General features: G+C 71.7%; 57 protein-coding genes and 1 riboswitch (2 of these 58 running past the window's edge). Of the genes, 41 read left to right on the forward strand and 16 right to left on the reverse strand.

The window, feature by feature from the left end:
• From infA to truA, 8 genes are all read left to right on the forward strand, one after another.
• Positions 1–44, forward strand: the 3' end of a protein-coding gene (infA, locus tag ACFHW1_RS01085) for a translation initiation factor IF-1 (RefSeq protein WP_007073013.1). It extends 178 nt beyond the left edge of the window; 44 of the gene's 222 nt are visible here — the last part of the coding sequence; the start codon falls outside the window, past its left edge; the stop codon is at positions 42–44.
• An 88-nt stretch (positions 45–132) separates the two neighbouring features.
• Complete coding sequence (rpmJ, locus tag ACFHW1_RS01090) at positions 133–246, forward strand: 50S ribosomal protein L36 (RefSeq protein WP_012184307.1); 114 nt, start codon at positions 133–135, stop codon at positions 244–246.
• 242 nt (positions 247–488) lie between these two features.
• Complete coding sequence (rpsM, locus tag ACFHW1_RS01095) at positions 489–869, forward strand: 30S ribosomal protein S13 (protein ID WP_123606127.1); 381 nt, start codon at positions 489–491, stop codon at positions 867–869.
• A gap of 61 nt (positions 870–930) precedes the next feature.
• Positions 931–1,338: a 30S ribosomal protein S11 gene (gene rpsK, locus ACFHW1_RS01100; RefSeq protein ID WP_007073011.1), complete on the forward strand. Its 408-nt coding sequence runs from the start codon at positions 931–933 to the stop codon at positions 1,336–1,338.
• Between the two features lie 14 nt (positions 1,339–1,352).
• On the forward strand, positions 1,353–1,979 hold the full coding sequence (gene rpsD / locus ACFHW1_RS01105) for a 30S ribosomal protein S4 (RefSeq protein ID WP_416551286.1): 627 nt from the start codon (positions 1,353–1,355) through the stop codon (positions 1,977–1,979).
• Between the two features lie 128 nt (positions 1,980–2,107).
• On the forward strand, positions 2,108–3,130 hold the full coding sequence (locus ACFHW1_RS01110; protein ID WP_278173705.1) for a DNA-directed RNA polymerase subunit alpha: 1,023 nt from the start codon (positions 2,108–2,110) through the stop codon (positions 3,128–3,130).
• A gap of 34 nt (positions 3,131–3,164) precedes the next feature.
• Positions 3,165–3,740, forward strand: coding sequence for a 50S ribosomal protein L17 (rplQ, locus tag ACFHW1_RS01115; RefSeq protein WP_416589852.1), 576 nt, complete (start codon positions 3,165–3,167; stop codon positions 3,738–3,740).
• 143 nt (positions 3,741–3,883) lie between these two features.
• Positions 3,884–4,717, forward strand: a complete 834-nt coding sequence (gene truA / locus ACFHW1_RS01120; RefSeq protein WP_416551288.1) for a tRNA pseudouridine(38-40) synthase TruA — start codon at positions 3,884–3,886, stop codon at positions 4,715–4,717.
• Positions 4,718–4,724: 7 nt separating this feature from the next.
• Here truA and ACFHW1_RS01125 read toward each other — a convergent pair whose 3' ends face one another.
• Positions 4,725–5,531: a hypothetical protein gene (locus ACFHW1_RS01125; RefSeq protein WP_416614652.1), complete on the reverse strand. Its 807-nt coding sequence runs from the start codon at positions 5,529–5,531 to the stop codon at positions 4,725–4,727.
• A 651-nt stretch (positions 5,532–6,182) separates the two neighbouring features.
• Here ACFHW1_RS01125 and ACFHW1_RS01130 point away from each other — a divergent pair.
• The 6 genes from ACFHW1_RS01130 (at position 6,183) to ACFHW1_RS01155 (ending at position 11,897) form a co-directional block, all read left to right on the forward strand.
• Positions 6,183–6,797 carry a class I SAM-dependent methyltransferase gene (locus ACFHW1_RS01130; RefSeq protein WP_416551408.1) on the forward strand — a complete coding sequence of 205 codons (615 nt, stop codon included), beginning with the start codon at positions 6,183–6,185 and terminating at the stop codon, positions 6,795–6,797.
• 89 nt (positions 6,798–6,886) lie between these two features.
• A complete protein-coding gene (locus ACFHW1_RS01135; protein ID WP_416551290.1) occupies positions 6,887–8,563 on the forward strand; it encodes an ABC-F family ATP-binding cassette domain-containing protein in 1,677 nt (558 codons plus the stop codon).
• A 28-nt stretch (positions 8,564–8,591) separates the two neighbouring features.
• Complete coding sequence (locus tag ACFHW1_RS01140; protein ID WP_416551409.1) at positions 8,592–9,572, forward strand: aldo/keto reductase; 981 nt, start codon at positions 8,592–8,594, stop codon at positions 9,570–9,572.
• A 381-nt stretch (positions 9,573–9,953) separates the two neighbouring features.
• Complete coding sequence (locus ACFHW1_RS01145; protein WP_416567413.1) at positions 9,954–10,829, forward strand: helix-turn-helix domain-containing protein; 876 nt, start codon at positions 9,954–9,956, stop codon at positions 10,827–10,829.
• Positions 10,826–11,026, forward strand: a complete 201-nt coding sequence (locus tag ACFHW1_RS01150) for a DUF397 domain-containing protein (RefSeq protein ID WP_416551292.1) — start codon at positions 10,826–10,828, stop codon at positions 11,024–11,026. Before ACFHW1_RS01145 ends, ACFHW1_RS01150 begins: the two co-directional genes overlap by 4 nt.
• Positions 11,027–11,048: 22 nt before the next feature.
• Entirely contained in the window at positions 11,049–11,897 is an 849-nt protein-coding gene (locus ACFHW1_RS01155) for a GNAT family N-acetyltransferase (protein ID WP_416551293.1), read from the forward strand.
• On the opposite strand, the gene ACFHW1_RS01160 is transcribed toward ACFHW1_RS01155, so the two are convergent.
• Both ACFHW1_RS01160 and ACFHW1_RS01165 read right to left on the reverse strand, forming a co-directional pair.
• Positions 11,887–12,126, reverse strand: a complete 240-nt coding sequence (locus ACFHW1_RS01160; protein ID WP_416551294.1) for a hypothetical protein — start codon at positions 12,124–12,126, stop codon at positions 11,887–11,889. The genes ACFHW1_RS01155 and ACFHW1_RS01160 overlap by 11 nt on opposite strands.
• Before the next feature lie 196 nt (positions 12,127–12,322).
• Positions 12,323–13,021, reverse strand: a complete 699-nt coding sequence (locus ACFHW1_RS01165) for an asparagine synthase-related protein (protein ID WP_416589849.1) — start codon at positions 13,019–13,021, stop codon at positions 12,323–12,325.
• Between the two features lie 575 nt (positions 13,022–13,596).
• A riboswitch (TPP riboswitch) is annotated at positions 13,597–13,708 on the forward strand.
• On the opposite strand from ACFHW1_RS01165, the gene ACFHW1_RS01170 reads away from it, so the two are divergent.
• The 7 genes from ACFHW1_RS01170 to thiC all read left to right on the forward strand — a co-directional run bounded on the left by ACFHW1_RS01170 (position 13,703) and on the right by thiC (position 19,552).
• Positions 13,703–14,374: a thiamine phosphate synthase gene (locus ACFHW1_RS01170; RefSeq protein WP_416551296.1), complete on the forward strand. Its 672-nt coding sequence runs from the start codon at positions 13,703–13,705 to the stop codon at positions 14,372–14,374. It overlaps the preceding riboswitch by 6 nt.
• Complete coding sequence (gene thiO, locus ACFHW1_RS01175) at positions 14,371–15,519, forward strand: glycine oxidase ThiO (protein WP_416589848.1); 1,149 nt, start codon at positions 14,371–14,373, stop codon at positions 15,517–15,519. The genes ACFHW1_RS01170 and thiO overlap by 4 nt, the downstream gene beginning before the upstream one ends.
• Positions 15,510–15,710 (forward strand): sulfur carrier protein ThiS, encoded by a 201-nt coding sequence (gene thiS / locus ACFHW1_RS01180; protein WP_416551298.1) that lies wholly within the window; start codon positions 15,510–15,512, stop codon positions 15,708–15,710. The genes thiO and thiS overlap by 10 nt, the downstream gene beginning before the upstream one ends.
• A gap of 5 nt (positions 15,711–15,715) precedes the next feature.
• Positions 15,716–16,486: a thiazole synthase gene (locus ACFHW1_RS01185; RefSeq protein WP_416551299.1), complete on the forward strand. Its 771-nt coding sequence runs from the start codon at positions 15,716–15,718 to the stop codon at positions 16,484–16,486.
• On the forward strand, positions 16,483–17,079 hold the full coding sequence (locus ACFHW1_RS01190; RefSeq protein ID WP_416614653.1) for a thiamine phosphate synthase: 597 nt from the start codon (positions 16,483–16,485) through the stop codon (positions 17,077–17,079). Before ACFHW1_RS01185 ends, ACFHW1_RS01190 begins: the two co-directional genes overlap by 4 nt.
• Positions 17,080–17,120: 41 nt before the next feature.
• Positions 17,121–17,960 carry a bifunctional hydroxymethylpyrimidine kinase/phosphomethylpyrimidine kinase gene (gene thiD, locus ACFHW1_RS01195; protein WP_416614676.1) on the forward strand — a complete coding sequence of 280 codons (840 nt, stop codon included), beginning with the start codon at positions 17,121–17,123 and terminating at the stop codon, positions 17,958–17,960.
• Complete coding sequence (thiC, locus tag ACFHW1_RS01200; protein WP_416589847.1) at positions 17,960–19,552, forward strand: phosphomethylpyrimidine synthase ThiC; 1,593 nt, start codon at positions 17,960–17,962, stop codon at positions 19,550–19,552. The genes thiD and thiC overlap by 1 nt, the downstream gene beginning before the upstream one ends.
• 12 nt (positions 19,553–19,564) lie before the next feature.
• Here thiC and ACFHW1_RS01205 read toward each other — a convergent pair whose 3' ends face one another.
• The 3 genes from ACFHW1_RS01205 to ACFHW1_RS01215 form a co-directional block, all read right to left on the reverse strand.
• Positions 19,565–21,058 carry a hypothetical protein gene (locus tag ACFHW1_RS01205; RefSeq protein WP_416567418.1) on the reverse strand — a complete coding sequence of 498 codons (1,494 nt, stop codon included), beginning with the start codon at positions 21,056–21,058 and terminating at the stop codon, positions 19,565–19,567.
• Positions 21,059–21,127: 69 nt separating this feature from the next.
• Positions 21,128–22,069: an LLM class F420-dependent oxidoreductase gene (locus ACFHW1_RS01210; protein ID WP_416551303.1), complete on the reverse strand. Its 942-nt coding sequence runs from the start codon at positions 22,067–22,069 to the stop codon at positions 21,128–21,130.
• Positions 22,070–22,071: 2 nt separating this feature from the next.
• Positions 22,072–22,857, reverse strand: a complete 786-nt coding sequence (locus ACFHW1_RS01215) for an ABC transporter ATP-binding protein (protein ID WP_416551304.1) — start codon at positions 22,855–22,857, stop codon at positions 22,072–22,074.
• 304 nt (positions 22,858–23,161) lie between these two features.
• Here ACFHW1_RS01215 and ACFHW1_RS01220 point away from each other — a divergent pair, with 304 nt between their 5' ends.
• Both ACFHW1_RS01220 and ACFHW1_RS01225 read left to right on the forward strand, forming a co-directional pair.
• Positions 23,162–24,196: an ABC transporter substrate-binding protein gene (locus ACFHW1_RS01220; RefSeq protein ID WP_416551305.1), complete on the forward strand. Its 1,035-nt coding sequence runs from the start codon at positions 23,162–23,164 to the stop codon at positions 24,194–24,196.
• 82 nt (positions 24,197–24,278) lie between these two features.
• On the forward strand, positions 24,279–25,118 hold the full coding sequence (locus tag ACFHW1_RS01225; RefSeq protein ID WP_416551306.1) for an ABC transporter permease: 840 nt from the start codon (positions 24,279–24,281) through the stop codon (positions 25,116–25,118).
• A gap of 89 nt (positions 25,119–25,207) precedes the next feature.
• On the opposite strand, the gene ACFHW1_RS01230 is transcribed toward ACFHW1_RS01225, so the two are convergent.
• Complete coding sequence (locus tag ACFHW1_RS01230; RefSeq protein ID WP_416614655.1) at positions 25,208–26,407, reverse strand: ABC transporter substrate-binding protein; 1,200 nt, start codon at positions 26,405–26,407, stop codon at positions 25,208–25,210.
• Positions 26,408–26,872: 465 nt separating this feature from the next.
• On the opposite strand from ACFHW1_RS01230, the gene ACFHW1_RS01235 reads away from it, so the two are divergent.
• The 4 genes from ACFHW1_RS01235 to ACFHW1_RS01250 all read left to right on the forward strand — a co-directional run bounded on the left by ACFHW1_RS01235 (position 26,873) and on the right by ACFHW1_RS01250 (position 31,611).
• Complete coding sequence (locus ACFHW1_RS01235) at positions 26,873–30,145, forward strand: nitrate- and nitrite sensing domain-containing protein (protein ID WP_416614656.1); 3,273 nt, start codon at positions 26,873–26,875, stop codon at positions 30,143–30,145.
• A complete protein-coding gene (locus tag ACFHW1_RS01240; RefSeq protein ID WP_123606103.1) occupies positions 30,142–30,555 on the forward strand; it encodes a roadblock/LC7 domain-containing protein in 414 nt (137 codons plus the stop codon). The genes ACFHW1_RS01235 and ACFHW1_RS01240 overlap by 4 nt, the downstream gene beginning before the upstream one ends.
• 80 nt (positions 30,556–30,635) lie before the next feature.
• Positions 30,636–31,007 (forward strand): DUF742 domain-containing protein, encoded by a 372-nt coding sequence (locus tag ACFHW1_RS01245; RefSeq protein WP_416551309.1) that lies wholly within the window; start codon positions 30,636–30,638, stop codon positions 31,005–31,007.
• Positions 30,988–31,611 (forward strand): GTP-binding protein, encoded by a 624-nt coding sequence (locus tag ACFHW1_RS01250; protein ID WP_416551310.1) that lies wholly within the window; start codon positions 30,988–30,990, stop codon positions 31,609–31,611. Before ACFHW1_RS01245 ends, ACFHW1_RS01250 begins: the two co-directional genes overlap by 20 nt.
• Before the next feature lie 92 nt (positions 31,612–31,703).
• On the opposite strand, the gene ACFHW1_RS01255 is transcribed toward ACFHW1_RS01250, so the two are convergent.
• The 5 genes from ACFHW1_RS01255 to ACFHW1_RS01275 are packed head-to-tail and all read right to left on the reverse strand — an operon-like array spanning position 31,704 to position 39,328.
• Complete coding sequence (locus ACFHW1_RS01255; protein ID WP_416551311.1) at positions 31,704–32,792, reverse strand: uroporphyrinogen-III synthase; 1,089 nt, start codon at positions 32,790–32,792, stop codon at positions 31,704–31,706.
• Complete coding sequence (gene nirD / locus ACFHW1_RS01260) at positions 32,792–33,154, reverse strand: nitrite reductase small subunit NirD (protein WP_416551312.1); 363 nt, start codon at positions 33,152–33,154, stop codon at positions 32,792–32,794. Before nirD ends, ACFHW1_RS01255 begins: the two co-directional genes overlap by 1 nt.
• A complete protein-coding gene (gene nirB / locus ACFHW1_RS01265) occupies positions 33,151–35,730 on the reverse strand; it encodes a nitrite reductase large subunit NirB (protein ID WP_416551313.1) in 2,580 nt (859 codons plus the stop codon). Before nirB ends, nirD begins: the two co-directional genes overlap by 4 nt.
• A complete protein-coding gene (locus ACFHW1_RS01270; protein WP_416551314.1) occupies positions 35,727–37,184 on the reverse strand; it encodes an FAD-dependent oxidoreductase in 1,458 nt (485 codons plus the stop codon). Before ACFHW1_RS01270 ends, nirB begins: the two co-directional genes overlap by 4 nt.
• Positions 37,181–39,328, reverse strand: a complete 2,148-nt coding sequence (locus ACFHW1_RS01275; RefSeq protein WP_416567421.1) for a molybdopterin oxidoreductase family protein — start codon at positions 39,326–39,328, stop codon at positions 37,181–37,183. The genes ACFHW1_RS01270 and ACFHW1_RS01275 overlap by 4 nt, the downstream gene beginning before the upstream one ends.
• Before the next feature lie 421 nt (positions 39,329–39,749).
• Between ACFHW1_RS01275 and rplM the strand changes: the two genes are divergently transcribed.
• From rplM to glmM, 3 genes are all read left to right on the forward strand, one after another.
• Positions 39,750–40,193 (forward strand): 50S ribosomal protein L13, encoded by a 444-nt coding sequence (gene rplM / locus ACFHW1_RS01280; RefSeq protein WP_416551316.1) that lies wholly within the window; start codon positions 39,750–39,752, stop codon positions 40,191–40,193.
• 20 nt (positions 40,194–40,213) lie between these two features.
• A complete protein-coding gene (gene rpsI, locus ACFHW1_RS01285; protein WP_416551317.1) occupies positions 40,214–40,696 on the forward strand; it encodes a 30S ribosomal protein S9 in 483 nt (160 codons plus the stop codon).
• Positions 40,697–40,904: 208 nt separating this feature from the next.
• Positions 40,905–42,269 carry a phosphoglucosamine mutase gene (gene glmM / locus ACFHW1_RS01290; RefSeq protein WP_416551411.1) on the forward strand — a complete coding sequence of 455 codons (1,365 nt, stop codon included), beginning with the start codon at positions 40,905–40,907 and terminating at the stop codon, positions 42,267–42,269.
• Positions 42,270–42,326: 57 nt separating this feature from the next.
• Here glmM and ACFHW1_RS01295 read toward each other — a convergent pair whose 3' ends face one another.
• On the reverse strand, positions 42,327–43,535 hold the full coding sequence (locus tag ACFHW1_RS01295; RefSeq protein WP_416551318.1) for a pyridoxal phosphate-dependent aminotransferase: 1,209 nt from the start codon (positions 43,533–43,535) through the stop codon (positions 42,327–42,329).
• A 150-nt stretch (positions 43,536–43,685) separates the two neighbouring features.
• On the opposite strand from ACFHW1_RS01295, the gene glmS reads away from it, so the two are divergent.
• Positions 43,686–45,626: a glutamine--fructose-6-phosphate transaminase (isomerizing) gene (gene glmS / locus ACFHW1_RS01300; RefSeq protein ID WP_416551319.1), complete on the forward strand. Its 1,941-nt coding sequence runs from the start codon at positions 43,686–43,688 to the stop codon at positions 45,624–45,626.
• 130 nt (positions 45,627–45,756) lie between these two features.
• Here the strand turns inward: glmS and ACFHW1_RS01305 are convergent, their stop codons facing one another.
• A complete protein-coding gene (locus ACFHW1_RS01305) occupies positions 45,757–46,011 on the reverse strand; it encodes a zinc ribbon domain-containing protein (protein ID WP_416614658.1) in 255 nt (84 codons plus the stop codon).
• Between the two features lie 354 nt (positions 46,012–46,365).
• A complete protein-coding gene (locus tag ACFHW1_RS01310) occupies positions 46,366–46,497 on the reverse strand; it encodes a hypothetical protein (RefSeq protein ID WP_416589839.1) in 132 nt (43 codons plus the stop codon).
• A gap of 172 nt (positions 46,498–46,669) precedes the next feature.
• Between ACFHW1_RS01310 and ACFHW1_RS01315 the strand changes: the two genes are divergently transcribed.
• The 5 genes from ACFHW1_RS01315 (at position 46,670) to ung (ending at position 51,811) form a co-directional block, all read left to right on the forward strand.
• Entirely contained in the window at positions 46,670–48,205 is a 1,536-nt protein-coding gene (locus tag ACFHW1_RS01315; RefSeq protein ID WP_416551412.1) for an NAD(P)H-hydrate dehydratase, read from the forward strand.
• A 101-nt stretch (positions 48,206–48,306) separates the two neighbouring features.
• Positions 48,307–49,425, forward strand: coding sequence for an alanine racemase (gene alr / locus ACFHW1_RS01320; RefSeq protein WP_416551321.1), 1,119 nt, complete (start codon positions 48,307–48,309; stop codon positions 49,423–49,425).
• Positions 49,422–50,510, forward strand: a complete 1,089-nt coding sequence (locus ACFHW1_RS01325) for an alpha/beta fold hydrolase (RefSeq protein ID WP_416551322.1) — start codon at positions 49,422–49,424, stop codon at positions 50,508–50,510. The genes alr and ACFHW1_RS01325 overlap by 4 nt, the downstream gene beginning before the upstream one ends.
• On the forward strand, positions 50,507–51,013 hold the full coding sequence (gene tsaE, locus ACFHW1_RS01330; protein WP_416551323.1) for a tRNA (adenosine(37)-N6)-threonylcarbamoyltransferase complex ATPase subunit type 1 TsaE: 507 nt from the start codon (positions 50,507–50,509) through the stop codon (positions 51,011–51,013). Before ACFHW1_RS01325 ends, tsaE begins: the two co-directional genes overlap by 4 nt.
• 93 nt (positions 51,014–51,106) lie before the next feature.
• Positions 51,107–51,811: a uracil-DNA glycosylase gene (gene ung, locus ACFHW1_RS01335; protein ID WP_416551324.1), complete on the forward strand. Its 705-nt coding sequence runs from the start codon at positions 51,107–51,109 to the stop codon at positions 51,809–51,811.
• A 4-nt stretch (positions 51,812–51,815) separates the two neighbouring features.
• On the opposite strand, the gene ACFHW1_RS01340 is transcribed toward ung, so the two are convergent.
• Complete coding sequence (locus ACFHW1_RS01340) at positions 51,816–51,980, reverse strand: hypothetical protein (protein WP_416551325.1); 165 nt, start codon at positions 51,978–51,980, stop codon at positions 51,816–51,818.
• Positions 51,981–52,069: 89 nt separating this feature from the next.
• Between ACFHW1_RS01340 and tsaB the strand changes: the two genes are divergently transcribed.
• The 5 genes from tsaB to ACFHW1_RS01365 all read left to right on the forward strand — a co-directional run.
• Positions 52,070–52,768: a tRNA (adenosine(37)-N6)-threonylcarbamoyltransferase complex dimerization subunit type 1 TsaB gene (gene tsaB / locus ACFHW1_RS01345; protein WP_416551326.1), complete on the forward strand. Its 699-nt coding sequence runs from the start codon at positions 52,070–52,072 to the stop codon at positions 52,766–52,768.
• A gap of 17 nt (positions 52,769–52,785) precedes the next feature.
• Positions 52,786–53,238, forward strand: coding sequence for a ribosomal protein S18-alanine N-acetyltransferase (rimI, locus tag ACFHW1_RS01350; RefSeq protein WP_416551413.1), 453 nt, complete (start codon positions 52,786–52,788; stop codon positions 53,236–53,238).
• Positions 53,231–54,277, forward strand: a complete 1,047-nt coding sequence (tsaD, locus tag ACFHW1_RS01355; RefSeq protein ID WP_416551327.1) for a tRNA (adenosine(37)-N6)-threonylcarbamoyltransferase complex transferase subunit TsaD — start codon at positions 53,231–53,233, stop codon at positions 54,275–54,277. The genes rimI and tsaD overlap by 8 nt, the downstream gene beginning before the upstream one ends.
• Before the next feature lie 11 nt (positions 54,278–54,288).
• Complete coding sequence (locus tag ACFHW1_RS01360; RefSeq protein ID WP_281555725.1) at positions 54,289–54,543, forward strand: hypothetical protein; 255 nt, start codon at positions 54,289–54,291, stop codon at positions 54,541–54,543.
• 76 nt (positions 54,544–54,619) lie between these two features.
• Positions 54,620–56,044 carry the 5' portion of an ABC transporter transmembrane domain-containing protein gene (locus tag ACFHW1_RS01365; protein WP_416614660.1) on the forward strand. Its footprint extends 321 nt past the window's final position, so only the first 1,425 of its 1,746 coding nucleotides appear in the window; it begins with the start codon at positions 54,620–54,622; its stop codon lies beyond the right edge, outside the window.

A 56,044-nucleotide genomic window follows, 5' to 3' on the forward strand; every position in this document is an offset into this window, starting at 1 on the left:
CGTACGACCTCACCCGAGGGCGCATCGTCTATCGCTACAAGTAACCGCCTGACGGCCGGCCGGGGCGTCCCGTGTCCGTCCTCAAGCCCGCACCGCATACGCGGCCGGGCGTCAACGGAAGTAAGGCACACCGTGAAGGTCAAGCCGAGCGTCAAGAGGATCTGCAACAAGTGCCGGGTGATCCGCCGGCACGGCCGGGTGATGGTCATCTGCACCGACCCCCGGCACAAGCAGCGCCAGGGCTGACCCCGAGCCGACCGGCAGGAGCCGGGCCGGCGACGGGGCGGTTCAGGCGGCCGATCGCACAACAGCACATGCTCGTTCCAGCCGCGAGCACCCGGTGACCATGTCGCCGTGTCCGTGGCGCAACCCCCGGTCGGAGGCCGGGGCCCGGCATGCCGGCCCACTCAGCTGAGTGGTCGGCGAGGGCAGCCGGGGTGGAGCGGGCTCAGACCTCCGTGCACACCACTTGAGGAGTACGCCCGCACATGGCACGTCTAGTCGGCGTGGATCTGCCCCGCGAGAAGCGGATGGAGATCGCGCTCACCTACATCTTCGGGATCGGCCGGACCCGTTCGATCGCCACGCTTGCCGCGACTGGCATCGACCCGAACAAGCGGGTCCGGGACCTCACCGACGAGGAGCTGGTCCAGCTCCGGGATCACATCGAGGCCAGCTTCAAGGTCGAGGGTGATCTGCGTCGGGAGGTTGCCGCAGACATCCGCCGCAAGGTGGAGATCGGCTGCTACGAGGGCATCCGGCACCGCCGCGGGTTGCCCGTGCATGGCCAGCGCACCCGGACCAACGCCCGGACCCGCAAGGGCCCGAAGCGGACCGTCGCCGGCAAGAAGAAGCCGGGCAAGAAGTAGTCCTGGCCGACGCCGGGCCCGCCCGGATACCTCGATCGTTCAATAGGAGCGCAGAAAACTCATGCCACCGAAGGCTCGCGCTGGAGCCGCTGTCAAGAAGGTCCGGCGCAAGGAACGCAAGAACGTCGCCCACGGGCAGGCGCACATCAAGAGCACCTTCAACAACACCATCGTCTCGATTACCGACCCGACCGGTGCGGTGATCTCCTGGGCCTCCGCCGGCCAGGTCGGTTTCAAGGGCTCCCGCAAGTCGACGCCGTTCGCCGCGCAGCTGGCCGCCGAGGCTGCCGCCCGGCGGGCGATGGAGCACGGCATGCGCAAGGTCGACGTCTTCGTCAAGGGCCCCGGCTCTGGCCGGGAGACCGCCATCCGTTCGTTGCAGGCCGTCGGCCTGGAGGTCGGGCAGATCTCCGATGTCACGCCGCAGCCGCACAACGGGTGCCGTCCGCCGAAGCGTCGCCGGGTCTGAGAGGTTAGGAAGAGATGGCTCGTTACACGGGTGCTGACTGCCGCCGTTGCCGGCGGGAGAAGATGAAGCTGTTCCTCAAGGGCAGCAAGTGCGATGGGCCGAAGTGCCCGTTCGAATCCCGGCCCTTCCCGCCCGGCCAGCACGGCCGTGGTCGGACCAAGGAGACCGAGTACCTCCTCCAGCTGCGGGAGAAGCAGAAGGCCCGCCGGGTGTACGGCGTGCTGGAGAAGCAGTTCCGCGGCTACTACGAGGAAGCAGTGGCCAAGCAGGCGAAGACCGGTGAGGTGCTGCTGCAGATCCTGGAGTCCCGGATTGACAACGTCGTGTACCGGGCTGGCTACGCCAAGTCCCGGGACATGGCGCGCCAGCTGGTCAAGCACGGGCACTTCATGGTCAACGGCAATAAGGTCGACATCCCCTCGTTCCGCGTCAAGGAGCACGACATCGTCGAGGTGCGGACGAAGTCGAAGGAGCTCACCCCGTTCCTGGTCGCCCAGGGCGAGGCCGGTTCCAAGACCGTCCCGGCCTGGCTGGAGGCGATCCCCAGCCAGATGAAGATCCTCGTGCACTCCATGCCGGCGCGTCAGACAATCGACACGCAGGTTCAGGAGCAGCTGATCGTCGAGCTCTACTCGAAGTGAGCCACCCCCCGTCGACGGGGGTCGCGGTCGACCGGCGTCACCGACGTACGGCACCGGCCCGGCCCCCGTCGACGGGCGCACGACCGACGGGCGTCATATAGCGGTCGCCCCGACCCAAGGAGAAGTACGTGCTCATCAGCCAGCGGCCGACTCTGTCCGAGGAGTCGATCAGCGACACGAGGTCCCTGTTCACCATCGAGCCGTTGGAGCCGGGTTTCGGCTACACGCTCGGCAATTCGCTGCGGCGTACCCTGCTCAGCTCCATTCCGGGCGCGGCGGTCACCAGCATCAAGATCGACGGCGTGCTGCACGAGTTCACCACGATCCCCGGCGTCAAGGAGGATGTGGTCGAGCTGGTCATGAACGTCAAGGAGCTGTGCGTCAGTTCCGAGCACGACGAGCCGGTCAGCATGTACCTGCGCAAGCAGGGCCCCGGTGACGTGACCGCCGGTGACATCCAGCCGCCGGCCGGGGTCTCGGTGCACAACCCGGACCTCAAGCTGGCCACTCTCAACGGCAAGGGCCGCCTCGACATGGAGCTCACCGTCGAGCGGGGCCGCGGGTACGTCACCGCCGCGCAGAACAAGCAGGCCGGTGCCGAGATCGGCCGGATCCCGGTCGACTCGATCTACTCGCCGGTGCTCAAGGTCACCTACCGGGTGGAGGCGACCCGGGTCGAGCAGCGGACCGACTTCGACCGGCTGATCATCGACGTCGAGACCAAGGCGTCGATCGGACCGCGTACCGCGCTGGCCTCGGCCGGCTCCACCCTGGTCGAGCTGTTCGGTCTGGCTCGCGAGCTGGACGAGACCGCTGAGGGCATCGACATCGGGCCGTCGCCGCAGGACGCCCAGCTGGCCGCTGACCTGGCGCTGCCGATCGAGGAGCTGGACCTGACCGTACGGTCGTACAACTGCCTCAAGCGCGAGGGCATCAACAGCGTCGGCGAGCTGATCGGGCGGACCGAGGCGGACCTCCTCGATATAAGGAATTTCGGTCAGAAGTCGATCGACGAGGTCAAGATGAAGCTCGCCGGGATGGGGCTGGGCCTGAAGGATTCGGCGCCCAACTTCGACCCGGCACACGTCGTGGACTCCTTCAGCGAAGCCGACTACGACACCGACGACTACCGCGAGACCGAGCAGCTGTAACGCCGGCTGCCGCCACCACTGAGGAGCACCAACCATGCCCACGCCCACCAAGGGCCCCCGCCTCGGCGGCAGCCCCGCGCACGAGCGGATGATGCTGGCCAACCTGGCCACCTCGCTGTTCCGGTACGGCAAGATCAAGACCACCGAGACCAAGGCGAAGCGGCTGCGTCCCCTCGCGGAGCAGCTGATCACCAAGGCCAAGCGGGGCGACCTGCACTCGCGCCGTCGGGTGCTGACCGTCGTGCGGGACAAGGACGTGGTCTTCGAGCTGTTCGACCAGATCGCGCCCCGGTTCGCCAACCGTCCGGGTGGCTACACCCGGATCGTGAAGACCGGACCGCGCAAGGGCGACAACGCCCCGATGGCGATCATCGAGCTGGTCGAGGAGCTGGTGGTGACCACCCCGGCGCCGGCCAAGGCCGACCGTCGGGCGGCCGCCCAGCAGGACAAGGTCGAGGCGCTCGCCGGTGCCGACGAGGCACCGGCCGCGCGTACCGACGCGGACACCGCGGCCGACCAGGACGCCGAGCCGCCGGTGTCGGCCTCCGGTGACACCGACACGGGCGCGACCCAGGCAGCCCCGGCCGGCGAAGGCGACAACAAGGCCTGAGCCGCCGCCGAAGGCGACGACACGGCCTGAGTCGGCACGAGCACAACCGGTGGGACCCGGCGCTGCGACAGCAGCGTCGGGTCCCACCGTCTTTCCGGCAACCATGCGACCTTTCCGGCAACCATGCGACACAGGAGGATCAGGTGCGGCAGGGGTACGTCCGGCTGCGGCTCGATGTCGCGTACGACGGCACCGACTTCTCCGGCTGGGCGGTGCAGCCGCAGCGGCGGACCGTCGCCGGGGTGCTGACCGAGGCACTCGACCGGGCGTTCGGGCCAGGCGTCGCACTCGGGCTGACCGTGGCCGGGCGTACCGACGCGGGGGTGCACGCCACCGGCCAGGTGTGCCACCTCGACGTGCCGGCCGAGGTGTGGAGCGAACGGTCCGGGGCGCTGCTGCGCCGGTTCGCCGGTACGCTGCCCCGCGACGTCCGGGTGCGGGCGGTCACCGAGGTGCCGGCCGACTTCGAGGCCCGGTTCGCCGCCACCTACCGGCGGTACGCGTACCGGGTCACCGACGCCCCGTACGGTGCTGAGCCGCTGCGCCGGCACGACACGCTTGCCTGGCCCCGTCCGCTCGACCTGGCCGCGCTGAACGCCGCCGCCGCCCTGCTGGTCGGCGAGCATGATTTCGCCGCGTACTGCCGGCGTAAGGAGCATGCCACCACGATCCGGCAGATCACCCGGCTGGACTGGCGCCGGGACGCGGACGGGACACTGGTCGGCACCGTACAGGCGGACGCGTTCTGCCAGGCGATGGTGCGCAGCCTGGTCGGGGCGATGCTGTTCGTCGGCGACGGCCGCCGGCCGGTCGACTGGCCGGGCAGCCTGCTGACCCGGCGGGAACGGTCCAGTGAGGTCACCGTCGCCCCGCCGCACGGGCTCACCCTGGTCGAGGTCGGCTACCCCACCGACCCGGCCGGGTACGCGGCCCGCGCCAGCGTTACCCGCCGGCTGCGGCTACCGGCGGCCGGCTGACGGCCGGTCACCGAGCCGCTGCCGCGCCGGCTGCCGCGTCGGCCTCCGCGTCGGCTGCCGCGTCGGCCTCCGCGTCGGCTGCCGCGTCGGCCTCGTCCGGTGCCGCGTCGCCGTCGGACCCGGCCGGGTCGTCCGCTGCCGCCGGCTGCACCGCCCGCTTTTCCAGTACGTTCGTCTGCAGGTGCAGTTGCAGCATGTCGAAGAGGATCTGCCGGGCGTACGGGTCGTCGGCGGGCACCGGTTCGCTGTCGGCGCGAGCGATCACGCAGTACATCAGGAAGTGGCCGAGCGAGTGCCAGCCGACCTGGGCGGAGGAGAGCGCGATCGCCTCGGTCCCCTCGTCGGCGATCATGCCCTGAAAGCGGCCCTTCTCCTCGTCGACCATCGGTTTGATCCGGGTGTGTGCCCATTCCGCGCCGGAGGCGTCGGCCAGGTTGAACACCCCGGTGGTGATCAGGTACTCGCCGGTCGGTGACCGTAGCGTGCCGCGGACCACCTGGTTGCAGCCGAGCTCGTCGAGCAGGGTGCCGATGTCGCCGGCGACCGCCGCCCGGCAGCGCTCCTCGATCTGGGTCTTCAGCAGCCGGTACGGTGGCTCGGCCGGGTCGATCACGATGTCACCGGTCGGGAAGACCTCCTCAACGGTGAGCGGCTGCGGGTCGGCCTGCCGGGAGCTGATGTCCCGGGGGACCACGGCCGGTGCCGCCGCCGGGGCACCCGCCGCCGCCCGTCCGTTGCGTTCGTCGACGACGATGAAGTACGAGCTAAGCCCGCAGACGCCGAGCATCAGCAGGACGGCGACGCCGCTGATCACGACCTGCCACAGCTTCGTCGACGACCACCCTGCCGTGGCTGGCCCGGTCGGTCGCCGGCCGCGAGGTTCAGTGGGACCGTCGGTCGGGCGGCGACGCGGTCGGGGGGTCCTGCCCGGCGGCGGGGCGGTACCCGGCCGCCCGCGGCCGGTCTGACGACGCGCCCTGGCGGTACGGGACGACAATCCGGGCGCAGCAGGTTCGCCGTCCGCCGGTCTCGGTACGGCCTGCGGCGGCAAAGTCTGCGGTGGGCGGAATGCCTGCGGCGCAGGGAAGCCACGCGGCGGTGGCACAACGTAGTGTGCCGGCCCGGCACCGCGCTGCGGCGGTGCGGCAGGCGGTGGCCGACGTGGCGGTCCAGGATGCGGCTGAGGCTGAGCGCGGGGATGCGGTCGGGGCGGCGGCTGGGGCCGGGGGCGCGGTGGCCTCGGCGGTTCACCGGCGGACCCCGGCGGCCGAACCGATTGATCGGGTCGAATCGGCCGGCGGTCCGCGCCGGATTCGTACCCGTACGTCATGTCGCACAGAGTAACGGATGGATTGGGGGGAGAGCTGCCGGTCAAGACTTGCATCAATTGAAGATCGGGCATAAGCCTATTTCGATCGTGATGACCGCCGTCGACGCCGTACCCAGGTTGGGCGACAATGCCCCGGTGACCGGCGACCACTACTTCAGCCCGCAACCCGGCACCGCGGACGTACGGTCGGAGATCGACTTCACGGTCGCCGGCCGCGACTACACCCTGGCCGCAGCCGCCGGGGTGTTCTCCGCCGGCCGGCTCGACCCGGGCACCGCCGTACTGTTGCGCAAGGCCGACCTGCCCGCGCCGACCGACCCCGGCCCCTTCCTCGACCTCGGCTGCGGGTACGGCCCGATCACCTGCGTGCTGGCCGACCAGGCACCGGCCGCCACGGTCCACGCGGTGGACGTCAACGCCCGCGCCCGCGAACTCACCCTGCTCAACGCCGACCGGCTCGGCGTCGCCGACCGGGTCCGAGTGGCCGATCCGGACACCGTGCCGCCGGAGCTCACCTTCACCCAGCTGTGGTCCAATCCGCCGATCCGGGTCGGCAAGGCGGAGCTGCACGCCCTGCTCGCCCGCTGGCTGCCCCGCCTCGCCCCGGGCGGCGTCGGCTGGCTGGTCATCGCCCGCTACCTGGGCGGCGACTCGGTGCAGCAGTGGCTGCGGGAGCAGGGCTGGCAGGTGGACCGGCACGCCAGCCAGAAGGGCTACCGGGTGCTGCGGGTCACCAACCGCGCCGACTGACCGCCACTTCGGTTCGCCAGTGCCAGTCGCTCACCCGGTGGTGCGAATCTCAGCTGCCGACGACAGGCCCGATCAGGCACCATGCCGGGGTGGGATACGTGGACGTGGCCGCGGTGGGGCACACCCTGCCGGACGGTCGGGAGCTTTTTGCCGACGTGTCGTTCCGGGTCGGTGAGGGTGCCAAGGTGGCGCTGGTCGGCCCGAACGGGGCCGGCAAGACGACGCTGCTGCGGATGGTCGCCGGTGACCTGCCGGTGGCCACCGGAGCAGTCGCCCGCTCCGGCGGGCTCGGCGTGATGCGGCAGTTCATCGGCATGATCGGCGACGACCGTACCCTCGCCGACCTGGCGTTGTCGCTCGCCCCGCCGCCGCTGCGGGCCGCAGGAGAACGGCTTGCCGCCGCCGAACGGGCCGTGCATGCTGCGGAGGCTGCGGGCGCGACCCCGGCCGCCGCCGAGAAAACCCAGATCGGGTACGCCAACGCCCTCGCCGCCTGGGGCGAAGCCGGCGGTTATGAGGCCGAGGTCGTCTTCGACACGGTGGCCACCGCCGTGCTCGACCTGCCGTGGGACCGGGTCCATAGCCGTCCCGTCCGGACACTCTCCGGTGGACAGCAAAAACGGTTCGCGTTGGAGTTGCTGCTGCGTGGCACCGACGAGGTGCTGCTGCTCGACGAGCCGGACAACTTCCTCGACGTACCCGGGAAGCGGTGGCTGGAGCAGCGGCTGCGCGAGTCGACCAAGTCGGTGCTCTACGTCTCGCACGATCGGGAGTTGCTGGCCCAGACCGCCGATCGGGTGGTCGCCGTCGAAGGCGGCTCCGCATGGACCCACCCCGGCGGCTTCGCAAGCTGGCACGACGCGCGGGTCGCCCGGCACGCCCGGCTGGAGGAGCAGCGTCGCCGCTGGGACGAGGAGCACGAGAAGCTGCGCGAGCTGATGCTGATGTACAAGCAGAAGGCGGCGTACAACGACGGGTTGGCCTCGCGGTACCAGGCCGCGCAGACCCGGCTGCGCAAGTTCGAGGAGGCCGGGCCGCCGCCGCTGCCGCCGAAGGACCAGTCGCTGCGGATGCGGCTGTCCGGCGGCCGCACCGGCAAACGGGCGGTGATCTGCGAGCAGCTGGAGCTGGACGGGCTGACCTACCCGTTCGACCTGGAGATTTGGTACGGCGACCGGGTCGCGGTGCTCGGCGCCAACGGCACCGGCAAGTCGCACTTCCTGCGGTTGCTGGCCAGGGGCGGCACCGACCCGGACCCGGCGGCTGGCCCGATCGCTGGCACGACGCTCGCCCCGGTGGCCCACGACGGCAAGGTCCGGCTCGGCGCCCGGGTGCGTCCCGGCCACTTCTCGCAGACCCACGACCGGCCGGAACTGCTCGACCAGGCCCTCGCCGACGTACTGTGGCGCGGCGACGACCACCGCGACGGGATGGACCGGCACGCGGCGATGGCCGTGCTGAGCCGCTACGACCTGGCCGGCCAGGGCGACCAGCGGTTCGGCACCCTCTCCGGCGGCCAGCAGGCCCGGTTCCTGGTGCTGCTGCTGGAGTTGTCCGGCGCCACCCTGCTGCTGCTCGACGAGCCGACCGACAACCTGGACCTGGCGTCGGCAGAGGCGCTGGAGGAAGGGCTGAAGGCCTTCGAGGGTACGGTGATCGCGGTCACTCACGACCGTTGGTTCAGCCGGTCCTTCGACCGGTTCGTGCTGTTCCAGGGCGACGGCGAGGTGGTCGAGGTCCCCGAGCCGGTCTGGGACGTACGCTGACCGTCGTAGGCTGGCCGGTGTGACGGAGATGATCTACCGCCGGTTGGGCGACTCGGGGCTGATGGTGTCGGCGGTCGGGCTCGGCTGCAACAACTTCGGCCGCAAGCTCGACGCCGCCGGTACCCGGGCGGTGGTCGACGCGGCGATCGACGCCGGGATCACCCTGTTCGACACCGCCGACATCTACGGCACCCCGCACGGCGGTTCCGAGGAGCAGCTCGGGGCGGCGCTGCGCGGCCGCCGCGACGACGTGGTGCTGGCCACCAAGTTCGGCATGGACATGTCCGGCCGCAACGGCGTCGACCACGGGGTACGCGGCTCGCGGCGGTACATCATGCGGGCCGTCGAGGCGTCGCTGCGTCGACTCGGCACCGACCACATCGACCTGTACCAGTTCCATGCGCCGGACCCGGTCACCCCGGTCGAGGAAACCCTGCGGGCCCTGGACGACCTGGTCCGTGCCGGCAAGGTCCGCTATGTGGGTTGCTCGAACTTCGCTGGCTGGCAGCTCGCCGAGGCGGCGTGGGTCGCGCGTACCGCCGGGTTGTCACCGTTCATCAGTGCGCAGAACGAGTACAACCTGCTGGACCGGCGGGTGGAGCGGGAGGTGGTGCCGGCCTGCCGGCGCTTCGGCCTGGGGCTGCTGCCGTACTTCCCGCTCGCCGACGGGCTGCTGACCGGCAAGTACCGCCGGAGCGAGGCGCCGCCGCCGGGCAGCCGGCTGGCCGGCGAGAGCAGCCGGTACGCCGCCCGGCTCGGTGGAGCGCCGTGGGACGTCATCGAGGCCCTCGACGGGTACGCCGCGAAGCGGGATGTGCCGCTGCTCGCGGTCGCGATCGGCGGTCTGGCCGCGCAGCCGGCCGTGGCGTCGGTGATCGCCGGGGCGACCACCCCCGAGCAGGTACGGGCGAACGCCGTCGCCGGGTCGTGGCAGCCGGACGCCGCCGACCTCGCCGAACTGCGGTCGATCCTGCCGGAGCCCGCCGGCCCCGGCGGCTCGCTGAGCTGACCGGCGCTGGACCGGATCGCGCCACGGCGCCGAGGGAACCCACATTGTTGTCTCGGGGCCGTTTTGACGACAATGACGGTTCCCTCGAGCTGATTCGCGTCACCGGCCGCGCCGGGGGAGTGCCGGCACGGCTGAGCCTCCCATGATCCTGACTCCTCGGCTGGACTTCCGCCGATGATCGGGTACCTGCATTGCGTGGAGTGGAGGCCGGCTGCGGATCGCGGTGCTTCGTGCCGATTTTCAGGACAGCCGTCAGTCAATGATCAATTAGCGGTTCGGCAACGGTGTCGTGGCGTTGTGGTAGAGATATGTCCACTCGATAGTGACTGTCGTCTGTCGATCATTCAGCCGTCGGTGAGTGGCGTATCAGGAGGTGGCAACGTGCCCGCAGCATTGTTGAACTCGTCGGTGCCCCGCCGGCAGCTCGGTCGGGAGCTGCGTCGGCTGCGTGAGCGGTTGGCCGGGGTGCCGCAGACCACGGCGGCCCGGGAGTTGGAGTGGTCGGCGACCAAGCTGCTGCGGATGGAGCGCGGTGAGGTGCCGATCCGCGCCGAGGATGTGGTGCTGCTCTGCGAGCTGTACGGCGCGGACCTGAAGACCATCGAGGCGCTGGCCGCGCTGGCCCCGAAGACCAAGGAGAAGGGCTGGTGGCACGACTACGCCAGCATCCCGTCCTGGTTCGAGCTGTTCATCGGTCTGGAGGAGGCTGCCGCCCACCTCCGCGAATTCCATACGGAGCTCGTCTCCGGCGTGCTGCAGACCCGCGAGTACGCAACTGCCGTGTTCAGCGTGAACCAGTACGAAGTGCCGGCGGAGGAGATCGAGCGCAGGGTCGAGATGCGGATGCGTCGCGCGCGGTTGCTGACCCGGATGGAGCCCTACCTGCCCAGGTTCGACATCGTGCTCGACGAAGCGATCCTGCGTCGACCGATTGGCAGCGGGCAGATCATGGCCGGGCAGCTGCGTCGGCTGGCTCAGGCCGGGGAGCAGCCGAACATTTCGATCCGGGTGCTGCCGTTCAGCGCCGGGCTGCACGCCGGCCTGATGGCGCACGGTTCGTTCACTCTTCTTGATTTTCCAGAAGGGAACGAGCCGACGACTGTCTACGTGGAGGAGCTGACAGGAGCTCTGTTCCTCGATCGGCCGGATGAGGCTGAGCGGTACGCTTGGACCTTCACCGACATCGCTGGCCGGGCGCTGAGCGAGCAGGCCAGTCGTGACCTCTTCTGGCGGACCGCGAAGGAGTACGAGTCATGATCGATCTTTCCGGAGCTAGCTGGCGCAAGAGCAGCCGATCAAACAACCAGGGTCAGTGCGTCGAGGTGGCGGACGGACTGGGTGGGGTCGTCGGGGTGCGGGACTCGAAGGATCCGGCTGGTCCGGCGCTGGTGATCGCCCCGGCGAGCTGGTCGAGTTTCGTCGCCGCCGCGAGAGCTGGCACCTTCACCAGCTGACTTACTCGAGAGGAGGCTGAGGATGGCCACGTCACTGCTGACCCCGGTCACCACCGCCACCTCGGAGCTGGTCGCGTTGATCAACGGCGACCGGTTGCCCGGCCAGCCGGCCTGCACGCCGGCCATGCTGCAAGCCGCGATTGACGGAACCTCACCGGTGGACTCGGCGTGGTGGGCAGAGCTGTCCGACCTGCGTACCGAGGCGCTGGTTGACGGCACAGGCAAGCCGGTCGGCGTCATCGCCTTCGCCCGCCGTCCACGTGACCGTGCCGGGATGATCCTGTGGCTGCACGCCCGCGAGGTCCCCGCCGTCGTGCGACTGCTGCTCGATCACGCCCTGACCGAGTTGGCCGATTGCCCGACCGTGGAGGCGTTCGCCTTCGCCACCGCGCTGGGCCTCGGCCTGGAGGCGCTGCCGGTGCGGCACCGCCCGGCCACCCACACCGTCCTGACCGAATGCGGTTTCGTCGGCAGTGATCTTTGGCGGTACATGTGCCGCGACCTGCCCGCCACCGGCCTGCCGAGCTGCTCTTGCCGAGTCCGCCGGGAGGAGGACCGTCGTGTCCTGGAGGTCGAACGTGGCGGCCAGGTGGTCGCCGAGGCCACGATCGGTGACCCGGTCGACGGGGTCGGGGTGCTGTGGTGGATCGGTGTGGAACCGGCCGCCCGGGGCGAAGGGCTGGGGCCCCGCCTTCTCGGGTCCGCCCTGGACCTGCTGGCGGGACTCGGCGGACGGCAGGTGATTCTCTACGTCGACGACGATGCCCCCTCCGACGACCCGGAACGCTCGCGGGCCGCCGCCAACACGATGTATGAGCGGGCCGGCTTCACCGAGGTTGACCGGCTCTGGTCGTACCGGCTCACCCACTGAACGCGAACCCGCGCGTTGCCGCCCCGGCCAGCCACGACTCCACCGCCGTCACCATCATCCTGGTTGCCGGGTCTGTGTATGACGTGACTGCGGCGGCATCCAGCAGCCCGGCCCCGACGCACACCGGCGCGGCCAGCGGACCCATGACCGACCGGGTCAACGCAGTAGCGTAGTACCGCTTCCGGGTCGGCAGCCCAGCCCGCATGTTGTCCGGAAACAGCCCGGTCACCAAAGGCTTGATTCGATGGTAGGCGTGCCTGGGGCGCGGGTCGTAGCGTGATGCGATCGGTGCCGCCAAGCCGGCGGTGACCAGATCCGGATGCAGGAACGGCGAACCCTCCGGTACGGCGCCCGCCGCCGGTAGGAACCCGCGTGGCCAGAACGTGTCGACTCGGTCGGCCTCCGCCCACGACCGCCCCGCCTGCCTATGGCCAGCGACATGGTCGCGTACCCAACCCGCCGCCCACCTCAGTGCGTCCTGCCGGTGATGGGTCGCCAGTAACGGCGACACCGTCGGGCGACACAACCCGGGCCAGTTCGCCGCCCAGTACGCCTCGCGCCGACCAGTTGGCCGGCAGGACTCGGGCTACGACCGCCACCGCCTCCCCGAGCCGCCCGGCTGCAGTGCCGGCCATGTCCGCCAGATACCGGCGGACACCCCGCAGACCCCACCGGCCAGCGACCTGCGCTGTCGCGAACGACCCTGCCGCCAGCAACTCGTCCGCGCCGTTGCCGGAAAGTAGCACCCCACAACCGGCCGTTGCGGCGGCGGCGTTCACCCGGGCGTTGACGCGCGGCAACGCGTCGAACCTCGGCCCAAGCGGCGACCATGGAGGCACCGGTCCGGCCCCATCCGGCTCGACAACGACCAGGTCTGCCGGCAGTCCGAGATCGGCTACCAGATCCGCCGCCGCCACGGCGGTGCTGGCATCGTCGTCGTCGACCAGATCGACGGTGAACGCCACCACCCGTCGCACCTGGGCCAGTTGGCACACCGCCACCAGCACCGCCAAAGAGTCCAGCCCGCCGGAAAAGTTCACCCCGACAGCCTCAGTATCCCCGCACATCTCGGCGACGACTCGGTCAAATACCTCACCCAGGCAGTGGCCGGTAGCACGGGGCACCGGGGCAGGTCACACCAGGTCCACGCCCTTCCACCAGCCACCCGGCGGGAACTCACCCGCCAGCCCAACCCCGGTGAACAGCCGGGCCAGCTGCCCTAACTCCACGGAAGCACCAGGGCCCGGCACAGCCAATGGATCAGCTTCCACGCGACCGGACGGGCCCCGGTACTCGGGCCGGAGCTGCCTCACCCGCGCAGCAGGTCCCGTAGACCTCGGGCCAAGTCCACCATGAACCCCAGCGGACCACGAGAGCCCTCGCCAGCAGGAGCCTTGCTGCCCTTCGTGCCCTTACCGTGTGTGCCGTCACCCGGTTGCTCTTCGCCGACATTACTACCTTCCCCATCGAAGTCGATAAGTAAACAGAACGTAACTCCGCGACTGCAAGAGGTGGAAGGTCATATCCAGTACCAGCGAAAAATGTCAGGCCGAAACGGCACGCCGAAAGATCAGCCGCGTTGCTGGCGCCCAGCTGGCGGTGAGCCTGGTCACGGCGGACAGCGGCGGGGTGGGCAGCGACCGAAGGTTGCCTCGGATTGACCCTTGGCGGATCGACGAGACCGTCGTACGGTAACAGGCAAGTAACCCACGGGAGCCCGGTGCACCGGGCTGAGAGGGAGGCTGACGCGGCCTCCGACCGTAGAACCTGATCCGGGTAATGCCGGCGCAGGGAGGAGCGTTGCCGTGCCGTCCCTTGGGCGACTGCATCTGATCACCGACACCCGACCCGGGCGCGACCCGCTCGGCGTACTGCGGGTGGCGCTCGCCGCCGCCCGCGCCGCCGACGCCACCGCCGACCTGGTCGTGCAGGTCCGCGTCGAGGACGACATGTCCGACCGGGAGGCGTACGAGCTGACCGTCCGCGCGGTCGCCGAATGCGCCGCGTACCAGGTGACCTGCCTGGTCAACGACCGGCTGCACGTCGCGCTCGCCACCGGCGCGGCCGGTGCGCACGTCGGTGCGGCGGACCTGCCGGTCGACGCCGCCCGCCGGGTGCTCGGGCCGGCCGCGATCCTCGGCGCCACAGCCCGCGACCCGGCCACCGGGCGGGCGGCGGTCGCCGCCGGGGCGACGTACCTGGGGGTCGGGCCGTGCTACGCCACCGGCACCAAGTCCGGGCTGCCGGACCCGATCGGGCCGGCCGGGCTGGCCGCCGTCGCCGCTGCGGTCGACGTGCCGGTGGTGGCGATCGCCGGGATCACTGTGGACCGGGTGCCGGACCTGCTGGCCGCCGGGGCGCATGGAGTCGCGGTGGTCGGCGCGATCGCGGGTGCCGTCGACCCGGGGCAGGCCACCGCTGACCTGCTGACTGCGGTACGGCAGCGGCCGGCCGCCCAGACGGGCGCGACACGATGACCGGGTCGGCCGAGGGCGCGGACGTGGCGGTGGTCGGCGGCGGGCCGATCGGGATGAGCATCGCCTGGCGGTGCGCCCAGCGTCGGCTGCGTACCGTGCTCTACGACCCGGCACCCGGATCCGGGGCGTCCTCGGTGGCAGCCGGGATGCTCGCCCCGGTCGCCGAGTCGCACTTCGGCGAGGCTGAGCTGACCCGGCTGCTGGTCGAATCGGCGGCCCGCTGGCCGGCGTTCGCCGCCGAGCTGACCGCCGTCACCGGCCAGGATATCGGTTACCGCACCGCCGGCACACTGGTCGTCACGCTGACCGGCGACGACCGACGCGAGGCGGATCGCCTCTGGGCGTACCAGCAGAGTCTGGACCTGCCGATCACGCTGCTGCGCGCCACGGCGCTGCGCGAGCGCGAACCGGCGTTGGCGCCGAGGGTGCGCGGCGGCGCGCTGATGCCCGACGACCACCAGGTCGACCCGCGTCGGCTGGTCGCGGCGTTGGACACCGCGTTGGACCGGGCCGGGGTGACCGTCGTCCCGCAGCCGGTCACCGATCTTTCCGCACTGGACGCGCGGGTCGTCGTTGTCGCGGCCGGCTGTGGATCGGCGGCGCTGACCGGGCTGCCGGTCCGCCCGGTGAAAGGCCAGATTCTGCGGCTGCGGGCACCCGCCGGCGCCGTCGGGTTCCGGCATGTGATCCGGGGGTACGCCGACGGCCGGCACGTCTACCTGGTGCCCCGTGCCGACGGTGAGGTGGTCGTCGGCGCCACCGTCGAGGAGCGCGGCGACACCACCGTCACCGCCGGAGCGGTGCTGGAGTTGCTGCGCGCCGCCGCCGATCTGCTGCCGGAGATCGCCGAGTACGAGCTGCTCGAGGCGCAGGCGGCGGCCCGGCCCGGCACCCCGGACAACGCGCCGCTGCTCGGCTGGCACCAGCAGCCCGACGTCAACTCGGCCGGCGGCACCGCAGGCCGGGAAGCGCTGGTGGCGACCGGGCACCACCGGCACGGCATCGTGCTGACCCCGGTGACCGCCGACCTGATCGCCGATTTGGCGGCCGGGGGCGACCCGGATCCGGCGCTGGCGCCGTTCCAGCCGGCCCGGTTCACCGCCGCGACCAGCGAGATCGCGAGGGAGGAGCAGCCGTGGAGTTGATCGTCAACGGGGCACCGATGACCGCGCCGACCGGGACCGTGCTGGCCGACGTCGTCCGGGCGGTCACCGACCGGGCACGCGGCGTCGCCGTCGCCGTCAACGGTGAGGTGGTGCCGCGCAGCGGCTGGTCGGCCGAGCAGCTGTGCGACGGCGACCGGGTCGAGGTGCTGATCGCGGCGCAGGGCGGGTGAGCCGGATGCCGTTCAGCGTCGCCGGGCACAGTTTCGACTCCCGGCTGATCCTCGGCACCGGCGGTGCCGCCAACCTGCACATCCTCGAGCAGGCGATCGCGGCCAGCGGCACCGGCCTGGTCACGGTCGCGCTGCGCCGGGTGGACAGCGCCGCCACCATGCACGGCGGGCTGCTCGATCTGCTGGATCGCTGCGGCGTACGGCTGCTGCCGAACACCGCCGGCTGCTACACGGCCACCGAGGCGGTCAAGGTCGCCCACCTGGCCCGCGAGGCGTTCGACACCGACTGGGTGAAGCTGGAGGTCATCGGCGACGAACGGACCCTGCTGCCGGACGGCGCCGAGCTGCTGCGCGCCGCCGAGCAGCTGGTCGACGACGGGTTCACCGTGCTGCCGTACACCACCGACGATCCGGTGCTGGCCCGCCGGCTGGCCGACGCCGGCTGCGCGGCGGTGATGCCGGCCGGTGCGCCGATCGGCTCCGGGCTGGGCATCCTCAACCCGCACCACATTCGACTGATCCGTCAGTCAGTGGACATCCCGGTGGTGCTGGACGCGGGGGTCGGCACTGCCTCCGACGCCGCGCTCGCGATGGAACTCGGCTGCGACGCGGTGCTGCTGGCCAGCGCGGTCACCCGGGCCGCCGACCCGGTCGCGATGGCCACCGCCATGCGGTACGCCATCGACGCAGGCCGGCTGGCGGCGCGCGCCGGGCGGATCCCGAAGCGTTTCCACGCCCTGGCATCCACTTCGGACGAGGGGCGACCCGAACTGTGAACGGGATATTGTTGCTCACCGATCGCCGGCAGACTGCCCGGCCGCTGTCGGAGGTGGTCGCGGCGGCGGTTGCCGGCGGGCTCCGACAGGTGGTGCTGCGGGAACGCGACCTGCCCCGGGCCGAACGCGCCGCGTTGGCCGACCGGCTGCGCGGCATCCTCGCCCCGGTCGGCGGGACGTTGATCGTCGCCGGCCCCGACCCGTTGGATGGTGACGCGGTGCATCTGAGCGCCGCCGGACCGTACCCGCCACCGGCGTTCGGGCTGGTCGGCCGATCCTGCCACGACGAGGCTGAGCTCAGCCGACTGACCACGGAGGACTACCTGACGGTGTCGCCGGTCTTCGTGACCGCGTCCAAGCCCGGGTACGGACCGCCGCTGGGCCCGGCCGGGCTGGCCCGCCTGGTCCGAGTGGCCGCCGGCCGGCCGGTGATCGCCCTCGCCGGGGTGACTACGGCGGAGCAGGTTGCCACCTGTCGAGCGGCCGGAGCCGCCGGGGTGGCGGTGATGGGCGCGGTGATGCGCGCCGCCGACCCGGCGGCCGTCGTGGCGGAGTTGGTCGCGGCGGCCGCACCGGCCGAGGTGAGCTGCTGATGCCCGGCGGCCGAGGTGAGCAGCTGAGGCCCGTCGACCGGATCACCCCGGTGGTGGCGATGACGATCGCCGGCTCCGATTCCGGCGGCGGCGCCGGCATCCAGGCGGACCTGAAGGTCTTCGCCGCGCTCGGCGTCTACGGCACCAGCGCGATCACTGCGGTAACCGCGCAGAACACCACCGGCGTCACCAGCGTCCATCAATTGCCGGCAGCGCAGGTGCTCGCCCAGATCGAGGCGGTCCGCGCCGACCTGCCGGTGCGCGCGGTGAAGACCGGCATGCTCGGTACGGCCCGGATCGCCGGGGCGGTCGCCGCGCTGGCCCGAGCCGGGGAGCTGCCGAACCTGGTGGTCGATCCGGTGCTGGTCTCAACCAGCGGGCACCGGCTCGGTGTGGTCGGCGCGGTCGAGCGGCTGCTGCCGTACGCCCTGGTCGCGACACCGAACCGGGCGGAGGCCTCGGCGTTGGTCGGCTGGCCGGTGCGGACCGTCGACGAGATGGCCCGGGCGGCTGCGGAGCTGGCCGCCGGCGGACCGAGGTTCGTGGTGGTGACCGGTGGCGACCCGGACAGTACGTCGACCGCCCCGGCCTCGGCCGACGCGCTCGCGGCGGCGGACCCGGCGGTCGACGTCGTCGGCACCGCCGTCGACGGCTGGCGGCTGGCCGGCGAGCGGCACGAAACCGGCAACACGCACGGCACCGGGTGCAGTTTCGCGGCGGCGGTGGCTGCCCGGCTGGCGCTCGGCGACGACGTACCAGCTGCGTTGGTTTTCGCCAAGGAGTATGTCGCGCGGGCGCTCGACGGCGCCCGGCACTGGCGGTTGGGCTCCGGTCACGGACCGATAGACCATTTCGGCAACTACCTGAAGGAGGCCCGCTGATGCAGGCTCGGCGCAAGGTGTACGTGCAAGGAACGCGACCGGACATCCAGGTGCCGTTCGCGGAGGTGACCCTTACCGGCGACAACCCGCCGGTCCGGCTCTACGACACGTCGGGTCCGGGGTCGGACCCGCAGGTCGGGCTGGCCGCGCTGCGCGGGCGGTGGATCGCCGAGCGCGGCGACGTCGCCCCGGTACGCGGTGCCGGCACCCCGGTGGCCGGGGCCCACGGGCGTCGGCCCACTCAGTTGGCGTACGCCCGGGCCGGGACCGTCACCCCGGAGATGGAGTTCGTCGCGCTGCGGGAGAACCTTCCGGCCGAGGTGGTACGGGAGGAAATCGCCGCCGGACGCGCGGTGCTGCCGGCCAACGTCAACCACCCGGAGTCCGAGCCAATGATCATCGGTGGTCGGTTTCTGGTGAAGGTGAACGCCAACATCGGCACCTCGGCGGTCTCGTCGTCGGTGGCCGAGGAGGTGGAGAAGCTGACCTGGGCCACCCGGTGGGGCGCGGACACGGTGATGGACCTGTCCACCGGCAAGGGGATCCACGAGACCCGCGAGGCGATCGTGCGCAACTCGGCGGTGCCGATCGGCACGGTGCCGATCTACCAGGCGTTGGAGAAGGTCGGTGGGGATCCGGTCAAGCTGAGCTGGGACGTGTTCCAGGAAACCGTGATCGAGCAGGCTGAGCAGGGCGTCGACTACATGACGGTGCATGCCGGGGTGCTGCTGCCGTACGTGCCGTTGGCGGTCGACCGGGTCACCGGGATCGTCTCCCGGGGCGGGTCGATCATGGCCGCCTGGTGCCTGGCGCACCACGAGGAGAACTTCCTCTACACCAACTTCGCCGAACTGTGCGAGATCCTGGCCCGCTACGACGTGACCTTCTCGCTGGGTGACGGGCTGCGACCGGGGTCGATCGCCGACGCCAACGACGCCGCGCAGTTCGCCGAGCTGCGGACGTTGGGCGAGCTGACCTCCGTGGCGTGGGAGCACGACGTGCAGGTGATGATCGAAGGCCCCGGCCACGTGCCGATGCACAAGATCAAGGAGAACGTGGACCTGCAGCAGGAACTGTGCCACCAGGCGCCGTTCTACACGCTCGGCCCGCTGACCACCGACATCGCCCCAGCGTACGACCACATCACGTCGGCGATCGGGGCGGCGATGATCGGCATGTTCGGTACCGCGATGCTTTGCTACGTTACGCCGAAGGAGCACCTGGGGCTGCCGGATCGCGACGATGTCAAGGCCGGAGTGATCGCGTACAAGATCGCGGCGCACGCGGCCGACCTGGCCAAGGGACACCCGGGAGCGCAGGCCTGGGACGACGCGTTGTCCAAGGCGCGGTTCGAGTTCCGCTGGGAGGACCAGTTCAACCTGTCGCTGGACCCGGAGACCGCCCGGTCCTACCACGACGCGACGCTGCCGGCCGAGCCGGCGAAGTCGGCCCACTTCTGCTCGATGTGCGGCCCGAAGTTCTGCTCGATGAAAATCACGCAGGATCTGAAGGAGTACGCCCAGCAGGGCATGAAGGACAAGTCGGATGAATTCGTCGCATCCGGTGGCCGGGTCTACCTGCCGTTGGCCTGATCGTCGGCGCCGCTACGGCTCCGGCCGCCCGCGCCGGCGGGGCTGCCGGCCCAACTCGCTGACCCAGTCCACGTGTTCGGCGTCCTCGTCGGTCAACGTCGGTGGAGGTGCCGGCCGCCGCTGGCGCATGAACCGTGGCTGGGGAATCCGACCGGCCGCAGGTGCGGTGGGCGGTGCGGCGACCGGTTCCGGTGCGACCGGTGGTGGTGCGACCGGCTTTGGCGTCGGGCGGTCGGCGCCATCGGTCACCGGAGTCGGAGTCGGTGTCGGCGGCCCGCCCGGCGCGATCGGGGTCGGGTCGACACGGGGGGTGACCGCCGCAGGTACCGGCGGCGGACGGTCGCCCGGATGCGACTGCGCGGCGACCGGCACCGGTGACGCTGCGGTCGGGCCCGATCGGACCGAGCCTGATCGGACCGGTTCTGGTGAGGTCAGGCTCGGTGTGGGTGGGTCCGCTGCGGGCGGGTGTGACGCCCGCCCGACGGATGCCGAAGCGACGGGGATCTCTTCACATAGGGCAATTTCCACTACCGATTCTCGGCTCTCGGACGAGCTATCGGCGGGTCCGACGGTCACTCCGACGGCGGGCGCGGGCGTCCCACTCGCGGGCGCGGGCGTTCCGGTTGCGGTGCTGACCCGTCGGCCGGGCCGCCGCACGGCAGCCACGGTGATCGAACCGACGACCCCGGCGGCCACCGCCAGCAGCGCCGCCCAGTAGGGGGCGTCCTGGTATGGCCCGGCGCGGCCGGCCCCGGCGGCCAGGTACGCGGCGTCGAGGACCGCCGGTCCGGCCATCCCGGACACCGCCGTGGCCACCGTCGGCGCCGCCCGCCACCGGGCCAGCCCGCTCACCGCCGCACCGAGCACCAGCGCCAGCGCCGGCAGCAGCACGAACACCTGCCAACCGGAGTCACCCACGTCGAGCACGACCGGTTCGAGCACCCCGGGTCGGATCTCGGCGACGGGGTCACCCGCCCACAGATCCGGGGCAACTGACCCGACCGCCAGCAGCCAGAGCGCGCCGCTGAACACCAGCACGTTCCAGCGCATCGCCGGATGGGTCAACGCGGCCAGCGCCGCCGGCAGACCCACCACCGCCCCGATCCCGCCGATCAGGGCGGTAACCGTCACCGGATCGTCGACCCCGGTCGACGCCTGCGCCGGCAGCACCGACAACCCGACCACGGCGAGCGCCGCACCGATTGCGGCGACCAGCGCCAAGACGACCCGGCGGACCGCTGTCCGGACCGCCGACACCCGCCGGGGCCAGGCCGGACGCTGTTCGGCGACCCGTTGCGCCACGCCCGCGCCGACGACGGCAGCGACGATCGCGAACCAGGCGAGCCAGGACAGCTGGGTCGGCCAGAAGTCTGCGGTCGGCCCGACGAAGTCGCGACGCAGGCGTACCAGTTGGAAACCGTAAGCGGCACCGAGCTGGATGGCACCGGCGAACGCCGCCACACCAAACGCTGTGGTGATCGCTCTGAGCCAGGTCCGCAAGGCCATGCCGGGAGGTTACGGGCGGCTGCGCGCACTGTCGACCTGGACCGAGGCGACGGCCGCCGGCCCGGTGGGTCAGCCCAGCTGGGGCAGCACCTCGGCGGCGACCAGCTCCAGGTGGTCCAGGTCGGCGAGGTCGATGAACCGCAGGTGCACCCGGCTGGTACCGATCGCCGCAAACTCCCCGATCCGGTCCACCAGCTGGGCCGGCGAGCCGATCACCGGGTCCTCCGGCGGCAGGGCGCTCTTCTCGTGCAGCGGCGCCGCACGGCGCTGCGCCTCGGCGTCGGTCCGCCCGATCGCGATGACGATGCCGGCCGACATGGTCAGTGGCGGTCGGTCCTGCTCGGTGCGCCCGGTCCGGAGACAGGCCTCGGTCACTCGCTCGTAGGCCGCCGCAGTCTCGGCGACCGACTTGAACGGCATGTTGAACTCGTCGGCGAACTGGGCGGCCAGCTCGGGGGTCCGCTTCGGCCCCCGTCCGCCGATGATGATCGGCGGGCCGGCCGGCTGCGCCGGCTTCGGCAGCGCCGGAGCGTCGACCAGCTGGTAGTGGTTGCCGTGAAAGCTGAACCGGTCACCGACCGGGGTACGCCACAGCCCGGTGATCACCTCGAGCTGCTCGGCCAACCGGTCGAAGCGTTCCCCGACGGACGGGAACGGCAGACCGTAGGCGGTGTGCTCCCGGGCGTACCAACCGGCCCCGATGCCGAGGTCGACCCGGCCGCCGCTCATCTGGTCGACCTGGGCGACCATCACAGCGAGCGGCCCGGGCAGCCGGAAGGTCGCCGAGGTGACCAGTGTGCCGAGCCGGATCCGGGTGGTCTCGCGGGCCAGCGCGGCCAGGGTCAGCCAGGCGTCGGTCGGCCCCGGCAGCGCCAGCTCCTCGCCCATCGACTGGTAGTGGTCGGCCCGCAGATAGCCCTCGAACCCGGACTCCTCGGCGAGCCGGGCCAGCCGGAGCTGGTCGTCGTAGCTGGCGCCGCGGTGCGGCTCGGTGAACACGCTGACCCGCATGGTCAGTACCCTCCGATCCCGGCCGTGGCCGGTGCGTCGCGTTCCATCAGCACCTCGTGCAGCTCGGCACTGCACCGGGCCACGTCCTCGCTGTGCGCGTTGCGCCCCAGGCTGCGGGGACGCGGGATGTCGATCGGCACGATCTTGCGGATCCGCCCTGGTCGAGGGCTCAGCACCACCACCCGGTCGGCGAGCAGGACGGCTTCGTCGATCGAGTGGGTGACGAAGACGATGGTCGCCGCGCGTTCCATGTGGATCCGTTGCAGCTCGACGGAGAGCTCCTCACGGGTCAGCGCGTCCAGCGCCGAGAACGGCTCGTCCATCAGCAGCACCTGTGGTTCGGCGAGCAACGAGCGGCACAGCGACACCCGCTGCTGCATGCCGCCGGACAGCTCGTGCGGCAGCCGCTTGTCGAAACCGGCCAGCCCGACCATCTCCAGCAGTTGCAGGGCTTTCGCCCGGTACTGTCTGCGACGCAGCCCGAAGATCTCCGCCGGCAACAGGACATTGTCCAGCACAGATCGCCAGGGCAGCAGGGCCGGACGTTGGAAGAGCATCGCGATGTCCCGGCGTGGCTTGACCACTTGCTCGCCACCGACGGTGATCGCGCCGGCCGTCGTCGGGAGTAGCCCGGCGATCAGTCTGAGCAAGGTGGACTTGCCGCAACCGGATCGACCGACGACCGCGACGAACTCACCGGCGGTCACCGAGAGGTCGATGCCGCGCAGTGCTTCCACTGTGCCGGAGCGACCGGCGAACGTCCGCCCGACTCCGCTGAGCTGGATCATGGGGCCGGCAGCTCCCTCGTCCCGAGTCGATCAACAAGCGGGGGACAGAGTATCCGGATCGTGCCGGCCACGCACGACCCGCGCGGTAAACACTTTTGATTGCGATCCAGGGTTTGCGATGCCCGGCTGTCGCATTAGTCAGGTTTCCCTCGTACTCTGTTGCCCGCGAAGTTTCCCAACGCGACCGCGGCACCGGTCCGGCCCCCACCGGCCGGCCGCCGCGCCGGACCAACTACCCCCTCCGGTCGCCTCGACGACCTGCGGGTTCGTCGAGGGGCCGTCGGGTTGGAAAGGACACACGTTCATGACAAGGCTCACCCGTACGATCGCCGCCACGGCCCTCGCGGCGGCGCTTGCGGTCACTGCCGGCTGCAGCGCGGACGACGGTGACGAGGCGAATGCCGGTGGCACCGAGGAATTGAAGAAAGTGACTTACCTCACTTCCTTCGGTAACTTTGGTCGGGACTCCTACGCCTGGGTCGCCAAGGACAAGGGCTTCTTCGAGGAGGCCGGCTTCGACGTCGAGGTCAAGGCGGGCGCCGGCACCGGCGACAACATCAAGACCGTCGTCGCTGGACAGGCCCACTTCACGCCGATTGACATGACCGGCGGACTGCTGCAGTACGGCAACGGCGAGGCGAAGGACTTCGTCGTGGTAGCCGGCATCCAGCAGCGCACCATGGCCGCGATCATCGCGCTGGACGGCAGCGGCATCACCACCCCCAAGGACCTCGAGGGCAAGACGCTCGCCGACGCCCCCGGCTCGGTGGTGCGCAACCTGTTCCCGACCTACGCCTCGCTGGCCGGCATCGACGAGACCAAGGTCGAGTGGGTCAACGGTGCCCCGCAGACCCTGATGGGCACCCTGGCCTCCGGGTCGGTGGACGGCATCGGCCAGTTCGTGGTCGGCAAGCCCACTGTGGAGACCGTCGCGCAGGGCAAGACCGCCGTGGTGCTGCCGTACAGCGACATCATGACCGACCTGTACGGCAACGTGCTGATCACCTCGACGGCGATCGCCGAGGAGGACCCGGAGATGGTGAAGCGCTTCAGCGCGGCACTGCTCAAGGGCCTGGAGTACAGCATCACCAACCCGGAGGAGGCCGGCGAGATCATGGCCAAGAACGTGGAGGAGGCCAACCCGGCTGCGGCCGCCGCCGAACTGGAGCTGATGGCCGCCTTCGTGAAGTCGACCAGCTCCGGTGTTCCGGTCGGTGCGCTGGACAGCCAGCGGATCGCCCGCAGCATCGCGATCCTGCAGGGCGCCGGGGCAATTCCGCCGGGCCTGGAGCCGGAGCAGGTCGTCAACTTTGACCTGGCCCCGAACGCCGAATCCTGACCGACCCGGGTGCGGGCGGGTGGGCCGCCGGATGGTGATCCACCCGCCCGCACCGGCGGTTCGGCGAACCTGAGGAGTGTCGATGACCGTACTCAAACCGGCGCAGGCGCCACCGGTACGCGCCGCGACCACCGCTCCGGTCCGCCGCCCCGTCAGCGGCCGGGTCGCCGCCGTTGGACTACCGCTGCTCGGCGTGGCGGTGACGGTGACCGTGTGGTGGCTCGTGACCAGCGTGTTCGACCTGGTGCACTCGGTGGTGCTGCCACCCCCGCAGGACGTGTACGCGGCGTTCTCCCTGCGGGTACCGCGACTGCTGGAACACACCCTGGCGACCACCACCTCGACCGTCGCCGGGTTCGCGATCTCCACCGTGGTCGGGGTGCTGATCGGACTGGCGCTGGCCGGATCACAGGTGGCCGAGCGGATGTTCTCCCCGCTGCTGGTGGCGCTCAACGCCGTACCGAAGATCGTGCTCGCCCCGCTGCTCGTGGTCACTCTCGGCTGGGGCCAGCAGTCGATCCTCACCATGGTCTTCCTGCTCTGCTTCTTCCCGATCGTGCTCTCCACTGTGACCGGTCTGACCTCTACCCCTGCCGATCTGGCCGAGCTGGCCCGGTCGCTGGACGCGTCCCGCTGGCAGACCTTTCGCAAGATCCGGTTTCCGGCGGCGTTGCCACAGATCTTCGTCGGCCTGAAGGTCGCGATGCCGTTGGCGGCGATCGGTGCCGTGATCGGCGAGTTCCAGGCCGGTGAGGAAGGCCTGGGCTACATGACCCTGCAGTTCAGCGGGATGGGCGAGAACTCCGCCGCCTGGGCGGCGATCGTGTTGATCGGGTTGATGAGTATTCTGCTCTACTTCGCGCTCGTCGGCTTCGAACGGCTGCTGCTGCCGTGGGTGCGGGAGACGACGTCCGCCCGCTGACGTCTGCCACTATGCCGCGCCCGCGCCGGACGTCGTGCGCCCGCCAGGAATCCTGGCGGGCGCACGACGTCCGGGCCGTATCGGGGTCGTCAGCTGGCCAGCCGCCAGCGGCCACCCCGGGAGACCAGCATGGTCAGTGCCTGGGGCATCAGTCCGGAGTGGTTGTCCGGGGTCATCCGGATCGGCCCGGACAGTCCGTCGAACTGGGTGGTCTCCAGCACCTCACGGATGGCCTCCCGGTTGATCGAGCCATCGCCGGCCGACGTGGCCACCGCGTCGGCGATCAGCTGGACGGCGTCGGCGGCGAACGAAGAAAACCCGTAGTAGCTGCCGAACCTGGCCGTGTAGTCGCGGAACCACTGCTTGCGGGCTGCCTTCGCCGGGGTGTTGGCGATCACGTCGTCGATCACCATGGTCTGGGTGAAGACCAGATTGACGCCCTTGGTGCCGGTGGCCGAGCCACCGGACAGGAACAGGTCCCCGGCGGCGGCGGCGTCGAAGAACAGGGGCCCCGGGTAGTCGGCCTGCGCGGCGCTGTCCGCCGCCAGCGCCGCCTGCTCGGCCGAGGTCCAGACCAGCAGTGCGCCCGGATTCTCGCCGGTCAACGGCTGCGCCAGGGCGGCGACGGCCTGGCTCACGTCGGTGTCGGTGGTCCGCACCTGTTCGGTGCCGACCAGGTTGATGCCGAGCTTGTCCAGTTCGGCGGTGATCACCCGCAGGCCGTCCCGGCCGTACTCGTCGTCGGTGTGCAGCAGGCTGGCCCGCCCGATGTTGCGGCGGCGCAGCTCGTTGGCGACCGCGGCGGCGCTGTCTGCCGCGTTGGGACCGAGCTTGAACAGATAGCGACGCTCGGTGACCGGGGTGGCGACCGCGGTGGCCGGGGCCAGCGAGATGGTCGGCACCCGTTCGTCGTTGATCGTCCGGGCGGCGCCGACCGCACAGTCACTGCAACTGCCCATGATGATCGCGGTCACCGCGGAGTCGCCAGAGAAGTCGCCAACGTTGCGCAGCGACTCGCTCGGGTCGGAACGATTGTCCCGGACGTCCAGCCGGATCGTCCGGTCGCCCAGCAGACCCGATTCGTTGATCTGCTCGACCTTCAGTTCGAGGGCTCGCTGGTAGCCCTTGCCGATGGTTGCGGCGGCACCGGACAGTTCCAGGTCGGCGGCGATGAGGATCTCGCCGCCGTCCCCGCCGGCCGAGTCGCTGGCGAACTGGCAGCCGGTGAGCGAAGAGGCCAGCAATGTGGATGCGAGCGCCGTGAGTAGGGCGGAACGGGTGGGCCTCAAGTCAGTCCTCCAGGTACGCGGCGGATGCGCACCCGGTCGGTGGGCGGCGGCGCGGCTGAGCACGTCCTCAGTAGAAGTAGCGCCGGCGGCATGCCGTACGGTGTGCGCGGAGCCTGCAAACTTGGGAAACCATGCCAATGGGCGGCGTTCTGGTCAAGCGCGCCGGTCGGGGCGTTTCCGGGACTGTCGTCCCACATGTTGGCAACGAGTGCATGTTGCGAGCGTTGACTTTGGCGGGACAACTGACGGTGGAAGTTCCATCCGCGCTGATCAGGGCGGTGTGATGAAGATACTCTCCGGTAACACTGGGGTGATTACAGGTCGTCCGACCGATTTCTGCCCGACTGAGGCTTCCCAAGCGGGTCCACTTCTGGTGAAATCGCGGCCGTGCCGCATGCGGCGCTCACCGCTGCAGCAGGCATCGGTCGGCAGTCCGCGTGTGGAGATAGCGACGGAGGCGATGTCGTGAGGACCGGACCGACGACCCTGCCCGACAACGGCCCGCGGAAGCGCCGCGCGCAGTTGCGTTGGGTGCCGCGACTGAGGGATGCGCGGATCAGGTCCAAACTGGCCCTGATCCTGGTCGTTCCGCTGGCCGCGGTCGCCGCTCTGGCCACGGTACGGCTGGTCGACGTAGGACAGGGAGCCGTCGACGCGCGAATGGTGCGGTCGATGGCCGAACTCTCCGTCGACGTCTCAGCCCTGGCTCAGGACGTCCACAAGGAGCGGATGGCCGCGGTGACCTTCCTCGCCGCCCGCGACGCCGACGCCGAGGCATACAACAGCCGGGTGCGCAGCACCGACGAGCGGATCGCTGCGTACGCCGCCGAACGCGACCGGGTCGGAAACGTGCCGGAGGCGGTCGAGCGGCAGCTGGTCGCCATCGACGACCATCTGGACACCTTGAACGCCACCCGCCAGGAGGTGCTCGACCGGCGGCAGATGCCAGTGCCGGAAGCGGTGCTGCGGTACGGCGTCATCCTGTCCGACCTGGCTTCCTACGGTGAGGTGCTCGGCCAGGTCTCCGGTGACGGCGAGGTGCCGGACAGTCTGCGTGCCGTCTCCGCCTTCGCCCGGGCCAAGCTGGCCACGGCCGAGGAGGAGGCGATCATCTTCGCCGCGCTGTCCACCGGCCGGCTGGACGAGGAGCAGTTCTCGTCGTACCTGGCCACGCTGACCAGCCAGCAGGAGGCGTTGCTGTCGTTCTCGCTGGCCGCGTCGCCGTGGGAGCAGGAGCTGGCCGACAGCAGCGTCACCGGCGACGCCGTCTTCCTGGCCGACCGGGTCGCCACCGAGATCACCCGTTCGGTGGGCCAGCGGGCTCCGATGAGCGCCGCACAGGCCGCCCGAGCCGTGGGCGCGGTCAACGACCTGATGCGGTGGGCCGAGGTCCAGCTGGAGAACCGGCTGCTCGACCGGGCCACCGAGGTGAGCACCAACGTCACCCGGCAGGCGATCATCGAGTCGATCGCGGTGCTGATCGTCCTGGTGCTGGCGATTGCCCTTGCGGTGGTCCTGGCCCGCTCGTTGAACGACTCGCTGCGGCGGCTGCGGGAAGGCGCCATGTCGGTGGCCAGCCGGGACCTGCCGGAGGCGGTGGCCAAGCTCCGCGACGTCAACGACCTCAACGACCGGGGCCCGGAGGAGATCGTCCGCAACCTACGTGACCCGATCCGCCTGCCCAACCGCGACGAGGTTGGCCAGGTCGGCCAGGCGTTCAACGTGGTGCACCGGGAGGCGGTCCGGATCGCCGCCGAGCAGGCCGCGCTGCGGGCGAGCGTGTCGGCGATGTTCCTCTCCCTGGCCCGCCGAAGCCAGACGTTGGTCGACCGGATGATCGGCGAGCTCGACGCGATCGAGCGCGGCGAGGAGGACCCGAAGCGGCTCGCCCAGCTGTTCCAGCTCGACCACCTCGCCACCCGGATGCGCCGCAACGACGAGAATCTGCTGGTCCTGGCCGGTGCCGACTCGACGGCGCCACGCCGGGAGGACGCGCTGCTGGTCGACGCGCTGCGAGCCGCGCAGTCTGAGGTCGAGCTCTACAACCGGATCGAGTTCGGCACCGTCGACACCGACATCCTGATCTCCGCGCACGCGGTCAACGACGTGGTACGTCTCGTCGCCGAGCTGCTCGACAACGCCACCCGGTTCTCCCCGCCGACCACCACGGTCGTCGCCGACGCCCGGCGGCTGCGTGACTACGTACTGGTCCAGGTGGAGGACCGCGGCCTGGGGCTGTCTGAGGAGCAGTTGGACAATCTCAACCGGAGGCTTGCCGAGCCGTCCACGGTCGACGTCTCGGCGTTCCGACTGATGGGTCTCGCCGTGGTCAGCCGGCTGGCCGGCCGGTACGGCATCCGGGTCGAACTGCGGCCCAACCCGGAGGGCGGCACTATCGCCCAGGCCACGCTGCCGAGCAGCATCCTGGTGCTGCCGCAGCGCACCCGGGAGCCAGCGATGACGCGGGGACGCCCGGCCATGGCGGCCGAGCCGATCTCCGCCGCGCCCACGTCAGGCGGGACCTGGTCGCCGATCTCGAGTCCGCCGGCGGCGGCACCCGGCCGTACGGCGACCCTCACGGACCAGTGGCAGAACGCCCGGTCGTCACAGTGGAACGCAGTGGCCGGTGCACCTACCGCCGCCTTCCCGGTGACCACCGGCGGGCAGTCGACGCCGGTGTCCGCCACCCCGATCTCCGCGTCGCCGATGTCCGGCGCTCCCATGTCCGGCGTTCCCATGTCCGGCGCACCGGCTGCCCCGGCCGCCGGCCCGGCCGCGCCGACGTACAACCCGGGGCTGCCGGCGTACCGTCCGGCGGCATCCGCCGCCCCGCCTGCGGCGGCACCGCCGGTGGCCAACGTCGGTACGCCGACCGTGGCCTACCCGACGGTGCGACCGGCCGGTACCAGCGGCCACCCGGACCAGTCGGTCATCCCGGCCACCATGCATCCGCTGGCCCCAGCGGTACGCACCGGCGGCCAGCTGCCGCACGGCCCGATGGCCGGCGGCTCCACCGGCGGCAGTGCGCCCGCAGTGCCCGCCAAGCCCGCAGTGCCCGCCAAGCCTGCAGCGCCCGCCAAGCCTGCAGCGCCCGCCAACCCCGGTGCCCGGCCCGAGGACGCCGCTGAGATGCCCATCTTCCGGGAGATGGAGGCGGTCTGGTTCCGGTCACACGGCTCGGCCGAAACCACCGTCCTGCCGCTGCCGACCGCCGGTCGTCCGCCTGCTGCCGGTGCGCCCGCACCGGCGTACCCGCCGGCACCCGCTCCGACTAGGACACCGCTGCCGGCCCGCAACCCGGGACAGTCGGCTCCACAACCGGCGGCGTACTCTGCTCCGGTGCAGCCGAACGCCGCACCACCACCCCCGGCGGCGCCACCGGCGCCAGCACCGTCCATTTCGGCCGGCGCGGCGACGTCGGCGCTGAATGCCATCCCCCGGCAACGGACCGGCGACTCCGGCAGTTGGCGTACCGCCGCCGACGAGGGCTGGGCCCGGGCCAGTAAGGCCGCGGAGCCGGCGACCGCCGGCATCACCCGCTCTGGTCTGCCAAAGCGCCAGCCCCAGGCACAGCTGGTGCCGGGTGGCGTGGAGGCCAAGCAGGGCCGCGAGCCGACCCGGCGGACCCCGGACGAGGTCCGCGGCCTGTTGTCGGCATATCACCGTGGCGTGCAACGCGGCCGGACCGTCGGCAGCGAGCAGTACCGCGCCAACTCAACCAAGGAGACCAGCGAATGAACAGGCCAGCAGCTATTCAGGACATGGGTTGGCTGCTCAGCAACTTCGCCGACAGCGTGGCGGGGATCGCCCACGTCGTGGCTGTCTCGGCAGACGGACTGCTGCTCGCCTCCTCGCGTGACCTGCCGGCGGATCGGGCCGACCAGTTGGCGGCGATCACCTCCGGCGTGGTCAGCCTCACCGACGGGGCGTCGCGGATGTTCAGCGCGGGTGGCGTGCTGCAGACAGTGATCGAGATGGACAGCGGGTACCTGTTCCTGATGTCCATCAGCGACGGATCGTCGATGGCGGTGCTCGCCGCCCGTAGTTGCGACGTCGGTCAGGTCGGGTACGAGATGGCATTGCTGGTCGAGCGGGTCGGTGCCGCGCTGGTCCCGGCCCCACGGGAGGCCGTGGGCGGCCGACCCTGATCCGAGGCTGAAGTTTCGCAGCGACACAAGGGACCGTCACCGATGACGTGCCAGCAGACCCACGAGGAGGTGACCGCTCAATGGGCCAACCACGACAGGACCCGCGCGGAGCGCTGGTCCGCCCCTATGCGGTCACCCGCGGGCGTACCGAGCCACAGCAGCACATCGCCCTGGAGGCGGTGCTGGTGGCCTCGGCGGCGGCGGTCACCGAGTCTCGTTTCGCCGGGCACGACAAGCATCGAATCGCCACGATCTGCGACAACCGTGCCCAGTCACTGGCGGAGATCGCCGCGTACACCCGGCTCCCGCTGGGCGTCGCACGGGTCCTCGTCGCCGACATGGTCGCCGACGGCCTGCTGGCGTTGCACAGCACCGCTCCGACTGAGACAGAGGGCTACGAGGAGCGAATGGAACTTCTTGAAAGGGTGCTAAGTGGACTTCGCAGGCTATGACCGTCCCGGCGTCCGCCGGGACAAGGGAATCACCTCGGCGAAGATCGTCATCGCCGGTGGATTCGGGGTGGGCAAGACCACCATGGTCGGCGCGGTCTCCGAGATCACGCCGCTGACCACCGAGGCGTTGATGACCTCGGCCGGTGTCGGCATCGACGATCCGTCAAAGGTCCCCGGCAAGGAGACCACCACGGTGGCGATGGACTTCGGCCGGATCACCATGGCCGACGACCTGATTCTCTACCTGTTCGGCACACCCGGACAGACCCGGTTCTGGTTCATGTGGGACGAGATCATCCGCGGCGCGGTCGGTGCCGCGGTGCTGGTGGACACCCGCCGGATCACCGACGCCTTCGCCCCGCTCGACTACTTCGAGAACCGGCAGCTGCCGTACCTCGTGGCGTTGAACTGCTTCGACGGCGCGCCAGAGTACGAGCCGGGGGAGGTGCGGGAGGCGCTGGCTATCGCGCCGCACGTTCCGCTGGTGATGTGCGACGCCCGCAGCCGGGACTCGACGAAGAGTGTGCTGGTCACTGTCGTCGAGCACGCCATGGCGACGCTGCGCGCCGAGCACGGCCGGGGGTATCCGACGCCGGTCGGCTGACCGTACGGCAACACAGCCGGCGGCGCGCTGCGCCGCCGGCTGGCGCGTGCTCAGCCGGCCGTGCGGCCTCAGCCCGCCGGGCGCGGCCTTCCTCAGTCGATCGGCAGCCGGTAGCCGCGTTTGACCACGGTCTGAATCACCCCGGGCGTACCCAGCCCGGCCCGCAGCCGGGCCACCGCCATCTCGACGGCGTGCTCGTCGGCACCTCGGGGCAGGGTGCGCAGCAGCGCGGCCCGGGACAGCACCCGTCCCGGGGTCTGCGCCAGCGCGCGTAGCACCGCCATCGGTGCCGGTGCCAACGGGCGTAACTCACCGTCGATCACTGCGGCGTGTCCGCGCAGGGTGAGCAGGTGTCCGCCGACCTTCAGGTTGACCGCCCGCCGGGGCAGTTCGTCGACGATGGTCCGGACCAGCGCCCCGAGTCGGGCGCGAGCCGGTGCGGTCACCGGCACTCCGTGCCGGCGCAGCGGCGCCGCGGTGACCGGACCGACGCAGGCGGCCAGTACGTCGGTCCGCATCGCCTCGAGCACCGCGTCGGCGTTGGGCCCGGCGGCGCGCAGCAGCGCTCCGACCGCCGGCGCGGAGGTGAAGGTGACCGCGTCGACGAGCCGGCCGGCGACCAGGTCGACCAGCCGGTGCAGTGGTGCCGGGTCGGTCGGCGGCGCCCACCGGTACACCGGCACCTCGATCACGGTGGCGCCGGCCGCCTCGAGCGCCGCCGAACACTCCGGTTGCCGTTCCCCGTGCAGCTGCATCGCGATCACCTGGCCGGCCACGCCGCGGGCCCGCAGATAGTCGGTGACCTCGTCACAGCTCTCCGACGCGGGTGACCACTGGTCGTGCAGGCCGGCTGCCCGGATCGCGCCCCGGGCCTTGGGACCGCGGGCCACGATGTAGGCGCCGCCGAGCACCGCCCGCAGCGGCTCGGCCAAGCCCCACCCCTCTGCGGCCTCCAGCCAGCCACGCATGCCGATGCCGGTGTTGGCGATCAGCACGTCCGGCGGATCGTCCAGGCAGGCCCGGGTCGATGCCCGTAGTTCGGTGTCGTCGGCCAACGGCACGATCCGCAGTGCCGGGGCGAGCACCACCCGGGCACCCCGTCGTTCCAGCAGCGCGGCCAGCTCGTCGCGCCGCCGGTCGGCGGTGACCCCGATGGTGAATCCGGACAGCTCGTCGGACATCACTGGTCCTGCCGCCGACCGAGCACCTCGATCAGCCCGTCCCGACAGCGCAGCCGGTAGGTCGGCACGGCGACGCCCGGCAGATCCAGACATTCGCCGGTACGCAGGTCGTAGATCTGCTTGTGCAGTGGTGACGCCACGGTCGGGATGTCCCCCCGGGTACCGACGATGCCCCGGGACATGACGTGGGCACCGGCGACCGGGTCCTGGTTGCCGATCGCGTACAACGTCCCGTCGTAGGTCCGGAAGACCGCCACCTGCTCGCCGTCGACCAGCGCGGCAACGCCCCGCTCCGGCTCCACCCGGGAGTACGGGCACACCGGTGTCCACTGGGCGGTGACGTTGACTGTCTGCACACTCATCGGCGTACCTCCAGGGTTGTCGGGAGACCGAGCGCGACGGGCCGGCGCTCGCCCAGGGCTGGCACCGGCTGGCCCCGCTCGACCTCGAAGGTGATCGACGGGTCCGGGGTGTCGGGTGCGTTGACGAAGGAGGCGAAGCGGCGTAGCCGTTCCGGGTCGTCGATCGTGTCCCGCCACTCGTCCGAGTAGGACTCGACATGCCGGGCCATCGCCTCGTCCAGCTCGGCCGCCAGCCCGAGCGAGTCGTCGACGATCACCGATCGCAGGTGGTCCAGGCCGCCGTCCATCGCCTCGATCCAGGCCGCGGTGCGCTGCAGCCGATCGGCGGTGCGGATGTAGAACATCAGGAACCGGTCGATGGTACGAACGAGTTCCTCGGTGGACAGGTCACTGGCGAACAGGTCGGCGTGCCGGGGCCGGAAGCCGCCGTTGCCGCCGACGTAGAGGTTCCAGCCGGCGTCGGTGGCGATGATGCCGAAGTCCTTGCTGCGCGCTTCGGCGCACTCCCGGGCGCAGCCGGATACCGCAGACTTGATCTTGTGCGGGGCGCGCAGCCCCCGGTAGCGCAGCTCCAGGGCGACCGCCAGGCCGACCGAGTCCTGCACCCCGTAGCGGCACCAGGTGGAGCCGACGCAGGACTTCACCGTCCGCAGCGCCTTGCCGTAGGCGTGACCGGACTCGAAGCCGGCGTCGACCAGCCGCCGCCAGATCTTCGGCAACTGCTCGACCCGGGCACCGAACAGGTCGATCCGCTGCCCACCGGTGATCTTCGTGTAGAGGTTGAAGTCCCGGGCCACCTCGCCGATCACGATCAGCTTCTCCGGGGTGATCTCCCCACCGGGTATCCGCGGCACCACCGAGTAGGTGCCGTCGCGCTGGATGTTGGCCAGGAAGTGGTCGTTGGTGTCCTGCAGGGTGGCCTGCTCGCCGTCGAGGACGTAGCCGTTGCCCAGCGAGGCGAGGATCGAGGCGACCACCGGCTTGCAGATGTCGCAGCCCCGGCCCCGGCCGTGCTCGGCGACCAGCTGGGAGAAGGTCCGGATACCGCGTACCCGGACGATGTCGAACAGCTCCTGGCGGCTGTGGTCGAAGTGTTCGCACAGCGCCGTTGACTGGGCCACCCCGGCGACGGACAGCAACTGCTTGAGCATCGGTACGCAGGACCCGCAGCTGGTGCCGGCCCGGGTGCACGCCTTGATCCCGGCGACGTCGGTGCAACCGTCGCCGATCGCGCCGAGGATCTGATCCTTGGTGACCGCGTTGCAGGAGCAGACCTGGGCGCTGCCGGGCAGCGCGTCGATGCCGGCCCCACCGGCGGCACCGTCGGACCCGGCCGGGGCGAGCAGCGCCAGCGGCGGGCCCGGCAGCGGCCCACCGACGCTGGCCCGAAGCGTCGGGTACGCCGTCGCGTCGCCGACCAGCACCCCGCCGAGCAGGGTCCGCGCGTCATCGGAGAGCACCAGCTTGGCGTAGACCCGGGTGGCCGGGTCAGTGAATGTCACGTCCAGGCAGTCGGTGGTGGTGCCGTGCGCGTCACCGAACGACGCCACGTCCACCCCGAGCAGTTTGAGCTTCGTGGAGGTGTCCGCGCCGGGGAAGGCAGCGGTGCCGCCGAGCAGCCGGTCGGCGACCACCTCGGCCATCGCGTAGCCGGGGGCGACCAGCCCGTAGCAGCGGCCCGGTTCGCCGTCGACGCTGACCGCGGCGCACTCGCCGACCGCCCAGATGTGCGGGTCGCTGGTCCGGCAGGTGGCGTCGACGGTCACCCCGCCGCGCTCGCCGACGGCCAGCCCGGCGGCGCGGGCCAGGTCGTCGCGGGGCCGGATGCCGGCGGCGACGACCACCAGGTCGGTCTCCAGTTCGGTGCCGTCGGTGAGGGCGGCCCCGTGCGGGGTGCCGTCCGGCCCGGTGCGGATCGCCGACGTCGCGGTCCCCAGGTGCACGTCGACGCCGAGGTCCTCGACGTAGCGGCGCAGCATCGCCCCGCCGGCCTCGTCGATCTGGACCGGCATCAGCCGGGGCGCGAACTCCACCACATGGGTACGCAGGCCGAGCAGCCGCAGCGCGTTGGCGGCCTCCAGGCCGAGCAGGCCGCCGCCGATCACCGTGCCGACCCGCCGGTCGGCGGCCGGATCGGTGGCGAAGTCGCGGATGGCGACCAGGTCGTCCAGCGTCCGGTAGACGAACACCCCGTCGCGCAGGCCGCCGCCGTTGGCGCCGTCGGTGGGGCGGTGTGCGCCGTCGATCGGCGGGACGAACGGGTACGAGCCGGTGGCCAGCACCAGCGCGTCGTAGCCGTACTCGCCGTGGTCGGTGACGACCACCCGGCGGTCTCGGTCGATGCGCCGGGCCGGCTGGGCCAGCCGTAGATCCACCCCGTCGTCCGGGGTGTGCACGCTCAACTCGTCCGGCCCGACGCCGTCGAAGAAGGCCGACAACCGGACCCGGTCGTACGCCGGCCGCGACTCCTCGGCGAGTACCGTGACCTGCCATTCGCCGCCGGTGTCACGGGAGCGGACCGCTTCGACCAGGCGCTGCCCGACCATGCCGTTGCCGATGACGATCAACCGGTTCACGCTGGTACCTCCACGTCGGAATCCACAGATGAGAGCCAGTCGACGATGCCGGTGACCGCGTCGGTGCAGCTGCCGCAGCCGGTGGTGGCCCGGGTGGCGGCGACCACCTCGGCGACCGACCGGGCACCGGCGCGCCAGCAGCGCACCAGCGCGCCCTTGCTGACCGTGTTGCACTGGCAGACGGTCGCCGCATCCGGCATCAGTGCCGGACTGGTCGCCGGCGCCGCGACGGTGCCGCCGACCGCCCGGCCGAGCAGCAGCGCCCGCCGGTCGGCCGGCACCGGACCGCCCCGGTCGAACAGCTGGATGACGGTGCCGACGGCCGGGTTGTCGCCGAGCATGATCGCCCCGGTCAGCCGGTCGTCGCGGATCAGCAGACGGGCGTACGTGCCGCGGGCCGGGTCGGCGAAGCTGAGCTCCTCGGTCTGCCCGTCGGCGCCCGGCCGGGTGTCGCCCATCGCGGCGAGGTCGATGCCGGCGGCCTTGAGGCGGGTCACCGTCGGCAGTGGCCGGTAGCGGGCACCCGGGTCGTCGCCGGCCAGCACCCGGGCCAGCACCTGGGCCTGTTCCCAGGCGGGGGCGACCAGCCCGGTAACGACGCCGTCGTGTTCGGCGCAGTCCCCGATCGCCCAGATGTGCGGGTCGCTGGTGGCCATCCGGTCGTCGACCATCACACCGCGCCCGACCCGTAGCCCGGCCCGCCGGGCCAGGTCGGTGTCCGGCCGGACACCGCAGGCCAGCACCAGCAGGTCGGCGTCCAGCTCCCGGCCGTCGCCGAGCCGCAGCCGGACCCCGTCGGTGGTGGCGGTGACCGACTCGGCGGCGGCGGCCAGCTCGGTGCCGACGCCGAGGCCGGCCAGGGTACGGGCGAGCACCGCGCTGGCGGTGGCGTCGAGTTGACGCTCCATCAGCTGACCGACCTTGTGCACCACCCGTACGTCCAGTCCGCGGGCGGCCAGCCCCCGGGCGGCTTCCAGGCCGAGCAGGCCGCCGCCGAGCACCAGCGCGGTGCGGGCACCGTCGGCGGCGGCGAGGATCCGCCGGCAGTCGTCCAGGGTCCGGAACACCGCGACCCGGTCGGGCAACCCCGCTGGGCCGTCGGTGCCGGTCAGGCCGGGCAGGTCGGGGACCACGGCCCGGCTGCCGGTGGCGAGCACCAGCTGGTCGTACTCGGTGGCGGTGCCGTCGGCGGTGCGCACCGTCCGGGTGGCCGGCTCGATCGCGGTCACCGCCAACCCGGACCGCACGTCGATGCCGTGCCCGGCGGCCTCGGTGAGCGTGACGTCCAGCTCGTCGGCCCGGCCGGCGAGCAGGTTCGACAGCATGATCCGGTTGTACGCCCGGTGCCGCTCCGCCCCGTACACGGTGATCTTGTAGTCGCCGCGCCGGGCGGGCAGCTCGGCGGCGAGCCGGGCACCGGCCATGCCGTGGCCGACGATGACGATACGGTTCACGCTCGCTCCACCCTGACCGCACAGATCTTGAACTCGGGCATCCGGGATGTCGGGTCCAACGCGTCGTTGGTGACCGAGTTGATCCGCCCCGCGCCACCCCAGTGGAACGGGGCGAACACGGTGTCCGGGCGGATCGACCCGGTCAGTCGGGCCGGGGCGCGCATCTCGCCGCGTCGGCTGGTCACCCTGACCGGGTCGCCGTCGGCGACGCCGAGCCGGGCGGCCAGGTCCGGGTGCAGCTCCACGAAGGCCTCCGGGGCGGCACCGCGCAGCGGCGCGATCCGGCGGGTCTGCGCACCGGACTGGTACTGGGCCAGCACCCGGCCGGTGGTCAGGTAGAGCGGGTAGTCGGCGCAGACCTCCTCGGCGGCGGCCCGGTGCTCCACCGGCACGAACCGGGCGCGCCCGTCCGGGGTGGCGAACCGTTCGGTGAACATCCGTGGGGTGTCCGGCCGGTCCGGGTCCGGGCAGGGCCAGAAGACCCCGTCGGCGGTGTCGATCCGCTCCCAGGTGACCCCGGCATAGTCGGCGACCCCGCCGGCTGAGGCCCGGCGTAGCTCGGTGAAGACCTCGGCGGGGTCGGCCGGGAACTGCCCGGCCGGGCAGCCGAGCCGCCGCGCCAGGTCGGCCAGCACGGCCAGGTCGGTGCGGGCGCCGGACGGGGGTGGCCGCAGCGCGTGCCGGCGCAGCACCCGGCCCTCCAGGTTGGTCATGGTGCCGTCCTCTTCGGCCCACTGGGCGGTGGGCAGCACCACGTCGGCCATCGCCGCCGTCTCGGACAGCACGAAGTCGGCGACGACCAGCAGGTCCAGGTCGGCCAGTCGGCGTTGGACCCGGCCGGCACGGGGTGCCGAGACCACCGGGTTGGAGCCGAAGACCAGCAACGCCTTCGGCCCGGCCGGGGTGCCGAGCGCGTCCAGCAGCTCGTACGCGGAAACCCCCGGCCCGGGCAGGTCGGCCGGGTCGACGCCCCACACCCCGGCCACGTGTGCCCGCGCCGCCGGGTCGTCGATGCGCCGGTAGCCGGGCAGCTGGTCGGCCTTCTGGCCGTGCTCCCGGCCGCCCTGACCGTTGCCCTGGCCGGTCAGGCAGCCGTACCCGGAGCCGGGCCGGCCGGGCAGCCCGAGGGCGAGCGCCAGGTTGACGTAGGCGCTGACCGTGTCGACGCCCTTGGCGTGCTGTTCGGCTCCGCGCGCGGTGAGGATGACGACCTTCGCGGGCGGGGCGTCGGTCGCGCGTCGGTCGCCGCCGGCCAGCGCCCGCGCCGCCGCCTCCAGATCGCCGATCGGTACCCCGGCGAGCCGTTCCACCCGGGCCGGCCAGTAACCGGCGACGGTGGCCCGGACGGTGTCGAAGCCGGTGGTCCGCTCGGCGACGTAGGCCTGGTCCACCCAGCCCTCCCGCAACGCGACATGCAGCAGCGCGTTGGCCACCGCGAGGTCGGTGCCGGGGGTTGGCTGCAGGTGCAGGTCGGCCAGGCGGGCCGTGGCGGTGCGGCGGGGGTCGATCACGATCAACGTACCGCCGCGCTGTTTCATCTCGGTCAGGTAGCGGGCGAACGGCGGCATCGTCTCGGCCACGTTCGCGCCGACCAGCAGCAGGGTGTCGGCGGTGCCGACGTCGGCCATCGGGAACGGCAGGCCGCGGTCGACGCCGAAGGCCCGGATCCCGGCGGCGGCCGCCGAGGACATGCAGAACCGGCCGTTGTAGTCGATGTTGCGGGTGCGCAGCGCGACCCGGGCGAACTTGCCCAGCGCGTACGCCTTCTCGTTGGTGAGCCCGCCGCCGCCGAACATCGCGACCGCGTCGCGGCCGTGTGCCTGCGCAATGCCGGTGACGTCGGCGACAATCCGGTCCAGCGCCTCGTCCCAGCTGGCCGGCCGCAGCTCGGCTCCCGGTCGGTCACGGACCAGCGGGGTGGTCAGCCGCTGCGGGTGGTCGAGCAGCTCGGCAGCGGTCCAGCCCTTCTGACAGAGCCCGCCCTGGTTGGTGGGAAACTGCCGGGGCAGCACCTGCACGCCGCCGTCGGCGCTCGCGCGCAGCCGCATGCCGCACTGCAGCGCGCAGTACGGGCAGTGGGTGGCCACGGTCCGGTCGACTGATTCGCCGGTCGGCCCGATGGTCACCTGCACGCTGCCTGGCATGTGCGAAGCGTGCCGGGGGGCGATTTCACCGCGACGTCCCGATTGTTTCCAGCCTGCTAAGAGCAGCTCACACGGACCGTTGTCAGGGGGTTAGCCAGCCCATCTGCTGGGACCTCCGGCGTACCGGTGCCGACCAGGGGTTTTGACCGGCGTGCCGGGCAGCGGGTATCGTCGCCTGCTGTTGTGCGACAACCGAGGGGCGTCCCTCGCCAGACCCGTCACCGTCCCAGGTCACCGTCCGTGGATGTAGCTCACCGTCTACGGGAGGCCCCGTCCGATGATGCCGGGTCAGCCGGGGTATGCTTGTCGTTCGCGCGCGCGTTCTCTGCCAGGTCGCCCGGTTCCGGGTCGCCCCGACGGCCCGCGCGTTACCTGACGACCGACGCGCGACCCCAGACCGACGACGAGACAAGGTAGACCTGTGCGTACGTACAGCCCGAAGCCGGGTGAGATCGAGCGTCAGTGGCATGTGATCGACGCCTCTGACGTCGTGCTGGGCCGCCTGGCCACCCACGCCGCCACGCTGCTGCGCGGCAAGCACAAGCCGACTTTCGCGCCGCATGTCGACACCGGTGACTTCGTCATCGTCGTCAACGCCGGCAAGGTGGCGTTGACCGGCAACAAGCGGCACACCAAGGTGGCCTACCGGCACTCCGGTTACCCCGGCGGGCTGAAGCAGGTCGGCTACGACGAGCTGCTGGCCAAGCGCCCCGAGCGGGCGATCGAGCTGGCCGTCAAGGGCATGCTGCCGCACAACAAGATCGGTGCCAAGCTGATCCGCAAGCTCAAGGTCTACGCCGGCGCCGAGCACCCGCACGGCGCGCAGCAGCCGGTGCCGTTCGAGATCAAGCAGATCGCGCAGTGAGCGCGGGCGAAGGAACAAGCATGACCGAGACCACCGAGGCCAGCCCGGTCGCCGTTGCCGAGACCGAGCCGGCCCCCGCCGTGACGCCCGCGCCAGTGGTGCGCGCGCCGCGCGGCGAGCGCCCGATCCAGACCGTCGGGCGGCGCAAGGAAGCCATCGTCCGGGTGCGGATCGTCCCCGGCTCCGGCAAGGTCACCTGCAACGACCGCGAGCTCGAGGAGTACTTCCCGAGCAAGGTGCACCAGCAGTTGATCCGGGAGCCGCTGGTGACGGCTGAGAAGGCCGAGGCGTTCGACGTGATCGCCAACCTGCGCGGCGGCGGCATCACCGGCCAGGCGGGCGCGCTGCGGCTGGGTATCGCCCGGGCGCTGTGCGCCAACGACGGCGACGACCGCCCAGCGCTGAAGAAGGCGGGCTTCCTCACCCGCGACGACCGGGTCAAGGAGAGCAAGAAGTACGGCCTGAAGAAGGCTCGTAAGGCTCCGCAGTACTCGAAGCGCTAGTCCGATACGGCTGAACGGGCGGCTGGGACACCTCCTTCGTGGGGTTTCTCGGCCGTCCGTGCTTTTTTGTCTAGTTGATGCGGATTTTTCCGTTCATCGGCAGTATCTTCATCGGTTGCCGGCTCGCTCGCCATCGCAGCGGGCGGATCCGTCCCCCCGAGGGGCGGTGGAGCGGCACCGTTAGCGGGACCATCGGAGGATGACAGGTATGGCGCGGCTGTTCGGCACCGATGGCGTACGCGGGCGGGCCAACGCCGATCTCACCCCGGAGTTGGCGCTGGCGGTCGCGGTCGCCGCCGCGCACACCCTGGCCGAGCGGGATCCGAGCCGTCAGCCGCTGGCCGTGGTCGGCCGCGATCCGCGGGCCAGCGGCGAGATGCTGGAGGCCGCCGTCGTGGCCGGGCTGACCAGCGCCGGCGCGAACGTGCTGCGGGTCGGCGTGCTGCCGACCCCTGGCGTCGCGTTCCTGGTCGGGGAGACCAAGGCCGACTTCGGGGTGATGCTCTCCGCGTCGCACAACCCGATGCCGGACAACGGCATCAAGCTGTTCGCCGCCGGCGGGCACAAACTGCCGGACGATCTCGAGATGAAGATCGAAGCCGCGATCGGCGCGGCGATCGAGGGCGACGGCTCGATCGGCCGACGGCGGCCCACCGGGGCCGGTATCGGCCGGGTGAGCGACCTGCTGGACGGAGCCGAGCACTACGTCGGGCACCTGGTCGGCACGGTCGACCACCGGCTCGACGGGCTGCGGGTGGTGGTTGACTGCGCGAACGGCGCGGCGGCCGAGGTCGGCCCGGTCGCGTACCGGGAGGCCGGCGCGGAGGTCATCGCGATCAACGCCGAGCCGAACGGGCTCAACATCAACGACGGTTGCGGGTCGACCCACCTCGACGTGGTCCGGGCCGCCGTCCTCGAACACAGCGCCGACCTGGGGCTGGCCCACGACGGCGACGCCGACCGGTGCCTGGCGGTGACCGCCGACGGCACCGAGGTGGACGGCGATGAAATCATGGCGATCCTGGCGCTGGCCATGCGCGACGCCGGCACGTTGACCGCCGACACCCTGGTGGCCACCGTGATGAGCAACCTCGGGCTGCGGCTGGCCATGTCCCGGGAAGGCATCAAGCTGGTCGAGACCAAGGTTGGTGACCGGTACGTGCTGGAGGAGCTGCGGGCCAGCGGGCTGGCGTTGGGCGGTGAGCAGAGCGGGCACATCGTGATGCCCAGCTACGCCACCACCGGCGACGGCGTGCTCACCGGACTGCAGCTGATGTCCCGGATGGCGGCCACCGGGACCTCGCTGGCCGGTCTGGCGGCCACCGTTACCAAACTGCCCCAGGTGTTGATCAACGTGCCGGTCGGCGACCGGGTTGCCGGTGCCGGCGACCCGGCGGTACGGTCCGCCGCCGAGCAGGCCGAGGCCGAGCTGGGCGGCACCGGGCGGGTGCTGCTGCGCCCGTCTGGTACCGAGCCGCTGGTCCGGGTGATGGTCGAGGCGACGACGGTGGAGACTGCCCGTTCGGTCGCCGAGCGGATCGCAGCTGCTGTCCGCGCGGTCAGCCCGGCCTGACCAGTACGCCGGCAAGCCTGATCGACCGGGCCTGAACCTGCCACCCGGCCTGCTCGGTCAGCCGGCCGGTTGCAGGCCGGCCAGTCGCCGGCTGGCTTCGGCGAGGACCTCGGGACGTTTGCAGAAGGCGAACCTGACCAGCAGCCTGCCGGCGTCCGGCTCGTCGTAGAACACCTGGGTCGGTACGGCGACCACTCCGCAGCGCTCCGGTAGCGACAGGCAGAATTCGATCCCGTCGGTGCCGCCCAGCGGGCTGATGTCGGCGGTGGCGAAGTAGGTGCCCTGCGGCACCAGCACCCGGAATCCGGCCTCGGACAGCCCGGCCACCAGTTGGTCGCGCTGCGCCTGCATGTTCTGCCGCAGCCCGGTGAAGTAGCTGTTCGGTAGGTCCAGCGCCACCGCGACGGCCGGCTGCAGCGGCCCGCCGTTGACGTAGGTGAGGAACTGCTTGACCCGGGCGGTGGCGGTGACCAGCGTGGCTGGCCCACTGGCCCAGCCGATCTTCCAGCCCGTACAGGAGAAGGTCTTGCCGGCCGACGAGATGCGGAGCGTCCGGTCCCGCATCCCGGGCAGGGTGGCGAGCGGGACATGTGGGGTGTCGGCGTCGGTGAAGACGAGGTGCTCGTACACCTCGTCGGTGACCGCCCAGATGTCATGCTCCTGGCATATCGCGGCGATCGCGGTGAGCTCGGCGACGGTGAAGACCTTGCCGGTCGGGTTGTGCGGGGAGTTGAGGAGCACCAGGCGGGTACGTGGCCCGACCGCGGTGCGCAGCGTGGCCGGATCAAAGGCGTACCGGCCGTCCCCGTCGGGGCGTAGGGTGACCGGCCGGCGGACCGCACCGGCGAGCGCGATCGCGGCCGCGTACGAGTCGTAGTAGGGCTCGAAGCAGATCACCTCGTCACCCGGCTCGCACAACGCGAGGATGGCGGCGGTGATCGCCTCGGTCGCCCCAGCGGTGATCAGGACCTCGGTCTCCGGGTCGTAGTCGAGCCCCCAGAAGCGCTGCTGGTTGCGGGCGACAGCGGTGCGTAGCGCAGGGGTGCCGGGACCAGGCGGGTACTGGTTGTGGCCGCCGCGCAGCGCCTGGGTAGCGGCCGCCAGCATCACGGTGGGCCCGTCGGTGTCCGGGAAGCCCTGGCCGAGATTGACCGCGCCGGTGCGGACGGCAAGAGCGGACATTTCGGCGAAAATCGTCGTGCCGAACGGGCGCATGCGGCGGACCAGGGGGTCGATGTCGGCGGGGGTGCCGGGGGAGGTGGCCACCTCGCCACTTTATGCGGTCCATTGAAGCAGATGACGGCGCCCGTACTTTGCACTATAAGGCGGGTTTGATCGGTTACTGCTCAGCGTGCCTGATCGATTGCGGGGGTTATGCGCACCGCCGATGAGCGATCGTGGGCTACGCTACGACCCATGTGTGGAATCGTGGGGTACGTCGGCGCGCGGCCGGCGCTGGGCATCGTGCTGGACGGGCTCCGGCGGCTCGAATACCGGGGTTACGATTCGGCCGGCGTGGCGATCGTCTGTGACGACGAGCTGCGCACCGAAAAGCGGGCCGGCAAACTCACCAACCTGGAGAAGGCATTCGGCGACGAGCGGTTCGGCACCGGCACCGCCGAGGACACCACGACGGTCGACAGCACCTGCTGCCCGGCCACGGTCGGCATCGGTGACGGCACCGCCGGCATCGGCCACACCCGGTGGGCCACCCACGGCGGACCGACCGACCGCAACGCCCACCCGCACCTGTCCCGCGACGGCCGGGTCGCGGTCATCCACAACGGGATCATCGAGAACTTCGCCAAGCTGGTCGCCGAGCTCGAAGCCGACGGGGTCGAGTTCGTCAGCGACACCGACACCGAGTGCGCAGCGCACCTGCTCGCCGCCGCCCTGGCCGACCTGCGTGCGGCCGGCGAGCCGGAAGGGCCGCGACTGCTGGCCGCCGCGATGCGTCGGGTGTGTCAACGCCTCGAAGGCGCGTTCACCCTGCTCGCCGTGGACGCCAGCATCCCGGACGCGGTGGTCGGTGCCCGGCGCAACTCCCCGTTGGTGGTCGGCCGTGGCCCGGGTGAGCACTACCTGGCCAGCGACGTCTCCGCGTTCATCGAGCACACCCGCGACGCCGTCGAGCTCGGTCAGGACCAGGTCGTCCTGATCACCCCGGACAGCATCGAGATCACCGACTTCTCCGGCGCGCCGGCGCTCGGCCGTGACTTCCACATCGACTGGGACGCCTCCGCCGCCGAGAAGAGCGGCTACGACTACTTCATGCTCAAGGAGATCGCCGAGCAGCCGCAGGCGGTCGCCGACACGCTGCTCGGCCGGCTCACCGAGACCGGCGAGATCATGCTGGACGAGGTCCGCCTCACCGACCAGGACCTGCGTGACGCCGACAAGATCTTCATCGTCGCCTGCGGTACGGCGTACCACTCCGGGATGGTCGCCAAGTACGCCATCGAACACTGGACCCGGATCCCGTGCGAAGTGGAGCTGGCCAGCGAGTTCCGCTACCGGGACCCGGTGCTGGACCGGTCCACCCTGGTGGTGGCGATCTCCCAGTCCGGCGAGACGATGGACACCCTGATGGCCCTGCGGCACGCCAAGGAGCAGAAGGCCCGGGTGTTGGCGATCTGCAACACCAACGGCTCCACGATCCCGCGCGAGTCCGACGCGGTGCTGTACACCCACAGCGGCCCGGAGATCGCGGTCGCCTCCACCAAGGCGTTCCTCACCCAGCTGGTGGCCTGCTACCTGATCGGCCTGCACCTGGCCCAGGTGCGCGGCATCAAGTACGCCGACGAGGTGGCCGCCGTGGTCAGTCAGCTGCAGGAGATGCCGGGCAAGCTGCGGCAGGTGCTGGACTCGATGGAGCCGGTCCGCCAGCTCGCCCGGGACCTGTCCACCGCCAACCAGGTGCTGTTCATCGGCCGCCATGTCGGCTACCCGGTAGCTCTCGAAGGCGCGCTCAAGCTCAAGGAGCTCGCCTACATGCACGCCGAAGGCTTCGCCGCCGGCGAGCTCAAGCACGGCCCGATCGCCCTGATCGACCAGGGCACCCCGGTGGTCTGCGTGGTGCCGTCGCCGGCCGGCCGCGGCATGCTGCACGACAAGATCGTGTCGAACATCCAGGAGGTACGGGCCCGAGGCGCCCGTACCGTGGTGATCGCTGAGGAGGGCGACACCGCCGTGGCGCGGTACGCCGACGATCTGATCTACGTACCGCGTACCCCGACGCTGCTGGCCCCGCTGTTGACCACGGTGCCGCTGCAGGTGCTCGCCTGCGAGATCGCCGCCGCCCGGGGACACGACGTCGACCAGCCCCGGAACCTGGCGAAGTCGGTCACCGTGGAGTGACCGCCGCGCCCGTGCCGGGGCGGCTGGCAGCCGGGTTGTTCCCGGCCCACTGACATCCTCGCCGCCCTAAACGACGGCGATTCCAGCCACGCTGCGCGTGACACGCGCAGTGTTCTGGTGGGTTACCGTTCTACCGCGCGGTGCCGGGACGGGTCCCGGTCCTACCCCGCGCTCCACGGTCGTTGACGTCCGCCTGCCCGGCGGCCTTGATGTTGATCGCCGCGTTGACATCCCGGTCGTGGAGACTCCCGCACGGACAGACCCACGACCGGACGTTCAACGCCATCCGCTCGTTGATCCGGCCGCAGTCCGAACACATCCGGGTGGACGGGAGCCACCGGTCCACCCGGCGAACGTACGCCCGCGCCGCCTTGTACTCGACCATGCCGACGAACCACGCCGATTCGACCGTCCCGGTCGATCGCCTGACCGAGCACCCCCGCCGTGGCGACCCAGTCGGCGAGCACCGCCTTGGCCCGGGCCAGCTGCTCGGCGTACCGGCTGAGGATCTGGTCGACGACGCACAGCGCCGGGCCGACGGCGTCCAGCCGGTCACCCAGGCCGGCCAACCGGGTGTCGGCGGCGGTCGCCGCCGGGCCGGACCAGCCGGCGCGCAGCGCCCGGGCCGACCCGGCCACCTCAGCGGCCCGCCGCTCGACCGCTGGTTGCCGCCGCCGCCAGCCGTACGCGGCCCGCTGCCAGGCCGCCGGGTCGGCCCGCCACAGCTGCTGGTACGTGATCACCCGGCCAGCCGGTGGACCGCCAGCCAGTCGGCGGCGTCGTGCAGCACGGCCGGCCGCACCCGCAGCGGCCCGCCGCCGGCCGGGCCCACGTCGTTGCCGGGCAGTTCACCCACGTCGCCTCCGCTCACTCATATCGCCTCCGTCGGCATGCGTCGATGGGCAGACGCTATCCGGAACCGACAGCGTGGCGGGGGACCCTGTGGACAATCGGCGCAGCGGTTACCGTCCCACCGGTCACCACCGCCGGTAGGGTGACCATGGGTGGTGCGCGACGAAGGCGGCGCGGCGGAGGTGCGAGGAATGATCCAGGTGTGGCGGGTGTCCGACGTCCGCAGCGCCGAGCAGGCGCTGATGGCGACCGTTCCACCGGGGACATTGATGCACCGGGCCGCCGCCGGCCTGGCCCGCAGGTGCGCCACCCTGCTCGTCGAGCGCGGCGGGGTCTACGGTGCCGAGGTGCTGCTGCTGGTCGGCTCGGGCGACAACGGCGGTGACACGCTGTACGCCGGAGCCCGGCTGGCCCGCCGGGGCGCCCGGGTCACCGCCTGGCTGCTGCGTCCGGACCGGGCCCACTGTGGCGGGCTCGCCGCGTTGCGGGCCGCGGGCGGCCGGGCGGCCGACGGTCGGACCGCCGACGGTGCCGGCCGGCACGCGGACCTGATCCTGGACGGGATCGTCGGCATCGGCGGCACCGGCGGGCTGCGGGAGCCGGCCGCCGGTGCGCTCGCCCGGGCCGGCGAGCTCACTTCGGCACGTGGCGGTCGGCCGGTGCTGGTCGCGGTGGACGTGCCCAGCGGCGTGGCGGTCGACACCGGCGGGGTGCCCGACGGCGCCGCGGTGCCGTCGACCGGAGCTGGCCTGGCCGGGTCCGGAGCTACCGGGGCCGGGACGGACACCGTGCGGGCCGACGTCACCGTCACCTTCGGATGCCTGAAGCCGGCCCTGATGGTCGGACCGGCCGCCGTCCGCGCCGGCCACGTGGAGCTGGTCGACATCGGCCTGCGACCGTGGTTGCGCGGCACACCCGTGTTCGAGGTGCCCGGTCGCGACGACGTGTCAGCCTGGTGGCCGACGCTGGCCCCGGCAGCCGAGAAGTACACCCGGGGAGTCGTCGGGGTGGCGACCGGATCAGCGACCTATCCGGGCGCGGCGGTACTCTCCGTCGGCGGGGCGGTCGCCGGGCCGACGGGCCTGGTCCGGTACGCCGGCAGCGCCGCCGCCCAGGTGCTGGACCGGTACCCCTCGGTGATCGCCACCGGTCGGGTCGCCGATGCCGGCCGGGTGCAGGCCTGGGTGTGCGGCTCCGGGCTGGGCGGCGGGGAACACGCCGTGACCGAGCTGCGGTCGGTGCTGGCCGCGCCGGTGCCGGTGGTGCTGGACGCCGACGCGTTGACCATGCTGGTCGACGGCAGCTGGGCGGAGCAGCTACGCGGCCGGCAGGCACCCACCGTGATCACCCCGCACGATCGGGAGTTCGCCCGGCTCGCCGGCCAGCCACCCGGCGACGACCGGGTCGGGGCCGCGCTGCGGCTGGCCGCCTGGATGCGGGCGACTGTCCTGCTCAAGGGCGACCGTACGGTGGTCGCCGCCCCGGACGGACGGGCGTACGTGAACGCCACCGGCACCCCGGCGCTGGCCACCGGCGGCACCGGCGACGTGCTGGCCGGCCTGCTCGGCTCGCTGCTCGCCGCTGGGCTGGACCCGCAGCGGGCGGCGCTGGCCGCCGCGTACGTGCACGGCCTGGCCGGCCGGGCCGCTGCCCGCAACGGGCCGGTCACCGCGGTCGAGGTGGCCGCCGCGCTGCGCCCGGTGGTGGCCGACCTGACCGACGGGTGATGGTGGCCTTCCAGCGGGTGACGATGATCTGACCCTGGTCGGTGCCGACCTGACCGGCCGGGAACCTGCCCGATCAGGTGACTGGTCAGTAGGCTGGCTCCATGTGGCAGGCAGAGGTGCGGGTCGACCTGGACGCGATTCGGGAGAACGTGGCCCGGCTGCGGGCCGGCACCAGCGCCGAGCTGATGGCGGTGGTGAAGGGCGACGGGTACGGCCACGGGATGGGGCCGGCGGCCCGGGCCGCTCTCGACGCCGGAGCTGACTGGCTCGGCGTCTGCACCCTCGGTGAGGCGTTGGAGCTGCGCGGCGCGGGGTTGACCGCGCCGGTGCTGGCCTGGCTGATCAGCCCCGGGCTGCCGCTACACGACGCGGTCGCCGCCGACGTCGACCTCGGCGTGGGCAGCCGCGCCCTGCTGTCCGAGGCGGTCGCCGCGGCCCGACTCGCCGGCCGGCCGGCCCGGTTGCACCTCAAGCTCGACACCGGGTTGTCCCGGGGCGGGGCCACCGGCGACGACTGGCCCGAGCTGGTCGAGGCGGCCGCCAAGGCGCAGTCTGACGGCACCGTCGAGGTGGTCGGGGTGTGGAGCCACTTCGTCTTCGCCGACGCGCCCGGGCACGCCACCATCGACCGGCAGCTGGCGGCGTACCACGACGGGCTGGCCGTGGCCAGCCGGTACGGGCTGCGCCCCCGCTACCGGCACCTGGCCAACTCGGCGGCCACCCTGACCCGGCCGGACACCCACTTCGACCTGGTCCGGCCCGGTATCGCCTGCTACGGGCTGTCGCCGGTGCCGGGCGAGACCTTCGGTCTACGGCCGGCGATGACCGTCCGCGCCCGGGTGATGCTGGTCAAGCGGGTCCCCGCCGGGCAGGGCGTCTCCTACGGGCACACCTACCACACCGAACGGGAGAGCACCCTGGCCGTGGTGCCGCTCGGCTACGCCGACGGGGTGCCCCGGCACGCGTCCAACGCCGGTCCGGTGCGCCTCGGCGGCCGGGTGCGGCGGATCGCCGGTCGGGTGTGCATGGACCAGATCGTGCTCGACTGCGGCGACGACGAGATCAACGCTGGGGAGGTGGCCACATTGTTCGGTGACGGACGCGACGGCGGCCCGACCGCCGACGACTGGGCCGACGCGGTCGGCACCATCAACTACGAGATCGTCACCCGGTTCGGTAGTCCCCGGGTGCCCCGGATCTACCAGGACAGCCGGCCATGAGCGGGCAGCGGGCCGGTGCGCAGAAGGTGGCCCGGACCGCCGGCATCGTGGGCGCGGCCCTCGGCGTCGCGGCGGCCGGGGTGACCGCGACGGTCACCGTTGAACGCGCCCTGGTGCGCCGACTCAAGCGGGAGGTGGCAGACCGGTACGCCGACGAACCCTTCGGAGAACTGCCCTATGACGAGACCCGGGTGGTCACCGCCGCCGATGGCACCGACGTGTACGTGGAGATCGTCGAGCCGGACGACGCGGCACCGCCGCGGCCGACGATCGTCTTTGTACACGGCTACTGCCTGGACATGGGGACCTTTCACTTCCAACGCCGGGAGCTGACCCGGCGGGGTGAGTACCGGTTAATCTGCTACGACCAGCCCGGCCACGGCCGCTCCGGGCGGCTGGAGTCCGGCGACTACGAGATCGACGCGCTCGGTGAGACGCTGCGCGCGGTCATCGAGCAGGCCGCTGGCGATGGCCCACTGATCCTGGTCGGACACTCGATGGGCGGCATGACCATCATGGCCCTGGCGCAACGGCATCCGGAGCTGTTCCGTGCCCGGGTGGTCGGCACCGTACTGATGGCGACCTCGGGCAACCTGGCCGACGAGGCCCGGCTCGGCCTGCCGGCGATTCTCAGTCGGGCCGGCTCGCCACTGCTGATGCTGGTCAACAACGCCACCCGGCTGACCGGTTCGGTGATCGACCGGCTGCGAGTGGCCACCGCCGACCTCGCCTGGCTGCTGACCCGCCAGTACGGCTTCGGCACCGACCGGCCCAGCCCGGCGCTGGTCAGCTACGTCGAACGGATGAACTCGCGGACCTCGGCGGAGACCGTCACCCGGTACGTACGGACCCTGCTGACCCACTCCCGGTACCCGGCGCTCGCGGTCCTGGAGAGCAGCCCCACCCTGGTCATCGTCGGCGACAAGGACATGATCACCCCGCTGACGCACTCGGAGGAGATCCTGCGTCGGCTGCCCGATGCCGACTACGTGAGAATCCCCGACGGCGGGCACGTGGTGATGCTGGAACACGCCGACCGGGTCAACGCGGCGCTGTTCGCGTTCCTTGCGAAAATCGCCCGATGACCGTCCGGATCCCGCTTCCCGAACTGGCCGACACCCACGACCTCGGCCGCCGCCTCGGCCGGCTGCTGCGCCAGGGCGACCTGGTGGTGCTGACCGGTCCGCTCGGTGCCGGCAAGACCGTCCTGGTGCAGGGCATCGGCGACGGCCTCGGGGTACGCGGAGACGTCACCTCGCCGACGTTTGTCATCGCCCGGGTACACCAGCCGGATCCGGCCCGCGGCGGCACGCTCACCCTGGTGCACGCCGACGCGTACCGGCTCGGCGACGCACCCGACCCACGGGCCGAGATCGACGACCTCGACCTGGACGCCGACATGGACCGGGCGGTCACCGTCGTCGAGTGGGGCGAGGGGATGGTCGAGCAGCTCGCCGAGGCACATCTGCTGATCCGCATGCACCGGGCCGAGGACGACTCCCGGACCGCCGAGGTGACCGGGCTGGGCCCCGGCTGGTCGGGCCGGCTCGCCGCGCTGGACCAGCCGGCCGGCCATGCTGGACGGTGATGTCGCAGGCCACCCGTAGAGTGCCGGACGGCGCGCAGCTCTCCATGAGGACGGGCGGCGGCCACCACCGAGGCGTGACGAAAGGCTCCCGAGATGCTCGACCTGCTGGCCATGTTGCCTCCTGCCTGGGCCACCGCGCTCACCCCGCACCTGGACCCGGCCGGCACCGCCGCGCTCGGCCGGTACGTCGCCGACGAGTACGCCGACCAGACGGTGTACCCGCCGGTGGAGGACCTGTTCACCGCGTACCAGCTGTGCCCGCCGGAGCAGTGCCGGGTGCTGGTCCTCGGCCAGGACCCGTACCACCGGGCCGGGCAGGCCCACGGGCTCAGCTTCAGCGTCCGCGACGGGGTGCCGGTGCCGCCGTCGCTGCGCAACGTATTCAAGGAGCTGGGCACCGATGTCGGGGTGCCGATGCCACGCAGCGGTGACCTGACCGGCTGGGCGGCCCAGGGCGTGCTGCTGCTCAACGCGGTGCTCACCGTGCGGCAGGGCCGGCCCGGCTCGCACGCCGGCAAGGGCTGGGAGGAGTTCACCGACGCCACGATCGCCGCGCTCGACGCCCGCGACCAGCGGGTCGTCTTCCTGCTGTGGGGCGGCTACGCCCGCAAGAAGCGCGGGCTGATCACCAACCCGGGGCACGTCGTGCTGGAGGCCGGCCACCCCAGCCCGATGAACCCGCGGGGCTTCCTCGGCAGCCGGCCGTTCAGCGCCACCGACAAGGCGCTGGCCGACGCCGGCCTGCCCGGCATCGACTGGAGCCGGACCGGCGGTGCCGGTCAGCCGGTGGCCGGCTGACCGGTCAACCGCTGCGCCCCGGTACCGGCTGACCGCTGCGGCCCGCCCGGTGCCGGGCCAGTAGTCGGGCGACACCCGGATCGGCGATCGCCAGCTCGGCCAGCGGCACCACCGGGTAGTGCCGCTCACCGTGCCGTACGTCGATTGACTCGGGGAGTACGTCGCACATCCGGGCGTGGGTCTCACCGCCCGACCGGCGGCACGGGCGCGCCGAGGGCAGCCAGGAGCCGGACGCGGTGTCCGGTTAGGGTGCATACCGTGCTGGTACTGGTGCTGGATTCGTCGACTCCCGCGGTGACCGCCGCGCTGGCCGAGATCACCGACGACGTACGTCTGCTGGCAAGCCGACGTACGGTCGACGCGCGGGCGCACGGCGAACTGCTCTCCCCGCAGATCGCCGCCTGCCTTGTCGAGTCCGGTGCGACGGCGGCGGACCTGACCGCGGTGGTGGCCGGGGTCGGACCCGGGCCGTTCACCGGACTGCGGGTCGGTCTGGTCACCGCCGCCAGCGTGGCGCATGCCCTCGACATCCCGACGTACGGCGTCAACTCGCTCGACGCGCTCGGCTACGCCGCCGGGACCGACCTCGCCGGCACCGACGCCGCGACCGGCCGGGTGCTGGCTGCTACCGACGCGCGGCGCCGGGAGATCTACTGGGCGGTGTACGCCGCCGACGGTCGGCGGCTCACCGACCCGGCGGTCGGCGCACCGGCCGCCGTCGCCGAGGCCCTGCCGGGTCTCGGCGTAACCACGGCAGTCGGCGACGGTGCCCTGCGGTACGCCGAACTGCTCGGCGTACCGGTGCGACCCGAGCCCCGCTACCCGGACGCGCTGCCGCTGGCGCGGTTGGCGGCCGACCGGGTCCGCACCGCCGTGCCCACCGAGCCGTTGACCCCTTGCTACCTGCGCCGGCCCGACGCGGTCGCGGCGGCCGGACGCAAACCGGTGCTTCAGTGACCCAGGTCGGTGGGCAGCTGCGGACCGTCCGGTTCCGCTGGTGGCACATCGAACAGGCGGTACCGATTGAAGCCGACCTGTTCGGTGCCGAACAGTGGTCGGCCGAGATGTTCTGGAACGAGCTGGCCAACGGGCACCACTACCTGGCCGTCGTCGACGGCACCGACCAGCTGGCCGGGTACGCCGGGCTGGCACTGGCCGGCGACCCGGCGACACCCGACGAGGCGTGGGTGCAGAACGTCGCGGTACGCCGGGACCAGCAACGGCGCGGCGTGGGCCGGACCCTGCTGGTCGGCCTGCTCGACGAAGCCACCCGGCGCGGGGCCGGCCGGACCTTCCTGGAAGTCGCGGTGGACAACGCACCCGCGCAGCGGCTGTACGCGGCGTACGGTTTCGAACCGGTCGGCGTACGCCGTGGCTACTACCAACCCAGCAACACTGACGCTCTGGTGATGATGCGAGATGGCTGACGAACCTCTGGTCCTCGGGATCGAGACCTCCTGCGACGAGACCGGGGTCGGCATCGTCCGCGGGCACACGCTGCTCGCCGACGCGCTGGCCTCCAGTGTGGCCGAACACGCCCGGTTCGGCGGCGTGGTGCCGGAGGTGGCCAGCCGGGCCCACCTGGAGGCGATCGTGCCGACGATGCGCCGGGCCCTCGACGACGCCGGCGTCACCCTGGCCGACATCGACGCGATCGCGGTGACCGCCGGCCCCGGTCTGGCCGGTGCCCTGCTGGTCGGTGTCGCGGCGGCCAAGGGCTACGCGATCGCTACCGACAAGCCGGTGTACGGCGTCAACCACCTCGCCGCCCACGTGGCCGTCGACACCCTGGAGCACGGTCCGCTGCCGGAACCGGCGATCGCCCTGCTGGTCTCCGGCGGGCACTCGTCGCTGCTGCTGGTCGACGACCTGACCGCCGGAGTCACCCCGCTCGGCGCCACCATCGACGACGCCGCCGGCGAGGCGTTCGACAAGGTGGCCCGGCTGCTCGGTCTGCCGTTCCCCGGCGGTCCGCCGATCGACCGGTCGGCCCGCGACGGTGACGCCGCGGCGATCGCGTTCCCCCGTGGACTCACCGCGCCGAAGGACCTCGCCGCGCACCGGTTCGACTTCTCCTTCTCCGGGTTGAAGACTGCGGTGGCCCGCTGGGTCGAGGCCCGGGAACGGGCCGGTGAGCCGGTGCCGGTGGCGGAGGTCGCCGCGTCGTTCCAGGAGGCGGTCTGCGACGTGCTGACCGCCAAGGCGGTCGACGCCTGCCGGGACCGGGGCGTCGAGACCCTGGTCATCGGTGGTGGGGTGGCGGCCAACTCGCGGCTGCGGGCGATGGCCGAGCAACGCTGCGAGCGGTACGGGATCCGGGTCCGGGTGCCCCGGCCGAAACTCTGCACCGACAACGGCGCGATGGTTGCGGCGCTCGGTTCGCATCTGGTCGCCGCCGGGGTACCGGCCAGCCGGCTGGACCTGCCGGCCGACTCCGCGCTGCCGTTGACCACGGTGAGCGTGTAATGTCCGGCGACGTGATCGTGCGGATGTGGGAGGCGAAGGCCGAGCCGTCCCGCCTGACCGAGTTGCTCACCTGGGTCTGTGACACCGCGCTGCCGGAGATCGAACACAGCCCGCTGCACCTGGCCAGTGAGGTCTTCTCATCGACCGATGACCGGCTGGTCGTCATCTCGAAGTGGCGCAGCAGCCCGTTGTCGTTGCCGGAACCACCGCTGCGGCTGGTCACCCGTGCACCGCACAGCTGGGACTTCACCCAGGTCGACCGCTGAAGCCGCCGCCGACCGACCGGCGGAAATGGAAAATCGGTGGATCGGCCACGCAATGTAGCCGTACGGTCACGATGTCATGTGGACCCTGCCCGTCGCCGATCCCGGCGTAGCCGATCACCGGTCAGCCCTGCGTCTGCTGCGCTGGCTGGCCGGACGCGCCGGGGCGTCCGTGGCCTGGGGATCGGTGCTCAGCGTGGTCTGGATGGGCAGCCAGGCGTTGATGCCGGCGGTTCTCGGGCGCGCCGTCGACGTCGGCCTCACCGCCCGCGATCCGCAGGCGCTGCTCGGCTGGTCGGCGGTGCTACTGGGGCTGGGGCTGGTCCAGGCGACGGCCAGCATCAGCCAGCACTGGTTCGGCGTGTTCAACTGGCTGTCCACCGCGTACCGCACGGTCCAGCTCACCGTACGGCAGGCCAACCGGCTCGGCGCCACCCTGCCGAAACGGCTGGCCACCGGCGAGGTGGTGAGCATCGGGACCGCCGACATGGGCAGTCTCGGCGGCGCGGTGGAGGTCGTCGCCCGGGCGGTCGGTGCGGTGGTGGCGATCGTCGTGGTCGCCGCGATCCTGCTCGGCACCTCCGTTCCGCTCGGGCTGGTGATCGTGATCGGGGTGCCGGCGCTGATGGCGGCCGTCGGGCTCGGCCTGCGGCCGCTGCACCGTCGTCAGCAGACGTACCGGGACCAGCAGGCCACCCTGGCGACCCTGGCCGGCGACACCGTGACCGGCCTGCGGATCCTGCGCGGCGTCGGCGGTGAACCGGCCTTCGCCGGCCGCTACCGGGACCAGTCGCAGGAGCTGCGGCGGCGCGGTGACCGGCTGGCCCGGGTCGAGTCCGTCCTGGAGGCCGGCCAGCTGCTGCTGCCCGGGATGTTCCTGGTGCTGGTGACCTGGCTCGGGGCGCGGCTCACGCTCTCCGGCGAGCTGACCGTCGGGCAACTGGTCGCCGCCTACGCGTACACCGCGTTCCTGACCGGTCCGATCCGGACGCTGACCGAGTTCCTGCACACCATGACCCGTGGCCACGTCGCCGCCCGGCGGGTCGCGGGCCTGCTCGCCATCACGCCGGAGTTCACCGACCCGGCGTGGCCGCGCCGACTGTCGGACCGCGACGGCGAACTGGTCGATTCCACGTCCGGCCTGCGGGTGGCCCCGTACCAGTTGACCGCCGTCGCGGCCACCGCGCCGGAGGACGTCGCCGGGCTCGCCGACCGGCTGGGGCGCTACCGCGACGCCGAGGTCGCCCTGGCTGGCGTACCGCTGCGGGAGCTGGACCTGGCCACGGTCCGGCAGCGGATCCTGGTGACCGACAACGACGACCGGCTGTTCACCGGCCGGCTGCGCGACGAACTCGACGGCACCGGGCGGGCCAGCGACGACGCGATCCGGGCGGCGCTGGTCGCGGCCAGCGCCACCGACATCGTCGATGCGCTGCCGGACGGTCTCGATGCCGAGGTCGCCGAACGTGGCCGGGAGTTCTCCGGCGGTCAGCAGCAGCGGCTC

This window comes from Micromonospora sp. LOL_014 (assembly GCF_048060245.1).
Taxonomy (GTDB): Bacteria; Actinomycetota; Actinomycetes; order Mycobacteriales; family Micromonosporaceae; genus Micromonospora_E.

Bases quoted from the DNA above. Each gene is read 5' to 3' on its own strand.
- ACFHW1_RS01305 (WP_416614658.1), bottom strand. From the start codon at position 46,011: ATGGTCGAGTACAAGGCGGCGCGGGCGTACGTTCGCCGGGTGGACCGG.
- ACFHW1_RS01275 (WP_416567421.1), bottom strand. From the start codon at position 39,328: ATGCCAGGCAGCGTGCAGGTGACCATCGGGCCGACCGGCGAATCAGTC.
- rpsD (WP_416551286.1), top strand. From the start codon at position 1,353: ATGGCTCGTTACACGGGTGCTGACTGCCGCCGTTGCCGGCGGGAGAAG.
- ACFHW1_RS01215 (WP_416551304.1), bottom strand. From the start codon at position 22,857: ATGATCCAGCTCAGCGGAGTCGGGCGGACGTTCGCCGGTCGCTCCGGC.
- rplQ (WP_416589852.1), top strand. From the start codon at position 3,165: ATGCCCACGCCCACCAAGGGCCCCCGCCTCGGCGGCAGCCCCGCGCAC.
- glmS (WP_416551319.1), top strand. From the start codon at position 43,686: ATGTGTGGAATCGTGGGGTACGTCGGCGCGCGGCCGGCGCTGGGCATC.
- tsaE (WP_416551323.1), top strand. From the start codon at position 50,507: ATGACCGTCCGGATCCCGCTTCCCGAACTGGCCGACACCCACGACCTC.
- ACFHW1_RS01240 (WP_123606103.1), top strand. From the start codon at position 30,142: ATGAACAGGCCAGCAGCTATTCAGGACATGGGTTGGCTGCTCAGCAAC.
- thiO (WP_416589848.1), top strand. From the start codon at position 14,371: ATGACCGGGTCGGCCGAGGGCGCGGACGTGGCGGTGGTCGGCGGCGGG.
- ACFHW1_RS01225 (WP_416551306.1), top strand. From the start codon at position 24,279: ATGACCGTACTCAAACCGGCGCAGGCGCCACCGGTACGCGCCGCGACC.
- rpsM (WP_123606127.1), top strand. From the start codon at position 489: ATGGCACGTCTAGTCGGCGTGGATCTGCCCCGCGAGAAGCGGATGGAG.
- ACFHW1_RS01325 (WP_416551322.1), top strand. From the start codon at position 49,422: ATGAGCGGGCAGCGGGCCGGTGCGCAGAAGGTGGCCCGGACCGCCGGC.
- ACFHW1_RS01140 (WP_416551409.1), top strand. From the start codon at position 8,592: ATGATCTACCGCCGGTTGGGCGACTCGGGGCTGATGGTGTCGGCGGTC.
- ACFHW1_RS01185 (WP_416551299.1), top strand. From the start codon at position 15,716: ATGCCGTTCAGCGTCGCCGGGCACAGTTTCGACTCCCGGCTGATCCTC.
- ACFHW1_RS01205 (WP_416567418.1), bottom strand. From the start codon at position 21,058: ATGGCCTTGCGGACCTGGCTCAGAGCGATCACCACAGCGTTTGGTGTG.
- thiC (WP_416589847.1), top strand. From the start codon at position 17,960: ATGCAGGCTCGGCGCAAGGTGTACGTGCAAGGAACGCGACCGGACATC.
- nirD (WP_416551312.1), bottom strand. From the start codon at position 33,154: ATGAGTGTGCAGACAGTCAACGTCACCGCCCAGTGGACACCGGTGTGC.
- rpsI (WP_416551317.1), top strand. From the start codon at position 40,214: ATGACCGAGACCACCGAGGCCAGCCCGGTCGCCGTTGCCGAGACCGAG.
- ACFHW1_RS01315 (WP_416551412.1), top strand. From the start codon at position 46,670: ATGATCCAGGTGTGGCGGGTGTCCGACGTCCGCAGCGCCGAGCAGGCG.
- ACFHW1_RS01155 (WP_416551293.1), top strand. From the start codon at position 11,049: ATGGCCACGTCACTGCTGACCCCGGTCACCACCGCCACCTCGGAGCTG.
- ACFHW1_RS01255 (WP_416551311.1), bottom strand. From the start codon at position 32,792: ATGTCCGACGAGCTGTCCGGATTCACCATCGGGGTCACCGCCGACCGG.
- ACFHW1_RS01220 (WP_416551305.1), top strand. From the start codon at position 23,162: ATGACAAGGCTCACCCGTACGATCGCCGCCACGGCCCTCGCGGCGGCG.
- alr (WP_416551321.1), top strand. From the start codon at position 48,307: ATGTGGCAGGCAGAGGTGCGGGTCGACCTGGACGCGATTCGGGAGAAC.
- ACFHW1_RS01340 (WP_416551325.1), bottom strand. From the start codon at position 51,980: ATGTGCGACGTACTCCCCGAGTCAATCGACGTACGGCACGGTGAGCGG.
- ACFHW1_RS01245 (WP_416551309.1), top strand. From the start codon at position 30,636: ATGGGCCAACCACGACAGGACCCGCGCGGAGCGCTGGTCCGCCCCTAT.
- tsaD (WP_416551327.1), top strand. From the start codon at position 53,231: ATGGCTGACGAACCTCTGGTCCTCGGGATCGAGACCTCCTGCGACGAG.
- glmM (WP_416551411.1), top strand. From the start codon at position 40,905: ATGGCGCGGCTGTTCGGCACCGATGGCGTACGCGGGCGGGCCAACGCC.
- ACFHW1_RS01210 (WP_416551303.1), bottom strand. From the start codon at position 22,069: ATGCGGGTCAGCGTGTTCACCGAGCCGCACCGCGGCGCCAGCTACGAC.
- ung (WP_416551324.1), top strand. From the start codon at position 51,107: ATGCTCGACCTGCTGGCCATGTTGCCTCCTGCCTGGGCCACCGCGCTC.
- ACFHW1_RS01150 (WP_416551292.1), top strand. From the start codon at position 10,826: ATGATCGATCTTTCCGGAGCTAGCTGGCGCAAGAGCAGCCGATCAAAC.
- rpsK (WP_007073011.1), top strand. From the start codon at position 931: ATGCCACCGAAGGCTCGCGCTGGAGCCGCTGTCAAGAAGGTCCGGCGC.